This is a genomic window from Streptomyces sp. CBMA156, from assembly GCF_014596515.1.
Lineage (GTDB): Bacteria > Actinomycetota > Actinomycetes > Streptomycetales > Streptomycetaceae > Kitasatospora.
The window spans coordinates 1-45,057 of record NZ_MSJQ01000375.1 but is presented as its reverse complement, the minus strand read 5'-3'; the positions used below and the strand labels follow the sequence as shown (position 1 = coordinate 45,057).

Here is a 45,057-nt window from a genome sequence, read left to right as displayed (position 1 = left end):
AGATTGCCCACGTGTTACTCACCCGTTCGCCACTGATCCACCCCGAAGGGCTTCACCGTTCGACTTGCATGTGTTAAGCACGCCGCCAGCGTTCGTCCTGAGCCAGGATCAAACTCTCCGTGAATGTCTTCCCGACAGTGCTTAATTAAAAGCGCCGGGTCCACACTCGCGTTGAGCGGCACGGCAACCACCGGAATAGGGCGGTCCCGCGCACTGCGTCCTCGCTAGTGTTTGTTTCAAAAGGAATCTCCAACCCCAGGAAACCTGAGGCCGGGGATGTCAACATATCTGGCGTTGACTTTTGGCACGCTGTTGAGTTCTCAAGGAACGGACGCTTCCTTCGGTCTGCCTTCCAGCAGGCCCTCCGGGCTTCGTTCTTTCGTGTTTCCAGCTTACCAGATGCTTTCCGCTCCGTTTTCCGGAGTTTCATTCATCCGATTTCCCGAACTGGTCGGTGCCGCTTTTCGCGACGTCCACCACATTAGCGCATTTCGAGTGTTACCCGAAATTCACTCTCGCCTGATTGACGGAACGCCAATGAGCCCATATTCATGGGGATCAGAGTGAGAGTGGGTCTTGCTGAGTGGGGTGGCCGCTCCAGCGACTCGTTCAACACTAGGCCACCCGAAGGACATCGTCAAACGTCGAGGGCCGGATCTGTCCAGATCCGGCCCTCGGGGCTCAAAGCCGCAGCTCAGAGTGGATTCGTTTTCAGCCAGCCTCGGCCGGCCGGTCGCTCAGCCGCCGATCAGCCGGCGGCGACCAGCTCCGCCGCTGCCAGGTTCCGCTTGCCGCGCCGCAGCACGAGCCAGCGACCGTGCAGCAGATCGGCCTCAGTCGGCACCGCCTCCTCGTCCGTCACCTTGACGTTGTTGAGGTAGGCGCCGCCCTCCTTGATCGTCCGACGGGCGGCCGAACGACTCGGCGACAGGCCCACGGCGATCAACAGGTCCACCATCGACTGGAGTTCGGGCACCACGGCCTTCGGGACCTCGGCCAGGGCTGCGGCCAGGGTCGGGGCCTCCAGGTCGGCGAGGTCGCCCTGGCCGAACAGCGCCTTGGACGCAGCGACCGCGCGCTCGTACTGGTCGGCACCGTGCACCAGCGTGGTGAGCTCCTCGGCGAGGGCTCGCTGGGCGAGGCGGGCGGCGGGGCGCTCGGTGGTCTCGCGCTCCAGCTCCTCGACCTCCTCCTTCGAGCGGAAGCTGAAGATCCGCAGGAAGTTGGGGATGTCCCGGTCGTCCGCGTTCAGCCAGAACTGGTAGAAGGCGTACGGGGTGGTCAGCTCGGGGTCGAGCCAGACCGTGCCCGACTCGGTCTTGCCGAACTTGGTGCCGTCGGCCTTGACGATCAGCGGCGTGGCCAGCGCGTGGACGGACTTCCCGTCGGCCTTGCGGATCAGGTCCGTGCCGGCGGTCAGGTTGCCCCACTGGTCGCTGCCGCCCGTCTGCAGGGTGCAGCCGTAGCGGCGGTTCAGCTCCAGGTAGTCCATGCCCTGGAGGATCTGGTAGCTGAACTCGGTGTAGCTGATGCCCGCGTCGGAGTTGAGCCGTCGGGCGACGGCCTCCTTGGCGATCATGTTGTTGACCCGGAAGTACTTGCCCACGTCACGCAGCAGGCTGATCGCCGACATCCCGGACGTCCAGTCCAGGTTGTTGACCATGCGCGCCGCGTACGGGCCCTCGAAGTCGAGGAAACGCGAGATCTGGCCCCGCAGGCGTTCGACCCAGCCGGCCACCGTCTCCGGGTCGTTGAGCACCCGCTCGGCGGTGGGCTTCGGGTCGCCGATCAGGCCCGTCGCGCCGCCGACCAGACCGAGCGGGAGGTTCCCCGCCTGCTGGATGCGGCGCATGGTGAGGATCTGCACCAGGTTGCCGAGGTGCAGGCTGGGGGCCGTCGGGTCGAACCCGCAATAGAACGTGACCGGGCCGTCCGCGAACGCCTTGCGCAGTGCGTCCTCGTCAGTGGACAGGGCGATCAGCCCTCGCCACCGCAGCTCGTCGACGATGTCCGTCACGGTCACGCTTCTCCTTCGATCGGGCGTCCGCCCGGTGCCGGCCCGGTTCGGTCGGGCCCCGGGTCGGTACGACTCCAGCCTGATAGAGCCTACGCGGTTCCGGCCAGCGAGTTTTCCCCGAGGCACCCCTCCCGGCCGGGCCGCCCACGCACCGGGCCCCTCCCGGATACCGGAAATTCCGTTGTTCGACGGCTGTGGGCCCATTCAGAGTGGTTCCACCGCCGTGCGGCGGCAGTGACGTGTGTAAAGACGGTCGTGCCGCCGTGGCACGCCCGCGGGAAGGGTGTGCCGAGTGCGCAACACGCTGGTTCTGAACGCGAGCTACGAGCCCCTGACGACGGTGTCGCTCCAGCGCGCCGTCGTCCTGGTGCTCCAGGACAAGGCGGTGGTGGAGCAGGCGCATCCGCTGCGCTCGATCCGGGGAACGGGCGTGGCCGTCCCGGTGCCCCGGGTGATCAGGCTGCAACGGTACGTACGGGTGCCGTTCCGACAACAGGCTCCGTGGTCTCGGCGGGGTGTCCTGGCCAGGGACCAGCACCTGTGCGCGTACTGCGGTAGGCGGGCCACCACGGTGGACCACCTCCAGCCCAGGTCACGCGGTGGTGCGGACAGCTGGATGAACACCGTTGCCGCGTGCCCGGAGGACAACCAGCGCAAGGCGGACCGCACGCCGGAGCAGGCCGGGATGAAACTGCTGCGCCGGCCGTTCGTGCCGACGCCGCAGGCCAGCCTGATGCTGGCGCTGGGCCTGCGCAGCTCGGAGGTCCGGGATCTCGCCGACTGGCTGCCGACCCTGCCGGGCCGGCCGGTCTCCGCGGCGTGAGGCGGTACTGAGGAGGACTGAAGTGGTTCCAGGACAACTCTCGGGACCAAGGACACCCTCGGCGTGAGAACGGACAGTCGCCGATGCGAACGGCGGTGGGCCTATGCCGGGCGGAAGGCTCAGTCCTTCGCCTGGTACCCCGCCGCCGTGCCGTAGTTGGTCGAGTGCTCGGGCACCACGACCACCTGCCCACCGCCGATCAGCACCCGCCCGGAGATCAGCAGCGAACCGGTGCCCGACGGGAAGTTGCCGCCGGTCGCCTCCCGGCCGCCCGCCAGCGGGAACCGGCTGAGGCGGGCCGGCTGGTCGCGGCGCTCGTCGGCGGCGAGCACCAGGGATCCCCCGTCGATGCCGACCGCCCGGGCGGCGCCCGCGGCGGAAGTCGGCACCTTCCAGTGCTGCTTGCCGGTGTCCAGGTCGTAGCCGATCGCGGCCACCGGCCCGCCGCCGTTCGCCGGGGCCAGCGTGGTGACCATCGTGCGGCCTTCGAAGTACACGCCGGGAGTGGCCGAAAACGTCCCGTGGGCGACGTCCAGCCGGCCACCGTCGACAGCCACCGGAATCTCGGCGGCCGGGTCGCCGCCGGCGCCCCAGGCGAACACCCGGTCGTCCTCGGGCTTCTCTCCCGTGGTCAGGACCACGGACGGCTCGGCCGACAGCACCGTCACCGTCTTCGGCTGGTTGTTCAGGCCCCGCCACCAGCCGATCTTGCCGTCCGCGATGTTCAGTGCGACGGCCTGGGCGGGGGGCGTCGAGTCGGCGCACGAGGAGGCGACGAGCACGGTCTTGCCGCTGACACCGCCGGAGAGGGTGCAGAACTTGCCCTGACCGGTGTACTGCCAGACGTCCTTCCCCTCGGCCGACTCCCACGCCACCGCCCGGTCGTCGCCGACGGCGACCACCTTGTCCTCGGTGACGCCGACCCGGGCCGAGTACGCGCCCTTGGTGTCCGAGACGGTCTTGGTCCAGGCGGTCTTGCCGGTCTTGGTGTCCACGGCGGCGACCAACGTGCACGGGCTCTTCGGGTCGGCCTGCGGACGGAACAGTGCCGCCCCCAGGCCCGCCTGGTTCACACTCTCCGACAGCCCGCACGGAACGGCGCCGGCGGCCGGCGGCTCCACCGACCAGGTCTGCTTGCCACCCGCCCGGTCGTACGCGTGCACCCCGGAACCGTCGGCCCGGACCACCGCGTCGGCCAGCAGCCAGCTGCCGACCAGCGTGTCGTCGCCCCCGGACGCACCGGCCGCGGCGGGCTGCGCCGCCCACGCCCTGGCGTGCGCCACCGTGAAGCCCGGCTCACCACCGCTGCTCGCCGCCGCGCTGCCACCGCCCTCGGCGCCGACCATCAATCCGGCCGCCACCAGCACTCCCAGTGCGGCCACCCCTGCGCCGGTCCGCACCAGCAGTGCCTTGCGGCTGGGCATGTGATCCCCGGTGAGCACCGCGTCGGCGGCCTTCCGGGCCCTGGCGGAGAACGAGGAACCGGAGCCCGAAGCCGTGCCGGACCTGCCACCGGTGCCTCGACGAGCGGCCCGCGACAGCGTTGCCGGATCGGCCGGGCGCTCGGGAGCGAGCTCCGGGGACGTCGCCGCGGGCTCCTCCGGGACGGGCACGGTCGTCGGCCCGGCCTCCTCGATGTGCACGTAGCCGTCCGCCGAGTACTCCGCCCCCGCCGGAACGTACAGCCCCTCCCCCACGGGCTGCTGCGTGGCGGCGTACGGCGTGTGCTGCTGCGTGTGGTCCGGGTACTGCGGATACGGCTGGTACTGCTCCTGGCCGCCGCCGTACTGGCCCTGGACGTAGCCGCCTTCGACATAGCCGGTCCGGCCGTAGCCGCCCTGGTCGTAGCCGGTATGCCCGTACGTGTCCTGGCCGTAGACCTCCTGGCCGTACTGCGGCTGCTGCCCGTACTCGGCCGAGCCGTAGCCCGGCTGCGGCTGCCACTGGATCGGCTGCTGCGGCGACTGGTGCTGCTCGGAGTACCCGCCGTACCCGTCGTTCTGCCAGTCCGGGGGGTTCTGCGGCTGCCACGGCTGCTGGGCGTGGGCGTCTCCGAAGGGCTCCTGGGCCATCCGTTGCGTCCCTCCCGAACCGTCTGCCTGCCGATGCGCCAGTCAGCATCTCACGCCCGCACGGGAACTCGGCCCGGGCCCTCGCTCGTACGGTCCCGGGCGCTCGGCCGTGCTGCGTCAGGCCGCCGACTCGGCGCGCAGGGCCTCGTCGATGCGGGTGGCGAGGGTGAAGTCCAGAGCGGTGAGGCCGCCGGCGCTGTGGGTGGACAGGACGAAACGCAGCGTGCGCCAGCGGATGTCGATGTCGGGGTGATGGTCGAGCGCCTCGGCCTGCTCGGCGACGGCGACGACGATCCGGATCGCCGCCGGGAAATCCGGGGCGTCGGCGCCGCGGGCGATGCTCTCGCCTTCCCGCGTCCACTGGGGCAGTGCCGCCAGGGCCGCCGTGATCTCGTCCTCGTTCAGCCGGACCCTGCTGCTCATCGCCGCGCTCCTGGTGGGTCGTCGTCCTGGGTGCCGGGATTCCGGGAGGTCCGGGGTCCCGGCGTCAGGCGGCCTTCCGCCGCGGCCGGGCCGCCAGTTCGCCGCCACAGTTGGGGCAGGCGGCGGCCATGGCCTCGGTGCAGTCCGGGCAGAAGGTGCACTCGTAGGAACATATCGAGGCGGGGCCCTCTGCGGTCAGCGACACCGCGCAGCGCTCGCAGGTCTCACGCATCTCCAGGGCCATGGCGTACTCCTCCGACGTGCATACGGTCTGACGGTCGTTCAACTCACCAGCAGCTTGGTGACGGCCACCAGGCCGACCACCACGATGACCCCGCGCAGCGCGGTCGGCGGAAGGCGGCGGCCGACCTTGGCGCCGAGCAGGCCACCGACCAGTGAGCCTGCCGCGATCAGACCGGCGGCGGCCCAGTTCACGGTCGAGGTGAACAGGAAGAACAGCGCGGCGACGCTGTTGACGATCATCGCCAGGGCGTTCTTCACCCCGTTGATCCGCTGAAGGTCCTCCTGGAGCAGCATGCCCATCAGCGCCATCAGCAGCACACCCTGCGCGGCGCCGAAGTAGCCGCCGTAGATGCCGGTGAGGAACACCCCGACCAGCAGCACCGGGCTGCCGTCCGGATCGCCGCCGGGGCGGCGGCGAGCGGCGACGACCTTGGCGACCCGGGGCTGGATCACCACCAGGACGAGCGCCAGCAGGATCAGCACCGGGACGATCGCGTCGAAGGCGCCGCTCGGCAGCTTGATCAGCAACAACGCGCCGACCAGCCCGCCGAGCAACGAGGCCGTACCCATGCGCAGCACACGACGGCCCTGGCCGGCCAGCTCCCTGCGGTAGCCGATCACGCCGCTGAGCGAGCCGGGGACCAGGCCAAAAGAGTTGGAGACGTTGGCGGTGATCGGCGGGATGCCGACGGCGAGCAGGACCGGGAAGGTGATCAGCGTGCCGGAGCCGACGATCACGTTGATCATCCCGGCACCGACGCCGGCCACCAGGACGGCGATCGACTCCCAGAGCGTCATGGGTCACCTCTCCTCTCGGTCCTGTCCGAGGGGATCATGCCGGACCTCCCTGCCGCCCGACCAGACCCGCCCGCGATTCGGGACGTACGCCACAGTGCCGGGGCCGCAGGCTTCACCGCCATGAACGGCCGAGGGCCCGCCACCTCTCGGCAGCGGGCCCTCGGCGAAGCACGAATCGACCGATCACTCCGGGTCGATCTTCGGGTACTCCCGCGCAGGGTCGACCCGGGGACGAGCGGCACCCTTCTCGGTGTCCACCGGCCGCGGGCCGGACGCCGGGTCCAGCGGCACCTGAGTGGCCGCCGGGGCGGTCTGCGGGATGCTGGGCGCCGCAAGCGCGCCTCCGTTCACCCCGCCGTTGCCGGTCAGGCCGGTGAAGGCACCGCCGAGGCCCTTGAGCGCGTCGCCGACCTCGCTGGGGATGATCCAGAGCTTGTTGGAGTCGCCCTTGGCCAGCTCGGGCAGGGTCTGGAGGTACTGGTAGGCGAGCAGCTTCTGGTCGGCGTCGCCGTCGTGGATGGCCTCGAAGACCGTCCGGATCGCGGCCGCCTCACCGTCGGCGCGCAGGACCGCCGCCTGCGCCTCACCCTCGGCCTTGAGCACCTCGGCCTGCTTCTCACCCTCGGCCTTGAGGATCTGAGCCTGGCGCTGGCCTTCGGCGGTGAGGATCGCGGCGCGCTTGTCCCGGTCGGCGCGCATCTGCTTCTCCATCGAGTCCTGGATGGAGGTCGGCGGCTCGATCGCCTTCAGCTCGACACGGTTGACCCGGATGCCCCACTTGCCGGTGGCCTCGTCCAGGACGCCGCGCAGGCCGGCGTTGATGACCTCGCGCGAGGTCAGGGTGGACTCCAGGTCCATCGAGCCGATGATGTTGCGCAGCGTGGTGACGGTGAGCTGCTCGATCGCCTGGATGTAGCTGGCGACCTCGTATGTCGCGGCGCGGGGGTCGGTCACCTGGTAGTAGATGACGGTGTCGATGTTGACGACCAGGTTGTCCTGGGTGATCACCGGCTGCGGCGGGAACGGCACGACCTGCTCGCGCAGGTCGATCCGGTTGCGGACGCGGTCGATGAACGGGACAACGATGTTCAGCCCTGCGTTGAGCGTCCGGGTGTAGCGGCCGAAGCGCTCCACGATCGCGGCGCTGGCCTGCGGGATGACCTGGATCGTCTTGATCAGCGCGATGAAGGCCACCACGACCAGGACGACCAAAACGATAAGGACGGGTTCCACGGACTCTCCCCTAGACGACCAGGGCGGTCGCGCCCTGGATTTCGACGACGTCGACCTGCTGCCCCGGTTGGTACACCTGGCCCGGGTGGAGTGCACGAGCCGACCAGATCTCGCCGTTCAACTTGATCCGCCCGCCCTCCCCGTCGACGGTTTCCGCGACGACCGCGGTGGCACCCTGGAGCGCCTCGATGCCCATCTTGACGTGCGGGCCCTTCTGGAGCTGCCGGTAGGCGATCGGGCGGACGAACACCACCAGCGCGACCGAGACGACGACGAAGGTCAGGGTCTCCAGGACCACTCCCCCGCCCAGTGCGCCCACGCCCGCGGCGGCCAGCGCCCCGACCGCGAACATGGCAAACTCCGGCATCGCGGTGAGCACCAGCGGTATGCCGAGCCCTGCGGCGGCCGCAAGCCACCAGATCCAGCTGTCCACACGTCCATCCTAGGGAGCGAAGGCTTTCGAAGCGGACAGTTCCCGCAGGTCGAGGGGCGGAAACCGGTCGCGCGTGCGACCGGTTCCGACAGCCCTCCCGATGACGGGCGAACAGGGCCTCAGCCCAGCGGCAGACCCTGGGCCGACCAGCGGTCGCCGTGCCGCTCCAGGGTGAGCGGCAGACCGAAGCACTTGGAGAGGTTGCGGGCGGTCAGCTCGGTGTCGATCGGACCGGCCGTGAGCACCTTGCCCTGGCGGATCATCAGGACGTGGGTGAAGCCCGGCGCGATCTCCTCGACGTGGTGGGTGACCATCGCCATGGCCGGAGCGAACTCGTCCTGAGCCAGCGCACCGAGCCGGCGGACCAGGTCCTCGCGGCCGCCGAGGTCCAGGCCGGCGGCGGGCTCGTCGAGCAGCAGCAGCTCGGGGTCGGTCATCAGGGCGCGGGCGATGAGGGTGCGCTTGCGCTCACCCTCGGAGAGGGTGCCGAACTTGCGGTCCGTGAGGTTGGCCATACCGAGGCGGTCGAGCAGGGCGAGGGCACGGGCCTCGTCCGACTGCTCGTAGGTCTCCTGCCAGCTGACCGTCATGCCGTATGCGGCGGTCAGCACGGTCTGGAGCACGGTCTGCTCGGCCGGCAGCTTGTCGAACATGGCGGCACCGGCCAGGCCGATCCGGGAACGCAGCTCGAAGACGTCGATCTCGCCGAGCTTCTCACCCAGCACCGTGACCTTGCCCGAGGTCGGGAACAGGTACGAGGAGGCGATCTGCAACAGCGTGGTCTTGCCGGCGCCGTTCGGGCCCAGGATGACCCAGCGCTCGCCCTCGGAGATGGACCACGAGACCTGGTCGACCAGCGCGCGCCCCTCTCGGACCACGGATACGTCCACCAGCTCCAGCACGTCGCTCATGCCTATGCCTTCCCCAAAAACAAGATTCTCGGCCGTCGATGCGGGCGGCGAGCCTACTCCGGCAGCCGGTGGGCACGGAGTGGGTGCGCCGCACACGCATGGGCAAACCTACGCCACGCGGATGACCGCCGATTCCGTAGGCTGGCCGGATGCTCGCGACTCCTCCCGACAATCCGTACGAAGAGCCCCGTTCGGGGCGGCTCACCGCATGGGGCAACGCCCTGCTGGCGGGCCTGGTGCCGCCCGACGACGCCGCTGCGGCTGTCCTGGGCACGGACGAGATCCACCGAGTGTCCGGGCTCCCCGGGGACGAGCCCGGCGAACGGCACGGGCTGACCTGGGCGCTGGGACGACTGCGGGTACTCGGTGTGAAGGGTCTGCGCCTCGCGTTGCCCTCAGCCGGGCATCCGCTGGGTCTGACCGGCCCAAGGGCTTTCAACGAGCGCGCCATGAGTGCGGGCGAGGCCGTCCTGGCCGTGGGCGCACCGCTTGGGCTCGTGCCGGAGGTGGAAGTGCACGGCCCGGCCGACGACCGCTCGGTCACCGTGCTGTGGCGGTGTTTCGACGTCAACGATGCCCCGCCGGCGGACGTACCGTCGCTGCACGAGGCCGAGCGTGAGCTGGCAGACGGGCTCCGGGAGGCGACCGTCATGCTCACCCGCCTCGATGTGGCCGGCGCCGGACCGGAAGCCCTTCGTGCCCTCGACGCCTACCGGCGGCGCGGCCATGGCGAGCTTCTCGCTCCCGGCTACCCGCCGCGGGCCGTTCGTGTCCTGGAGTCGGCCCGCCAGGTGTCCGTCTTGCTGTCGATCGCCTCCGGCGGGCACGGCGCCGCCGTCAGCGCCTCCGAGATGGCTGCCCGCCAGACCGTCCTGGCTCCGCTGTGGCGCACCGCCCGGCGTGCCCAGGTGGCCGCCTACAACGCCCTCGTCGACGAACGAGACGACCGTTGAGACGTTCCGACTCCGAGGGCTCGCAGCGGCGAGCGCAAACACCTCGGCGCGCTCGTACCTGCCGTCGGTCCCGGGGGCCAAACCTTCCTGAGCTGCGATGGCCTCCAACCTACGCAGGGACCACCCCAATACCTCGGCTGCCTCAGCTGCCGAGAAGCTCTCCCCGAGGCGCCGCTCCAGGGCCTCGGCCGCAGCCCGTGCCGTGGCCGCAGCCCTGTGCAAGCGTTCGGTGACTGCCTGCTCCACTGCGGCATACGAGACGGCGGCCAAGGCCTCCCGGCTGTACGTCGGCCAGCCTCGGTATCCGCCGCAGGGGCGAAGATCCCCTGCGGCGGCAAGCCGCCTGACGTCTTCGGCGATCACCAGCAGGCCGGTGGTGTGCCCCAGGACCGTGGCCGCCTTGGTCGCCCCCACCGGTGGCACGACGCCCAGCGCAAGGACGATCTCCTCGGCACGGACCTTCAGCTGCGCCTCAACCATCGCCGACCAGGCGCCGTTGTCGAGGTCCGGCTCCGGGATCAGTTCACGTTCCCGCGCCAGGTTGAACTGCCATCTCCGCATCCGGAGCCGGCGCCTCAGCAACTCCGGTCCATAGGCCGCCCGGTCTCGGACAGTGTCCTGGACCAGCCTCGCTGCGCGTTCGACAGCCACGCCTGTACAACCGCCGGTGCTCGTCTCCGGACACTCGGACAAGGGGCAGTCTTCCTCCCGTCCTCGACTTCCGTCTCCGGCCCCGGCAACCGGCCTTGACCGAGACTCGGAACCCGACGGACCGTCGAACAGAAGGCATGTCAACTGAAGCTCGTGGGCCAGTACGACAGGCCCGCACTCACTTCGCATCGCGTTCATCCGGCCCTCCCTCGGGATCGGTGTCTGCGCTCAGCCTGGCACAGCTGAATGGCGACACATCGCCCGAATTCGGGCTACCCCTGCCGAACGACATACCCTGGGCCACTGTTTGACGCCTGCCTTGGCCGAAAACCTGCCGATCGGCACGGCGTCCGCATCGACGCCCCGCGCCCCCGGCGCACTACTCGTCGCGAGTTTCGCCGTGGCGAACGGCCCAAAGAGCGGCCTGGGTTCGGTCGGCCAGGTCCAACTTCATGAGGATGTTGGACACATGGGTCTTCACCGTCTTCTCCGACAGGTGCAGGCTGCGGGCGATCTCCCGGTTGGACCGGCCATCGGCGATGTGACCGAGCACCTCACGCTCGCGCTCGGTGAGGGTGCCACCGCGGCCCTGGGAAAGGCGTGGGCCATCATCGGAAAGCAGGGCTTCGGCCAGTTCGGGCTGAAGCAGGACGTGTCCGGCATGCACTGAACGGATCGCCCCGGCCAGCGCCTCCGGATCCACGTCCTTGTAGACGTAACCGGCCGCGCCGGCCCGCAGCGCGGGCACCATCGTGCGGTGCTCGGTGAAGCTGGTGACGATCAGGATCCGGGCCCTGCTGCCCTCCCCCTTGAGCGTGCGCAGGGCCTCGATGCCGTCTACGTTGGGCATCTTGAGATCCATCAGGACGACGTCGGGGTCGAGTTCACGGGCTCTCTCGACGCCCTCCGCCCCATCGGCCGCCTCCCCGACCACCTCGATGTCGTCCTGGACCTCCAGAAAGGTACGCAGCCCGCGCCGAACCACCTGATGGTCGTCGACCAGCAGGACACGGATCGACGGTGTGCTCTCAGGCACCGGGGACCTCCATCTCGACGAGCGTCCCCCGGCCGGGGGCCGACTCAAGGGTGAGCGTGCCGCCGACGGCGGCCGCGCGGTCGCGCATCGAGGCCAGGCCGAGGTGGCGGCCGGCTCGACGAACGGATTCCGGATCGAAGCCGCGCCCGTCGTCGTGCACCCGCAGCACCGCACCGCGCGCGGGCGTCCCGGCCAGGGTGACGGAGACCCGGCCGGCGCCGGAGTGGCGCAGCGCGTTGTGCAACGCCTCCTGGGCGACTCTCAACAACGCGGCCTCCTGAGCCGGCGGCAGCGCCCGGACGCCGACGGCGGCGAAGGCGACGTCGGCGGCGTGCGCCCGGTCGAGGACCTGCACCTGGGAGGCCAGGGTCGCGCTCAGCCCGTCCTCCTCCAGAGCGGCAGGGCGCAGCTCCACGACTACGGCACGCAGTTCGTCAGCGGCCTCGGCGGCCAGCCGGGCGACCTCGGCGAGTTCGGCACGGGCCCGGGCCGGGTCCCGGTCGACGAGCTTGGCGGCGGCCTTGGCGGTGAGCCGGAGCGAGAAGAGCTTCTGCGAGACGGCATCGTGCAGGTCATGCGCGATCCGGGCACGCTCACCGGCCAGCGTGAGCTCACGGCTGCGCTCGTACAGCCGTGCGTTGGACAGGGCAAGGGCCGCGTGCGCGGCGAGGATCCGCAGCAGTTCCTCGTCGTGATCGGTGAAGAGGCCGCCGCCACTCTTGTTGGCGAGGAAGATGACGCCCATCACCTCCGGCTCGTCCTCGGCCGCGTCGGTGTCCAGGATCGGCATGCCCAGGAAGGCGTCCATGTCGGGGTGGGCGGCGGGCCACCCTTCGAAGGCGGGCGCTTTGCGGACGTCCACGAGCCGGGTGGGCCCGGTCTCGTGCAGCATCGCGGCGAGCACACCGTGCTGCCGGGGCAGTGGGCCGATCGCCCGCCACTGCTCGTCGGTAACGCCGTCGACCACGAACTGGGCGAAGCCCCCGTGGTCGTCGGGCACGCCCAGGGCCGCGTATTCGGCTCCGAGCAGCCCCCGGGCCGAAGCGGTGATGCGGCGCAGCACCTCGCGGACCTCCAGGTGCCGGCTCATGGCGAGCAGCGCCTGGCTGACGGCCTCGATCCCGGACAGACAGGATTCGCAGGCGGGAAGCGGACCCGGGTGGTCCTGGTGGTCTCCGGTGGTGCTGGACATACCGCCAAACTACCGCCGCCCCGACGACCGCCGCGTCCGTCCGCGGCCGTCCCGGGCCCGGGTCCGGGGACCTAGGCCGCAGGGCCCGCCCGGGATCGCCGCACGACTGGAGGGAACGTTGAGGGGCGGCTCTCCCCCATGGGAGAACCGCCCCTCAGCCTGCCGGAGAAGGGCTCAGCCCTTCTGCATCACCTCGGGCTCGTGCCGGCGCTGGAGCCGGGTCACGATGACGCCGATGATGACCGAGATGACGATCAGCACACCCGCGTCGATCGCCCACTGGGCGACGCTGTGCTCCCAGAGCGGGTCGTAGTTGGGGTTCTGGAAGTCCTTGTTCCAGGGGCCCATGAGCTTGGACAGGTCGAGCGTGGTGGCCACGATGCCGGTGCCCCAGCGGGCCGGCATCAGCCAGGCGCCCTGCTCCAGTCCGGGCTTGCTGAAGATCTGGAAGAGGCAGCCGGTGAAGACGACCTGGATGATGGCGAACATGACCAGCAGCGGCATGGTCTTCTCGGCGGTCTTCACCAGGGCCGAGATCATCAGGCCGAACATCATCGCGGTGAAGCTGAGCAGGATCATGCCGATGGTCATCTCGATGATCGGGAGGTTCTTCACGATCAGGCCGGTCTCGGGCAGCTTGCGCGGCAGGAAGCCGACGGCGGAGATGATGGCGCCCTGGATCACGCTGAAGAATCCCAGCACGATGACCTTGGACATCATGTACGCCGAGCGGGAGAGCCCGGTGGCTCGTTCTCGCTCGTAGATCGCCCGTTCCTTGATCAGTTCTCGGACCGAGTTGGCCGCTCCGGAGAAGCAGGCGCCGATCGCGAGGATCATGATGATCGTGGCGGCCCCGCTGTTGAGGTGGAGCTGTGTCTTCGGGTTGGCCGCGAGACCCGCCTCGTTCGGTACCAGCACACTGACCGCGCCGATGACGGCCGGCAGCAGTACGGACAGCGCGAGGAAACCGCGGTCCGAGGCGAGCACCGACATGTAGCGGCGCATCAGCGTCCACAGCTGCGAGCCCCAGCTCTGCGGCTTCGGCGGTTTGACGGCCTCCTGGGCGACCTGGACGTGCTGCACCTCGCCCGCCTCCGCGACGGGCGCGGAGTACTGCTGGTAGTGCACGGAGCCGCGGTAGCGGCCGGCCCAGTCGTGGTCCGGGTAGTTCTCGAAGGCCTGGAAGATGTCCGCCCAGGTCTCGTACCCGAAGAAGTGCAGCGCCTCGTCCGGCGGGCCGAAATAGGCCACCGAACCGCCCGGCGCCATCACCAGCAGCCGGTCGCAGAGCGCGAGCTCGGCCACCGAGTGGGTGACGACCAGGATGGTGCGGCCGTCGTCGGCGAGGCCGCGCAGCATCTGCATGACCTCGCGGTCCATGCCCGGGTCGAGGCCCGAGGTGGGCTCGTCCAGGAAGATCAGCGAAGGCTTGGTGAGCAGCTCCAGGGCAACCGAGACGCGCTTCTGCTGGCCGCCGGAGAGCGCGGTGATCTTGTTGTCGGCCCGCTTGTCCAGGCGCAGCTCGTACAGCACCTCGTCGATCCGGGCCTCGCGCTCGCGCGGCTCGGTGTCGCCGGGGAAGCGCAGCCGGGCCGCGTACTTGAGGCCGTTGCGCACGGTGAGTTCGCGGTGCAGGATCTCGGACTGCGGCACCAGGCCGATGCGCGAGCGGAGCTCGGCGAACTGCTTGTAGAGGTTGCGGCCGTCGTACAGCACCTCGCCGCGGTCGGCCGGGCGGTAGCCGGTGAGGGCGCGCAGCAGCGTGGACTTGCCGGAGCCGGACGGGCCGATGACCGCGACCAGGGACTTCTCCGGGACGCCGAAGCTGACGTCGTTGAGCAGGACCTTCTTGCCGCCCTTGTGCTCGACCTCGACGGTCAGGTGGCGGGCGGAGAAGGAGACCGCGCCGGTGTCGACGAACTCCTGGAGCTGGTCGCCGACCAGGACGAAGCCGGAGTGGCCGACGGTCAGCCGGTCCTGCGGGCCCATCAGCTGACGCTGCACCCGCTGGCCGTTGAGGAAGATGCCGTTGTGGCTGCCGAGGTCGATGATCTCGTAGCGGCCGTCCGGGAGCTGACGCAGCTCGGCGTGGTGACGGGAGACCTGGAGGTCGGACACCACGATGTCGTTGTCCAGCGCACGACCGATCCGGACGGTGCGCATGGCCGACGTCAGGTTGCGGATGATGGTCGGCTGCGGGCCACCGCCGCCGTCCTGCTGCGGCGGGGCCGGGAAGCCCTGCTGCGGGAAACCGCCGTGCTGGGGCTGCTGCGGCGGGGCCGGCTGGGCCTGCGGCGGCGCGTACTGCTGCTGCGGGAACGGCTGCTGGGCCTGAGGCTGCCCCGGCCAGGCCTGCTGCTGCGGCTGCTGGTACGGGTCGTGCTGCGGCCAGCCCTGCTGCTGGGCGGGCGGCTGGGGCGTCGGCACCGGACCGCGGCTGGTGGCGGCCTCGTGCATCGGGGTGGCCGGCGCCGCGGCGGCGTGCGCGGGTGCGGAGAAGCCGAGCCGGGGGCCGTTCTCCGGGTTGCCGAGGTTGACCACGGCACCGGGGAACAGCTGGGCCTGCATGGTGCGGGCGCCGGCCACGTACGTTCCGTTGGTGCTGCCGTGGTCGTCCAGCTGCCAACCGCTGCCGTTGAAGCTCATGGTCCCGTGGTGCCAGGAGACCCTGGCGTCGTCGAACGGGAAGTCCGACTGCGGGTTGCGCCCGATGGTGTAGGACCGCCCGGGCTCCAGAGTCCGCTGCTGTCCGTTGATCTCAATGACGAGTTGCGGCACTGCTCGCCTGCCCCGCTCTCTCGGTTCCCCCGAATTGTGGCCCCCGGCCGGGGCTGCGATGTTCCTCTGACTGACGGGGGGAATCATTCCAGCCCGCCGACCGGCGATGAAAGTCACCCCGGGTGACTGTGACCAGGCTGCTACCCGCCGCGGTCCCGCGGCGTCCCGCGAGGTGGGACGGGTGCTCCCGGCCCATCGGGCGCCCGGTAGCGTGGGAGGCACCATGAACGCATCGCCCCTGGCCGCTGAGCCCCTTCCCACCGCCCAGCACCGGACCGCGGACGAGCGCACCCTGCTCGTCAAGGTGTTCGGCAAGGACCGCCCCGGCATCACCGCCGGCCTCTTCGCGACGCTGGCCGGCTTCGGCGTCGACGTCATCGACATCGAGCAGGTCGTCACCCGTGGCCGCATCACGCTGTGTGCCCTGGTCACCCCGCCCCCCGCACCCGGCGCCGAGGGTGGGCTGCGGGCCACCGTCCACCGCTGGGCCGACGAGCAGAAGCTCCAGGCCGAGATCCTCTCCGGCATCGGTGACAACCGGCCGCGCCGCGAGGGCCGTTCGCACGTCACGGTGCTCGGCAACCCGCTGACCGCCGCCGCCGTCTCCGCGCTCACCTCCCGGATCACCGCCTCGGGCGGCAACATCGACCGTGTCTTCCGGCTCGCCAAGTACCCAGTGACGGCGGTCGAGCTGGCCGTCTCCGGTGTGGCCACCGACGAGCTCCGGGCCGCGCTGGCCCAGGAGGCGGCCACCCAGCGGGTGGACGTCGCGGTGGTCGCCGCCGGGCTGGAGCGCCGGGCCAAGCGCCTGGTGGTCATGGACGTCGACTCCACGCTCATCCAGGACGAGGTGATCGAGCTGTTCGCCGCCCACGCGGGCTGCGAGGAGGAGGTCGCCGAGGTGACCGCGGCGGCGATGCGCGGCGAGCTGGACTTCGCCGAGTCGCTGCGGGCCCGGGTGGCGCTGCTGGCCGGGCTGGACGCCTCGGTGACCGAGAAGGTCCGCGCCGAGGTCCGGTTCACTCCGGGCGCGCGCACCCTGATCCGTACGCTCCAGCGCCTCGGCTACCAGGTCGCGGTGGTGTCCGGCGGTTTCACCCAGGTCACCGACCACCTGGTGGAGCAGTTGGGACTAGACTTCGCCGCCGCGAACACGCTGGAGGTGGTGGACGGCAGGTTCACCGGCCGGGTGGTCGGCGAGATCGTGGACCGGGCGGGCAAGGCCCGCTGGCTGGCCCGCTTCGCCGAGCAGGCGAAGGTGCCGCTGGAGCAGACGGTGGCGATCGGCGACGGCGCCAACGACCTGGACATGCTGAACGCGGCCGGGCTCGGTGTGGCGTTCAACGCCAAGCCGGTGGTGCGTGAGGCCGCCGACACCGCGGTGAACGTGCCGTTCCTGGACACCGTGCTGTACCTGCTGGGCATCACCCGCGAGGAGGTCGAGGCGGCCGACGCGCTGCACGGCACCCCGACCGAGTAGAGCCCCACCCGCTCTCCGGCCGAGCGGGGCCGTCCCCCGCCCCGGCCGACGGAGTGAGGCCCGCCGGAAGAGGGCCTGTGGACGCACACGAGGGGCGCGCGGATCCAACCGCGCGCCCCTCGCGTTCGTGCACGTTCCGGGGTCAGTCCTGCGGCGTGTGGTACGAGACCAGCTCGGCCACCCCCGGCTCGACGCCCTTCCAGGAGCCGTCGAAACTGAGCACCGCGATCCCCGCCGTCGGGAAGCCCCCGAGCCGCAGCCGCTCCAGCGCGTCCGGGTCCCCCGCGTCGCCGGCCAGCACTTGGGTGAGGCCCAGCACTCCCGGGTTGTGCCCGACCAGCACCACGTCCGCGTGCTCCTCCGGGGTCTCCTGGAGCACGGCGATGATCTCGCCGGGGCTGGCCTCGTAGACCCGCTCCTCGTACACCGTCTTGCGGGCCCGCTTGGTCAGCTCGTGCGCCGCCGTCTTCCAGGTCTCGCGGGTGCGCAGCGCGGTGGAGCAGAGCACGTAGTCGGGGTTGATGCCGGAGTCCGCCAGCCAACGGCCGGCGTCCTGGGCCTGGTGGCGGCCCCGGTCGGCCAGCGGCCGCTCGTGGTCGTCGACGCCGTCCGGCCAGTCGGCCTTGGCATGGCGGAGAACGATGATCCTGCGGGGCGTTTCGGCGCTCATACCCAGCAAGCTTGGCAGAAAAGCGGCCCGGCGGCGCGACGCTCCCGGGTGCCGCCACTCCGAGGGACGACGAGTGCCGTCACACCCCGCCCACCGGGGCGTCGTGCCGCGTACGGACCGCGGTCAGCCCATTGCCGTGGCGACGGAGGCGATGACCGCCACCAGCACCGCGATGGCGGCGAAGGCGAGGGCGATGCGGCCGAGCTGCTTGCGGCCGTCGGTGGGATCGGGATCGAGAACGGGCATGTCCGGGATTCTTCCATCCCGAACACGCCCGTCGTCCGCCGACCCCACCGCCTTGGCCGGGGCTTGACCTTCCGCGTCAGGCCTCGGCCCGCACCACCGGGCCCGGCCAGTCGCTCTCCCCCGCCCCGTCGGGTGTCACACCTTGGCCTGCTCCGCCTGGTGGACCGCCTCGTCCTCGATGTGCCGGGCGAGCGCCGCGCGCAGACCGAACAGCATCTGCGGCACCAGCAGCAGCGCCAGGAAGCCCAGCGGCCAGTGCCACTGGCCGGTGACCTCGTAGATCCGGCCGATCAGGATCGGGCCGGGGATGGAGATCAGGTAGCCGACGCCCTGGGCGAAGGCGGACAGCTGGGCGACGCCGCCGGCCGTCCGGGCACGCAGTCCGATCATCGTCAGAACCAGCGGGAAGGCGCAGTTGGACAGGCCCACCAGGACCGCCCAGACCCACGGAGCACCGGCCGGGGCGAGCGCCAGCCCGGCGTATCCGGCGATGCCGCAGAAGGCCAGCACGACCACGAACAGCCGCTGGTCGCCGCGACGGGCGGCGAGGTTGGGCAGGACGTAGGAGACCGGAACGCCGATCGCCATGGTGACCGCGAGCAGCACCCCGGAGGTGCCCTTGTCGATGCCGGAGTCCTGGAAGATCTTCGGCAGCCAGCCCATCACCACGTACGCACCGGTGGCCTGGAGGCCGAAGAAGCAGGCCATCGCCCAGGCCGTACGGCTGCGGGTGATCGGCAGCTTGGCCGGGACGGCGCCGTCGGCCTCCCGCCCGCCGCGCTCGCGCTTGGCGATCAGCACCGGCAGCCAGAGCACCAGCGCGAGCGCGCCGATCCCCGCCCAGATGCCCAGGCCGTAGCGCCAGTCGCCGCCGAACGCGTTGGTCAGCGGCACGGTGACGGCGGCGGCCAACGCGGTGCCGGCGGACAGGGCCATGGAGTACAGGCCGATCATCGGACCGACCTTCTCCGGGAAGTACCGCTTGATCACGACCGGGAGCAGCACGTTGGAGACCGCGACACCGGCCAGTGCGAGCGCGGTCAGCAGCAGGAAGACGGCGGTGCCGCCGGCGAAGGAGCGGGCCAGCACGCCCGCGGTGATCGCGCCCATCCCGGCCGTGACCACGGCGATCGGGCCGAGCCGGCGTGCCGCGGCCGGGGCGGCGAAGCCGAACAGCGCGAAGCACAGCGACGGGACGGCGGTGAGCAGTCCGGCGAGCGTCGGGTTCATCCCGAGGTCGTCGCGGACCTGGTCGAGCAGCGGCCCGAGGCTGGTGACCACGGGGCGCAGGTTGAAGGCGGCGGCGGCGATCGCGACGGCGAACAGCCAGCCCAGGTACTTGACGGAGCCGGAGGCGGCGGGCCGCTCGGTGGTCGGCGGCCGGCTCTCGGTCCGGTTGGAAGCGGTGGTGTCTGCTGCGGGCATGAGGAGCATCATAGAATGATGGGATGAATTGATGCACCTTGGAATTGGCATGATGTGCCGACCGTTCATCCACCGGCCACCTCCCACCCAGGCCCCACCCGAGCCGTAGTCGCAAGGAGTACCCGTGGCGCTGTCCTCGCCGAGGCGCACCCCGCTGTCCGACCAGGTGATCGCACAACTGCGTGCCCAGATCACTTCCGGTGAGTGGCCGGTCGGCTCGCGCATCCCCACCGAGGCCGCCCTGGTCGAGCAGCTCGGCGTCGCCCGCAACACCGTTCGCGAGGCCGTCCGCGCCCTCGCCCACAACGGCCTGCTCGACATCAGACAGGGCTCCGGCACGTACGTGCTGGCCACCAGTGAGCTGGCCGGAGTGATGCACCGCCGCTTCGCGGACGCCGACCAGGCACAGGTGGCCGAGCTGCGGGCGGCCCTGGAGACCTCCGCTGCCGGCCTGGCCGCCCACCGCCGCACCGCACGTGACCTGGAGCTGCTGGACGGCGCGATGGCCCGCCGGGAGGCCGCCTGGCACTCCGGTGGCGCCGAGGACTTCGTCCAGGCCGACGCCGCCTTCCACCACGCCGTGGTGTCCGCCGCCCACAACGACGTCCTGCTCGCCGTCTACGCCGACCTCGGCGAGGTCACCCGCGAGCACCTGCGGCACGACGTCGGCCCCGAGCTGATCGCCGAGCGCTACATCGGCCATCAGAGCATCCTGGAGGCCATTCGGGCCGGCGACGCCCAGCGCGCCTCGGTCGAGGCCGGCCGCGCCATCGGGGCCTGCGGCACTACCGAGAGCGGCACCGCCAAGGTCTGACCCGCGCACCGGCACCCGGCCCGGCGACGAGACCCACGCGCCAACCCACACCCTCGCCCGGGCCCTCACCCACGCGCACGCCGACGCCCCAGACCTCACCGGCCCTCGTCCCGAGAGCGCACCGACGTAAACGCCGCTGCCCGGCACCCCGTGAAGGGGCGCCGGGCAGCGGCGTACGGCCGGCAGTACGGGCGGGGTGTCAGGCGCCGATGGCGTGCAGACCGCCGTCGACGTGGACGATCTCACCGGTGGTCTTCGGGAACCAGTCCGACAGCAGCGCGACGATGCCGCGGCCGGCCGGCTCCGGGTCGCTCAGGTCCCACTTCAGCGGGGAGCGCTGGTTCCAGGTGTCCGCCAGGTCGCCGAAGCCCGGGATGGACTTGGCGGCCATCGAGCCGATCGGACCGGCCGAGACCAGGTTGCAGCGGATGTTCCGCTCGCCCAGGTAGCGCGCCAGGTAGCGGTTGGTCGACTCCAGGGCGGCCTTGGCCGGGCCCATCCAGTCGTACTGCGGCCAGGCGAACTGCGCGTCGAAGGTCAGGCCGACCACCGAACCGCCGTCCTGCATCAGCGGCAGCAGCGCCGTGGTCAGCGACTTCAGCGAGTACGCCGAGACGTGCATCGCGGTGGCCACGGACTCCCACGGGGTGTCCAGGAAGTTGCCGCCCAGCGCGTCCTGCGGCGCGAAGCCGATCGAGTGGACGATGCCGTCCAGGGTCGGCAGGTGCTCGCGGACCTGGTCGGCGATGCCGGCCAGCTGCTCGGGGTTGGAGACGTCCAGCTCCAGCACCTTGACCGGGTGCGGCAGCTTCCTGGCGATCCGCTCGGTCAGGCTCGGGCGCGGGAAGGCGGTGAGGATGATCTCCGCGCCCTGCTCCTGCGCGAGCTTGGCGGTGTGGAACGCGATGGAGGACTCCATCAGCACGCCGGTGATCAGGATCCGCTTGCCTTCGAGGATTCCACTCATGATCAGTGACCCATGCCCAATCCGCCGTCGACGGGAATGACGGCTCCGGTGATGTACGCGGCCTCGTCCGACCCGAGGAACCGCACGGTGGACGCGACCTCGGCGGGCGCCGCGTAGCGGCCCAGCGGCACGCCCGAGACGATCTCCGCGCGGCGCTCGTCGCTGAGCACGGCGGTCATGTCGGTGTCGACGAAGCCGGGCGCGACCACGTTGACGGTGATGTTGCGCGGGCCGAGTTCGCGCGCCAGCGACCGGGCGAAGCCCACCAGGCCGGCCTTGGAGGCGGCGTAGTTGGCCTGGCCCGGGGAGCCGGACAGGCCCACCACGGACGAGATCAGCACGACACGGCCCTTCTTGGCACGCATCATCAGCTTGGACGCGCGCTTGACCACCCGGAAGGTACCGGTCAGGTTGGTGTCCAGGACGGAGGTGAAGTCCTCCTCGGACATGCGCAGCAGCAGGGTGTCGTGGGTGATGCCCGCGTTGGCGACCAGCACCTCGACCGCGCCGTGCTTCTGCTCGATCTCGGTGAAGGCGGCGTCGACCTGCCCGGCGTCCGTGATGTCGCAGCGCACCGCGAGGACGTCGTACTTGGCCAGCGCCTCGGGCACCTCACCCGAGCGGCTGGTGATGGCCACCTTGTCGCCCGCTTCGGCGAAGGCCTGGGCGATCGCGAGGCCGATGCCCCGGTTTCCTCCGGTGACGAGAACCGAGCGGCTCAACGATCCACCTCTCTCCGTGTGTGAACACGTACGTCAGAATGCGTACGCAGTGTGACGCTATCGGGCGGTCGGCGGCGGCGGCGCATCGGGCTCCCACAGCGCCACCCCGAAGGATCTGTCGCAATCCGACAATCCGTGCCCGCCCCAGCCGTCCCGGCCGCGGACATCGCCCAGGCCCGGGCGCCGCCCGGATCCGAGCGACTGTACGGGAACAACACGGGCGGGCGCACCCGTTGCCCCCGTGGTGCGGGCCGCCCCGGGACGGGCCGTGCCGATCCCCGACCATCCCGGCGAGTGACGAAGGCAGAGCGGATGACCATGGCACGGCCCGGGAGCACCCACCGACGCGGACGACTGCTGGCCCTCACCGCCCTGGCGGCCGGCCTGGGCGCGACCGCCTGGGCCCTGCGCGACCTGCCGGCGGCGTTCGGCCGGCGGCCGGACGGCGAGCGCGAGGAGCGGGTCCGCAACTCCCCGCAGTACCGCGACGGCGTCTTCCACAACGCGCCCTCCACGCTCGCCCGCACCGCCGGCGCCCCGGGCTTCGACGGCGCCACCGCCCGCCGGATGCTCTTCGAGCGCGAGGGCCGCGTCCCCGCCCACCCGGTGCCGACGGTCCGCCCCGCCACCCCGCCCGGGCCGGCCGCCGAGGGTGTGGAGGTCACCTGGTACGGGCACGCCTCGGCGCTGGTGGAGATCGAGGGCTTCCGGGTGCTGCTCGACCCGATCTGGAGCGACCGCTGCTCCCCCGCCGCGCTCGTCGGCCCCAAGCGGCTGCACCCGGTGCCGGTGGAACTGGAGGAGCTGCCGCAGGTCGACGCGGTGCTGATCTCGCACGACCACTACGACCACCTGGACATGGCGACGGTCAAGCGCCTGGTGCGCAGCCAGTCCGCGCCCTTCGCGGTGCCGCTCGGCATCGGCGCCCACCTGCGCCGCTGGGGCGTCCCCGAGCACCGGATCATCGAGCTGGACTGGGACGAGACCTGCACCCTGGGCGACCTGGTGCTCACCCTGACCGCGGCGCACCACTTCTCCGGCCGCGGCCTGACCCGCAACACCACCCTGTGGGGCTCCTGGGTGGTCGCCGGTCCGAGCCGCAGGGTCTTCTACACCGGCGACTCCGGGTACTTCGAGGGCTACGCCCGGATCGGCGAGCAGCACGGGCCGTTCGACGCCGCGCTGGTCCAGATCGGCGCCTACGACGCGGCCTGGGCGGACATCCACATGACCCCCGAGGACGCCGTCCTCGCCCACCGGGACCTGTCGGCCGGCCTGCTGGTGCCCGTCCACTGGTGCACCTTCAACCTGGGCCTGCACCCGTGGGCCGAGCCGATCGAGCGGCTCGTCAAGGCGGCCAAGGAGCAGGCCGTCCCGCTGACCGTGCCGCGCCCCGGCGAGCGGGTGGACGTCGACAACCCGCCGGAGCCGGACGGCTGGTGGGAGACCGTCGGCTGACGGCCCGCACCGGCTCGCCCACTCACCTGCGCCCCGAGGCAGCGGGGCGGCAGCGGGGTCCGTCGGCACAGCCGCGACCGACGGCGCACCGGGGACCGCCGGGACAACGAGCTCCGTAAACGGACCGTACTGGCCGAAACCGCAGCGCACCGGTCGAAATGCGCTGGCCGGAAACCCGCTGGACGGGAAATGATGCGATGCGGGCGCCCCTGTGGCGCCGCACCGCCACCCTCCGCGACCTGGGAGCCCGATTGCCTCCGATCCCTCCGGCCGATCGCTCCGGCGCCCCGCACGGGCGCGCCGTCGACCCGCTGTTCCTCGCCCTGCCGCTGCGCTCCCTCGCCGACGCCGCTCTGACCCGGGCCCGCGAACTGGGCGCGAGCCACGCCGACTTCCGCCTGGAGCGGATCCGCAGCGCCTCTTGGCGGCTGCGCGACGCGCGTCCGGCCGGCACCTCCGACAGCGTGCAGCTCGGTTTCGCCGTCCGGGTGGTGCTGGACGGCGCCTGGGGCTTCGCCGCCGGCGTGGACCTCACCCCCGCCGCGGCGGCCCGGGTCGCCGAGCAGGCCGTCGCGGTGGCCCGGCTCTCCGGCGGGATCAGCCGGGCGGCCGGTTCCACCGAGCGGGTCGAACTGGCCGACGAGCCCGTGTACCGGGACGTCACCTGGGTCTCCGCGTACGAGGTCAACCCCTTCGAGGTGCCGGACGCCGAGAAGACCACGCTGCTCGCCGAGCGCAGTTCGCGGCTGCTGGCAGCCGACGGCGTCTCGCACGTCCAGGCGGCGCTGCGGACCGTCCAGGAGAACAAGTTCTACGCGGACACCGCGGGCACCGTGACCACCCAGCAGCGGATCCGGGTCCACTCCGACCTGGAGGCCACCTCGGTCGACGAGCGCACCGGCGCCTTCGACTCGATGCAGACCCTGGCCCCGCCGGCCGGCCGCGGATACGAGTACCTCACCGGCACCGGCTGGGACTGGGACGCCGAGCTCGCCGAACTGCCCGTCCTGCTGGCCGAGAAGATGAAGGCCCCGAGCGTCGAGGCGGGCCGCTACGACCTGGTCATCGACCCGACGAACCTCTGGCTGACCATCCACGAGTCGATCGGCCACGCCACCGAGCTGGACCGCGCGCTCGGCTACGAGGCCGCCTACGCCGGCACCTCCTTCGCCACCTTCGACCGGCTCGGCTCGCTCCGGTACGGCTCCGAGCTGATGCACGTCACCGGCGACCGCACCGCCGAGCACGGCCTGTCCACCATCGGCTACGACGACGAGGGCGTGGCCACCCAGTCCTGGGACCTGGTCAAGGACGGCGTCCTGGTCGGCTACCAGCTCGACCGCGGCATGGCCGGGCTGAAGGGCTTCGAGCGCTCCAACGGCTGCGCCTTCGCGGACTCCCCCGCGCACGTCCCGGTGCAGCGGATGGCCAACGTCTCGCTCCGGCCCGCCGCCGACGGCCCGGACACCGAGGGCCTGTTCACCCAAGTCGAGAACGGCCTCTACATCGTCGGCGACCGCTCCTGGTCGATCGACATGCAGCGCTACAACTTCCAGTTCACCGGCCAGCGCGCCTACGCCATCAAGGACGGCGAACTCGCCGGGCAGGTCAAGGACTTCGCCTACCAGGCCACCACCACCGACTTCTGGGGCTCGATGGCGGCCGTCGGCGGCCCGCAGACCTACCTGCTCGGCGGCGCCTTCAACTGCGGCAAGGCGCAGCCCGGCCAGATCGCGGCGGTCAGCCACGGCTGCCCGTCGGCGCTGTTCCGCAACGTCAACGTGCTCAACACCCAGCAGGAGGCGGGTCACTGATGACCGCGATGCAGCCCCACGAACTCGTCGAGCTGGCGCTCGGCCTCTCCCGCGCCGACGGCTGCGTGGTGATCGCCGACGAGGAGTCCACCGCCAACCTGCGCTGGGCGGGCAACGCGCTGACCACCAACGGCGTCACCCGCGGCCGCCGCCTCACCGTGATCGCCACCGTGGCCGGCGCCGAGGGCACCGCCGCCGGCGTGGTCTCCCGCGAGGCCGTCACCGCGGAGGAGGTGGAGGACCTGGTGCGGGCCGCCGAGGAGGCCGCCCGCGCGGCCGGCCCGGCCGAGGACGCCCAGCCGCTGATCGCCGACCGCCCCGCCTCCCCGGGCTTCACCGAGCCGCCCGCGCTGACCTCCGTCGAGGTGTTCGACGCCTTCGGCCCGGCCCTCGGCGAGGCCTTCGCCCGTGCCGCCGCGCAGGGCGAGCTGCTGTACGGCTTCGCCAGGCACGAGGTGACCTCCAGCTACCTGGGCAGCTCCACCGGCCTGCGGCTGCGCCACGACCAGCCCACCGGCACGGTCGAGATCAACGCCAAGACCGCCGACCTGTCCGGCTCGGCCTGGGTGGGCGCCGCGACCAGGGACTTCGCCGACATCGACGTCGCCGCCCTGCACACCGAGCTGACCAAGCGGCTCGGCTGGGGCGCCCGCAAGGTGGACCTGCCGGCCGGACGGTACGAGGCGCTGCTGCCGCCATCGGCCGTCGCCGACCTGATGATCGTCCTCAACTGGTCCTCCGGCGGCCGGGACGCCCAGGAGGGACGGACGGTCTTCGCCAAGCCCGGCGGCGGCACCCGGCTCGGCGACAAGCTCGGCGGCCTGCCGCTGACGCTGCGTTCCGACCCGCACGAGCCCGGCCTGGAGGCCGCGCCGTTCGTGCTCACCCACTCCACCGGCGGGGACTGCTCGGTCTTCGACAACGGCCGGCCGGTCGCCGCCACCGAGTGGATCCGCGAGGGCGTGCTGAACGACCTGATCACCAGCCGCCACACGGCCGGCCTCACCGGCCTGCCGCTGCGCCCGGCGATCGACAACCTCGTGCTGGAGACGGCCGACCAGGAGTCGGCGCCGACCCTGGACGAGATGGTCGCCCGCACCGAGCGCGGTCTGCTGCTCACCTGCCTCTGGTACATCCGCGAGGTGGACCCGGCGACGCTGCTGCTCACCGGCCTCACCCGGGACGGCGTCTACCTGGTGGAGAACGGCGAGGTCGTCGGCGAGGTCAACAACTTCCGGTTCAACGAGTCCCCGGTGGACCTGCTGAACCGGATCACCGAGGTGGGCCGCACCGAGCGCTGCCTGCCCCGCGAGTGGAACGACTGGTTCACCCGCACCGCGATGCCACCCGTGCGTGTCACGGACTTCAACATGAGTTCGGTCAGCCAGGCCTCTTAGCCACTGACCATCGGGGGGATACGAGAGACATGATGGACGAGAAGCGCCTGGTCAGATCGAGCAAGATGCTGTCGCGCATCCTGCGGCACGAGCCCGGGCTGGTGGGGGTCACGCTGGACGAGGCCGGCTGGGTCAGGGTCGACGAACTGCTCGCCGCAATCGCCGCACGAGGCAGGCCGCTCACCCGGGCCGAGCTGGACCACGTCGTGGCGACCAACAACAAGCGCCGCTTCGGCTACTCGCCGGACGGTCTCTCGATCCGCGCCAACCAGGGCCACACGGTGACGGTCGACCTCGGTCTGGCCGCCGCCGTACCGCCGCCGGTGCTCTACCACGGCACCGCGGACCGTCACCTGGCGGCGATCTTCCGCGAGGGCCTGCGCCCGATGGCCCGCCAGGACGTCCACCTCTCGGCGGACACCGAGACGGCGACCGGGGTCGGCGCCAGGCACGGCCGTCCGGTGGTGCTGACCGTGAACGCGGCGGCGATGACGGCGACCGGCCACGAGTTCCGGCTCAGCGAGAACGGCGTCTGGCTCACCGACGCCGTGCCCCCGCAGTACCTCTCGCGCCGCTCGTAGTCCGCCGCAGCATCGCACCACCGTTCGCCATTCGCCGCCGAAGGGCCTGTCCGCTCCGCCGGGCAGGCCCTTCTCGTACCCGACCGGGTGCGCCCGGCCCACCCGGTCTCGTCGCCGCCCGTGTCCGGGCGTACCGTGAGGAGGCCGCGCGGCCAGGCGCGCGGGTGCGCGACGAGGGCGGTAGGACAATGGGCAAGAGCGCCGACGACGGGCAGGTCTTCCGGATCACGGGAGCGCGCAGCAGCCTCACCGAGGACGTCCGGGGACGTCAGCGCCGCTACGTCATCTCGATGCTGGCCCGTACGGTCTGCGTGCTGCTCGCGGTGGTGCTCTGGGACGTCCAGCGGGTGCTGGCGTTCGCCGCGCTGGCGGGTGCCGTGCTGCTGCCGTACTTCGCGGTGCTGATCGCCAACGCCGGCCGGGAGCGGGCACCGGGGCTGCCGAGCACCTTCGACATTCCGCTCGACACTCCGCTGATGCTCGGCCCCGGTGGCACGGGTGGGAGAGGTGGGGCCGCTGCGACGGCTGGTACAGCAGAGGCAAAGGCCGCTGCCACCGATCCTTCACAGGACGTGAACTGACCGTCCTTTTCAGGTCGGTTCGCCCCTGCCCGGCTCGACGAAAGCTCAAAAGAAGCTCAGATTAATCATGCAAGACCTCCCCATCCGAGGGTCTTCGCGTGACATACTGCGTACGCGCTCCGCATCCCCCGTCGGAGCGACGGACCGACGCCGGGCGGCTCCCCCCGTGGCTGCCCGGCGTCGCCATGCCCGGATCATTTCGGCCCGAGCGAGCGTGGCAGACTGGCGGTGCAGAGACCCGCCAATCGTGGAGGACGGCCCGATGGACACCCCGCAGACGCCGATCTGCTCCGCCAAGGGCTGCCGGGCGGAGGCCGGCTGGGTGCTGGTGTGGAACAACCCCAAGCTGCACACCCCCGACCGCCGCAAGACCTGGCTCGCCTGCGACGAACACCGCGAGCACCTGTCCCAGTTCCTCGGAGTGCGCGGCTTCCTCAAGGAGGTCGTCGCCTTCGCCGACTGGACCCCCGAAGCCGCCGGGGCGACCGGGGAGCCGGCCTGACCACCGAGGAGCCCGTCTAACCGCCGATCGCGGACATCGGACGCTCGGGCTGCAGGAACTCCGGGTCGTCGATCCCGGCCCCGGCCTTCTTGCCCCACATCGCCGCCCGCCACAGCGCGGCCAGCTCGGCGTCGTCCGCACCCGAGCGCAGCGCGGTGCGCAGGTCGGTCTCGCCGGTCGCGAACAGGCAGTTGCGCACCTGGCCGTCGGCGGTCAGCCGGGTGCGGTCGCAGGCCCGGCAGAACGGGCGGGTGACCGAGGCGATCACGCCCACCCGGCCCGGGCCGCCGTCCACCACCCAGCGCTCGGCGGGTGCCGCGCCCCGGCGCGCGGACGGCTCCGGGGTGAGCGCGAAGCGGGCCCGCAGCAGTTCCAGGATCTCCGCCGCGGTGACCATCGACGAGCGGTCCCAGCCGTGCTGGGCGTCCAGCGGCATCTGCTCGATGAAGCGCAGCTCGTAGCCGTGCTCCAGGCACCACGCCAGCAGGTCGGCCGCCTCGTGGTCGTTGACCCCGCGCATCAGCACCGCGTTCAGCTTCACCGGCGCCAGCCCGGCGGCCTCGGCGGCGGCCAGCCCGTCCAGCACGTCCTGGTGGCGACGGCGACGGGTGAGCGTGTGGAACACCTCGGCGTCGAGGGTGTCCAGCGAGACGTTGACCCGGTCCAGCCCGGCCTCGCGCAGCGCGGTCGCGGTACGGGCCAGCCCGATGCCGTTGGTGGTCAGCGAGAGCTCGGGGCGCGGCTCCAGCTCGGAACAGGCGGCGACGATCGCGACCAGTCCCGGGCGCAGCATCGGCTCACCGCCGGTGAAGCGGACCTCGCGCACGCCCAGGTCGCGCACGGCGACGGTGACCAGCCGGACGATCTCCTCGTCGGTCAGCAGGTCGGGCTTGGCCAGCCACTGCAGGCCCTCCTCCGGCATGCAGTAGGTGCAGCGCAGATTGCACCGGTCCGTGAGGGAGACCCGGAGGTCGACGGCCTGTCGTCCGAAGGTGTCGAGCAGCACGTGGGTCCTTCCCCGAGATGCGGCCGGCCCGACCACCGTCATGGCGGGCCGGGCCAGCATAGTCATCGTGGGTCGATCAGTGGGCGCCCAGCCCGGTCAGCGAGCGGACCTCCAGTTCAGCGTACTTCGCCGGATCGGGGCGTTCCCTGGACAGCAGCGTGCCGAGCCAGCCGGCCAGGAAGCCGACCGGGATGGAGACCAGGCCGGGGTTCTCCAAAGGGAACCAGTGGAAGTCGGAGTGCGGGAAGAGCGAGGTCTTCGCGCCGGAGACCACCGGGGAGAAGACCACCAGCGTCACCGAGGTGACCAGTCCGGCGTAGACCGAGCTGACCGCGCCGACGGTGGTGAAGCGCTTCCAGAAGAGTGAGTAGAGCAGGGTGGGCAGGTTCGCCGAGGCGGCGACCGCGAAGGCCAGGGCGACCAGGGCCGCGGTGTTGAGTTTGTCCGCGAAGAGGCTGAGCACGATCGCCACCGCCCCGATCGCGAACGCGGCCCACTTCGCCGACCGCACCTCCTCCTTCTCGGAGGCCTTGCCGCGCCGGATCACGTTGGCATAGAGGTCGTGCGCGAAGGAAGCCGAGGAGGCCAGGGTGAGGCCGGCGACCACGGCCAGGATGGTGGCGAAGGCGACCGCCGAGATCACCGCGAGCAGGATGGCGCCGCCGGTGGTCCCGGCACCTCCGCCGAGCGCCTCGGCCAGCTGCGGGGCCGCCGTGTTGCCCGCCGCGTTCGCGCCCTTGATCGCCTTGGGGCCGACCAGCGCGGTCGCGCCGAAGCCGAGCGCCAGGGTCATCAGGTAGAAGACGCCGATGATGCCGATCGCCCAGAGCACCGACTTCCGGGCCGCCTTGGCGGTGGGCACGGTGTAGAAGCGGACCAGGATGTGCGGCAGTCCCGCGGTGCCCAGCACCAGTGCGATGCCGAGGCTGATGAAGTCGAGCTTGGCGGTGCTGCTTCCGTACTTCTGGCCCGGTTGGAGGAAGGCCTCACCCTTGCCGCTCGCGCTGGCCGCCGCGCCGAGCAGTTCGGAGGGGTTGAAGTGGTACTTGGCCAGCACCAGGACGGTCATCAGGGCGGCGCCGGCGATCAGCAGGACGGCCTTGACGATCTGCACCCAGGTGGTGCCCTTCATTCCACCTATCACCACATAGACGATCATCAGCAGGCCGACCCCGACGATGGTCCAGCGCTTGGCGGCGTTCCCCTCGGCCCCCAGCAGCAGCGCCACCAGGGTGCCGGCGCCGACCATCTGGGCGAGCAGGTAGAAGATCGACACCACGATGGTGGAGACGCCCGCCGCGGTGCGCACCGGGCGCTGGCGCATCCGGAAGGCGAGCACGTCCGCCATCGTGAAGCGGCCGGAGTTGCGCAGTGGTTCGGCGATCAGCAGCAGCGCGACCAGCCAGGCGACCAGGAAGCCGATCGAGTAGAGGAAGCCGTCGTAGCCGCTGAGCGCGATGGTCCCGGCGATGCCGAGGAAGGAGGCGGCGGACATGTAGTCACCGGAGATGGCCAGGCCGTTCTGGAAGCCGGTGAAGCCGCGCCCGCCGGCGTAGAAGTCGGAGGCACTCTTGGTCTGCCGCCCGGCCCAGACGGTGATGCCGAGGGTGGCCAGGACGAAGACGCCGAACAGGGCCATCGTCAGGCCGCGGTGCTCGGTGGCGGAGCTGGCGAGCAGGCTCATTCGGCGGACTCCCGGGGGGCGTGGACGACGGCGCCGTGCGCCTCGCGGATCGCCGTGGCGGACGGGTCGATCCGCCGGTCCGCGTAGCGGGCGTACCAGGCGGCGATGGCGAAGGTGGTCGCGAACTGCAGCAGCCCGAGCACCAGGGCCACGTTGACGTGCCCGATGACCTTGGTCCGCATCAGTCCGGGGGCGTAGCAGGAGAGCAGGACGTAGAGCAGGTACCAGAGCACGAAACCGATGGTGACCGGGAAGGCGAAGCTCCGGAACGAGCGCCGCAGGGTACGGAACTCCTCGCTGTCATCGATGAGTTGGACGTCCGTGGCGGCGGTGGTGCTCGGCGGCGAATCCACGCGGGTCTCCTCACTCCTTCGGCGTATGTGTCACACGGGGGGGGACGATCGAACGTGAGGGGCGTCACATGTCTGGTGTGCGCCGCGCAATGCTAGGAGCGTCCTGCCCGCCCCGGAAGGGGTTGACCGCGATCAGTCGACCGTTCACCCCCTCGCACCATCCGATTGGCCGAAAAGCAGTCCATCCCAGTGCCCGCACCGCCCATCGACCGGATCCGGGCCGCCGTCCGCACACCCCCGGAAGAACGGCACCGGCCCGTGCCGCACCCCGAACGGGGCGGCACGGGCCGGTGCGGGAGACCGACGTCTCAGAACGCGATGCGCACCTTCAGCGCCGAGCGGTCGTCCATCGCGCGGTAACCGTCCGGAACTCCGTCCAGATCGACGGTGCGGTCGAAGACCAGACCCGGCTCGATGGCACCCGAGAGCACGTCCGGGAGCAGCTCGGGGATGTACGCGCGGGCCGGGGCGACGCCGCCGTTCAGCGAAACGTTCCGGCCGAACATCTGACCGATGTCGACGCCCGCGCTGCCGCCGTGCGGCACCCCGACGTAGCCCACCGCACCGCCGTCCCTGGCGATCGAGATGGCCGTCCGCATGGACTCCTCGGTGCCGACCGCCTCCAGCACCGCGTGCGCGCCCTGGCCGCCGGTCAGCTCCTTCACCGCCTCGACGGCGGCCTCGCCGCGCTCCGCCACCACGTCCGTCGCACCGAAACGGCGGGCCAGCTCGGTGCGGGCCGTGTGCCGGCCCAGCGCGATGATCCGGCCCGCGCCCAGCCGGTGCGCGGCCAGCACGCCGCACAGGCCCACCGCGCCGTCGCCGACCACCGCGACCGTCGCACCCGGGCGCACCCGCGCCGAGACCGCCGCGTGGTGCCCGGTCGCCATCACGTCGGACAGCGCCAGCAGCCCGGTCAGCAGCTTCTCGTCACACGCCGCCTCCTTCGGCAGCTTCACCAGCGTGCCGTCCGCGAACGGCACCCGCACCGCCTCGCCCTGGCCGCCGTCCGAACCGACTTGCCCCCAGAACCCGCCGTGCGGGCAGGAGGTCTGGAGGCCTTCGAGACAGAAGTCACACGACCCGTCCGACCAGACGAACGGCGCCACCACCAGGTCGCCCTTGGCGAAGCCGCGCACCTCGGCGCCGGCCTCCTCGACCACGCCCAGGAACTCGTGCCCGATCCGCTGCCCGGCCACCCGCTGCGCCACCCCGCGGTAGGCCCACAGGTCGCTGCCGCAGATACAGGCGTTCACCACCCGGAGCACCACGTCCGTCGGCTGCTGGACCACCGGGTCCGGCACCTCTTCGATCCGGATGTCGTTGGGGCCGTGGATCACGGTGGCACGCATGCGCTGTTCCTTAGCTGAAAACGATCTCGACCAGGTGTACGACACCCCCGTCGACCACTCTATTCCGGCCGGTCGGTCGGAACACTCCGACCGGAGCGTCCCCTCCCGCCCCTTATCCTGTTGGACCATGCAACCGATCCAGCCCGAGACGTACGGAGTGCCGCGGACCGCCCCGGTCCCCGCCCAGCGCTCCGCCGCCCCCACCGGGGGCTTCGCGGTCGTCGACGTCGAGACCACCGGTCTCGGCCGCTCCGACCGCGTCATCTCGGCGGGCGTCTACCGGCTGGACCCGGACGGCGACGTCATCGACCACTGGTACACCCTGGTCAACCCCGGGCGGGACCCGGGCCCGGTCTGGATCCACGGCCTCACCGCCGAGCTGCTCTCGGCCGCCCCGACCTTCGCGCAGGTCGCCGACGAGTTCGCCGACCGGCTGCGCGGCCGGGTCCTGGTCGCACACAACGCGCTCTTCGACTGGAACATGATCTCCCGCGAGTTCTCCCGGGCCGGCCTGCACGCCCCGGTCGAGCAGCGGCTGTGCACCATGGTCCTCTCCCGCGACCTGCGGCTGCCGCTGCCCAACGGCAAGCTGGCCTCGCTCGCCGCCCACTTCGGCGTCCAGCAGCGCCACGCCCACAACGCCCTGGACGACGCCCGGGTGCTCGCCGAGGCCTTCCGCCCCAGCCTGCACCTCGCCCGCGACGGCGGCGTGCCGCTGCCGCTCCAGAACTGCGTCGCGGTCACCGACCTCGGCGAGGAGGAGCCCGCCACCCCCGGTCGCAGCACCTGGACCGGTGCCACGTACCGCCAGAGCAAGAAGCGCCTGCCCTGCCCGTACCCCAACCCGGGGCGCTGGGAGGACGGCAAGCCACTGGTCCAGGGCATGCGGGTGGCCATCACCGGCGACACCGCCACCGACCGCGAGGTCCTGGAGGACCGCGCGGTCGAGGCCGGCCTGCACGTCGCCACCTCGGTGAGCCGCCTCACCAGCCTGCTCGTCACCAACGAGCCGGACAGCTGGAGCGGCAAGGCCCGCAAGGCCCGCGACGTCGGCACCCCGGTGGTCGGCGAGGACGCCTTCCTCCAGTTGTTGCGCGAGGTCGCCCCGCACCCCGGTGCGTGAGCCCGTTGTGAGGTCGGCGTACCGTTCCCATGTGTACCGTTTTCTGCTGACCCGACAGTGGCTGATCACCATGCTGATCGCGCTGCTGCTGATCCCCGCGACGATCAAGCTGGGCTTCTGGCAGCTGCACCGCCACGAGGCGCGGGTGGCCAGGAACGAGCTGATCGGCCAGGCCCTCACGGCCGCGCCGGTCCCCTTCGACACCCTGTCGGCGACCCCCGGCTTCGCGGTCCCCAAGGACCTCACCTGGCGCGCGGTGACCGCCAACGGACAGTACGACCCGGCACACGAGTTCGTGGTCCGCAAGCGGACCGACTCCAACGGGAGCATCGGCTACTTCGTCGTGACCCCGTTCCTGCTCGCCGACGGCAAGGGCACCGTCCTGGTCAACCGCGGCTGGGTCGCCTCCGGCAACGGGGCCGTCGAGTACCCGCCCGTCCCGGCCGCCCCCACCGGCGAGGTCTCCCTCGCCGGCCGCCTGCGCGCCGAGGAGACCTACGGCGACAGCGGCATCAAGGACCGCACCGGGCTGCCCGACCGCCAGTTCAACCTGATCAACACCGACGAGCAGGCCAAGCGGACCGGCGCCGCCCTCCTCGGCGGCTACCTCGAACTCGACGGCACCACCCCGGCCCCGGCCGACCAGCCCCAGCTGATCCCCGAGCCCAACCACTCCGACATCGGCCCGCACATGGCCTACGCCATCCAGTGGTGGCTGTTCACCGCGATGATCCCGGTCGGCGTCTGGGTCCTCGCCCGCCGCGAGGCCAAGGACCGCGCCAAGCAGGCCGCCGAAGCCGAGGTCCCGCTCGACGCCGTCCCCGCCTAGCTAGAGCACGTCCTCGAGCTCCCGCAGCAACCGCGCCTTCGCCCGCGCGCCCACCACCGACCGCACCGGCTGCCCGTCCCGGAACACCATCAGCGTCGGCATCGACAGCACCGCGTACGCCGCCTGCGTCCGCGGGTTGTGGTCCACGTCCACACTCACCACCCGCAGCCGGTGCGCCTCCTCCCGTGCGATGTCCGCCAGCACCGGCGCCATCATCCGGCACGGCGGGCACCAGTCCGCCGTGAAGTCGACCAGCACCGGTCCTTCGGCCGCCAGCACCTCGGTGGCGAACGTCTCGTCCGTCACCGCCGGCACACCCGTGATCTGCACCATCGTCTACTCCTTCACCAGTTCACACAGAGGCGGTTCCTCGACGGCGGCCAACTCGTCCCGGGCCTTCACCGCCCGCTCGAACTGCCCCGCCACCTGAGTCCGCACGTCCTGGAGCCGGGCGATGCACTCGTCCAGCTCCCCCAACTTCCGCCGGTACACCTCCAGAGAGGCCGGGCACGAGTCCCCCTCCGGGTGCCCCGCCCGCAGGCACTCCACGAACGGCCTGGTCTCCTCCAGCCCGAACCCGAAGTCCTGCAGCATCCGGATCTCCCGCAGCAACCGCAGATCCCCCTCGTCGTACGCCCGGTACCCGTTGCCCGCCCGCCGGGCCGGCAACAGTCCCAACTGCTCGTAGTACCGCAACGCCCGCGTGGTCGTCCCCGCCCGCTCCGCCAACTCCCCGATCCGCATGCCGAACCACTCCTCCCGCACTTCCGACAACGACCGTAAACCTTCCCCTCAACGTCAACGCCAGCCTCAACCCCGCAGGCGCACAGACGCGCAGCCACGCAGGCACGCAGGCACGCAGGCACGCAGGGCAAAGCCCACCCCACCAGCAACTCCCAGCAGGCACTATGTCCCCATGGATCTCGGACTGAAGGACAAGGCCTACATCGTCACCGGCGCCACCCGAGGCCTCGGCCTCGCCGGCGCCCGCGAACTCGCCGCCGACGGCGCCCGTGTGCTCATCAGCGGCCGAACCCGGCAAGCCGTCGACACCGCCGTCGCCGAACTCGAAACTCTCGGCACCGCCCGGGGCCTCGTCGCCGACAACGCCGCTCCCGACACCCCGGAGCGCCTCATCGCCGAGGCGCGCCGGCAGTTCGGCCGCCTCGACGGCATCCTGATCAGCGTCGGCGGCCCCAAGGCCGGCTCCGTAGAGACCACCCCCGAGGACGCCTGGCGCGACGCGTTCGAGTCCGTCTTCCTCGGCGCCCTACGCCTCGCCCGCGCCACCGCAGCCGCACTCCCCGACGGCGGTGTGATCGCCTTCGTGCTCTCCAGCTCGGTCCGCCAACCGATCCCCGGCCTGGCCATCTCCAACGGTCTGCGCCCTGGCCTCGCCATGGCCGCCAAGTCCCTCGCCGACGAGCTCGGCCCCCGCGGCATCCGGGTGCTCGGCCTGCTCCCGGCCCGGATCGACACCGATCGGGTCCGCGAACTCGACGGTCTCGCCGCCGACCCGGATGCCGCCCGCGCCGCGGCCAGCGCCGCCATCCCGCTCCGCCGATACGGCTCCCCCGAGGAGTTCGGCAAGGTCGCCGCCTTCCTGCTCTCCCCTGCGGCGTCCTACCTGACCGGCATCATGGTCCCGGTCGACGGCGGCGCTCTCCGCTCCCTCTGATCTCCGCCCCTTACATCACCCTCGACTATTCCAATCCTGACTAATCACCATCGACCAATCACCTCCGACCAATCCGTGCCGCTCACTCCACCCGCGGCTGCCTGCGCCCCCGCCGACCCCGCCGCGGCTCGGCGGAGGCCGCCTGCAAGACCCGGATCCGCAGCTCGGCCGGCAGCTCCGCCAGCCGCAGGCTCCCGAGGGCGTCCGCCCGAGGCCCATCCTCGAAGTGCTCCACCAGCGCTGCCGGGTCCCCGCCCGGCTTCAGCCGCACGGCACCGCGCAAGCGTGGATGGCCGGGCGCCCGCACCAACCGCACTCCGGCCCGCTCGACCTCCGGCAGCACCGCCGTCCCACTCTCCAGCGCCTCCTCCAGCGCCCGCGCACCGACCCGCAGCCGAAGCCCGCTCACCCCCGGCGTCGGCACCGCGATGCTCGACAGCCCACTGCGCCTCAGCTGCGCCACCAGCCACCACGCCATCCCCGCCACGAGCACGGCCAGCCCGCCGATCACCGTCGGCCACCACCACGCCGACGCCACCCAGCGCCCCCTCGACCGCGCGCTCACCACCGGCTGGTCCGGCGCGGTGAGCGGCCACCACCCCGGCGGCTGGACACCCAGCCTCCGGTACAGGTCGAGCCCACCCGCCAGCACCAGCACCCCGACACCGAGCAGCACCACCCCCACCGCCCCCAGCAGCACCCGATTGACGACCGTCCGCCTCACCCGGCCGCCCCCGACCCCTCGCCACCGGCCGCCCCGGCGCCGCCGTCCCCGGGCCCGGGGACGACCCCCTCGTCCTCCCCCACCACACCCGCCGTCCCCCGCGCCGCCCGCACGTCCAACCGCATCGGCCGCCCCAGCCCCACCCTCCCCAGCTCGTCCCGCAGCTGCCGCTGCACCAACGCCGGCTCCGCCGCCCCGGCCAACGAGATCCGGATCCGCCGCCGCCCGACCCGGATCCGCAGCCGGTCGATCCCGTCCAGACCTGCTGCCCGGTCCGTCAGCAGGTGCCCGACACCGGCCCGGTCGATGGCCGCCGTCGTCCCCCCGTACGGCCGCAGTACGAGCCACCGCCGCAGTCCGGGAGCGACGGCCAGCCACAGCAGCCACCCACCGAGCAGGGTCGCCGCCCCGGCCCCCACCAGCACCCACAGGTCGTCGAGGTGCCGCGTCGCCAGCTCATCCGCGATCTGCGCCCGCCACCTCCGCGCCGGCTGCCCCACCCGCACCGCGACCACGTCGTACAGCAGAGCGCCCGACACCACCAGCACCGCCGTCGCCACCAGCGCGGCCGCGGCCGTACGAGGCGCCCGCAGCCGCCGCACCTTCCCCGGCCGAACCCCCGGACCAGCCCCAGGATCAGCCCCCTGGTCCGCCCCCTCCGCCCCGGAAGCCTCCGTACTCACGACGCGCCCCCTGTCACCAACTTCTCGACCACGACCACCACTTCCGACACCCTGGTCCCGGTCAGCCCCACCACCCGCTCGGCGATCCGCCCCCGCACCGCCCCGGCCAGTGCCGCGATGTCCGACGGAAACGGCAGCTCCACCGTGACCCTGACCGTCACCGTGCTCCCCGGCACGGTCACCGAGACATGCGGCGGCGCCCCCTTCGCCCGCCCGGCGGGCCAGGCCTCGGCCAGCACCTCCCGGACGGCCCGAGCCGCGATCCGGGCATACACCCGATCAGCCACCCGAAGCCGCCCCCGGCGCCCGGGCACGGAACCCGAAGCCGGACCGGCGACCGGACCGGAAGCCGAAGCCGGAACCGACACGGGCCCCGCCATCAGCGGCGCCGGTCGCGGCCGCGGAGCAGCTCCCCGAGGTCGCCCAGCTCGATGTCGCCCTCCAGCAGGCGCCCGACCACGAAGCCGACCAGTCCGAGCACGGCCACCAACAGGAAGGCCGCGAACCCGCCGAAGTACCCGGCGAAGCCGAGGGCCATGCCCACCACCAGGCCGACGATGGCCAGGTTCATCCGCTACTCCCTCGTCTCCCGCTACCTCGTCCAGCCGGACCCCGGCCCGCCGCCACCGCCACGGGCCTCACCATCGCGCCGCTACTTGAGCTTCGGCCGCTGACCTGACGTCGCGACCGGTTCCTCTTCCTCCTCGTACTCCGGTTCGTCCGGCAGGTGGACGTCGTTGACCGCGATGTTGACCTCGACGACTTCCAGGCCGGTCATCCGTTCGACCGCATTGATGATGTTCTCCCTGACCTGCCGGGCCAGTTCGGGAATGACCACGCCGTACTCGACCACCAGGGCGATGTCGATCGCGGTCTGCTTCTCGCCGACCTCGGCCTTGATACCCCGTCCGACGCTGGGCTTGCCGCCGGGCACCCGGTCCCGCATCGCGCCGAAGGTACGGGCGAGCCCGGAGCCGAGCGCATGGATGCCGGTGACCTCGCGGGCCGCCATCCCGGCGATCTTCTCCACCACGCCGACGGCCAGCGCCGTACGGCCGCGTTCCTCCACCGGCTTGGCGCCGCCCCCGGCGCCGGGCGGCGAACCGGGGGGCGGACCGCTGCCGGCGTGCTTGTGCATGGTCGCGGGCGTCGGAGTGTCAGGCATGGGCACATCTCCCGTCGTACGGCTCCAGCTATATCGCAAACCTCCCCAACTCTGGCATTCCGCCGCGTCCCCCGCCCGCCGAGCGGCGCCAACCCGACGCCCGTCCGGCCGTACGCGGACCCCGCGGCCGTACGACCCCGCAACCCCGGCCGGAACGCCGCCGGCGCCCCCGGAAACACCGAAAGGGCCCGCCCCCGGGAGATCCCCCGGGGGCGGGCCCTGCGTCGGTGCCGTACGGCGGTCAGTCACCGATGCCGGCGAGCTCCCGCAGCCGACGGGCCTGCGCCGCCCGTTCGGCCGAACGCTGCTCGTCGAAGGAGCGCCCGGCGGCCCCCTGCAGCAGGGCCTTGGTCTCGATCACCGCTCCGCGCGGAGCGGCCAGCAGGGCCGCCGCGAGATCGCGGGCAGCCGCCTCCAGCTCCTCCCCCGGCACCGCCAGGTTGGCCAGCCCGATCGCGGCGGCCTCCTCGGCACCCACCCAGCGTCCGGTCGCGCAGATCTCCAGTGCTCGCGCGTAGCCGACGAGTTCGGTGAGCGGCTTGGTGCCCGCCAGGTCCGGCACGAGGCCCAGCGAGGTCTCCTTCATCGCGAACCGGGCGTCCTCGGCGACCACCCGCAGGTCGCAGCCGAGGGCGAGCTGGAAGCCCGCGCCGACGGCGTGGCCCTGGACCGCCGCGATGGAGATCAGGTCCGGACGGCGCCACCAGGTGAAGGCCTCCTGGTACGAGGCGATGGCGTCGTCCAGCTCCGCGTCGGTGGAGGCGGCCAGCCGGAGGAAGGTGGGCTCACCCGGGATGCCCTCGGGGGTGAACATGGCCCGGTCCAGCCCGGCCGAGAAGGAGACCCCCTCCGCGCGCAGCAGCACCACCCGGACGCTGCCGGGCAGCTCGCGGCCGGCGTCGGCGAGGGCGCGCCAGAGCGCGGGCGACTGGGCGTTGCGCCGCTTGGGCTGACACAGGGTGACAACGGCGAGTTCGCCTTCGATCTCCAGGCGGACGCCGTCCCGCTCCCAGCTCGGGGCCTGCGGGTCGGTGGCGGGGGCGGTCATGCGGGGACCTCCGGTGGCGAGGGACTTGGCTACCGGAGAGTAACAAACCTGGGCGCGCCAGGGCAGGGCCCCGACCCCGGAAAGATCGACGGGGCCGCGAAGACCGACGATGAGCGAAAGGAAAACGAACGGAGAAAAGAAACGGGGGACGGGCGACACCCCGGACATGACGATCGGCGGCCGGTCCACACGACCCGAGGGCGGACGCCCAGCCGACGCTCAGCTGACGTCTCCTCGGTCGGCGCCCTGCCGCCGCGTCATCCAGCCTATGGCTGACGAACCGTCAGGAACCTGCCCCGGCAGTCGCCTTGCTCTTGCCCCGCGTGGCACCGCCACGACCCCGGAGAATGACTCCGGATTCGCTCAACATCCGGTGCACGAAGCCGTACGAACGACCGGTCTCCTCCGCGAGAGCGCGAATGCTCGCCCCGGAGTCGTACTTCTTCTTGAGATCGGCCGCGAGCTTCTCACGCGCGGCACCGGTCACCCGGCTGCCCTTTTTCAGAGTCTCGGCCACCCGTGCCTCCTCGTAGCGTTGCTCGGTCAGATTCCCATGATCACCCATCCACCGCGTCCTGGCCACCCATTCGACAAGGTCGATGTCGGAAATGCGTGGTCCGCCGGTGGTGATCCGAGCGCATCGGGGCGCTCACACAGAGTGCGCGCCCCCAGGTGGAAGTCGCCATTCGCCGAGAAAGAGCTGATCAGCAGCGTCGGCCCGACCACGATCGAGTGGCGGGCCGACGGGAAGTCCTTAAACGGAATCCAGGTCTACTTCATTCCCGGACACGCCGAAAGGACTAGATATTCTCATCCGAAAAGCGGATGTCGCGTCTACTTCGGGTCAGGCGAGGGAGACCAGATCGGCGTAGGCCGGGCTCCAGAGGTCCTCCACCCCGTCCGGCAGCAGGATGATCCGCTCCGGCTGGAGCGCGTCGACCGCGCCCTCGTCGTGGGTGACCAGGACGACCGCCCCGGCGAACTCGCGCAGCGCGCCCAGGATCTCCTCACGGCTGGCCGGGTCGAGGTTGTTGGTGGGCTCGTCGAGCAGCAGCACGTTGGCGGAGGAGACCACCAGGGTGGCCAGCGCCAGACGGGTCTTCTCGCCGCCGGAGAGCACCCCGGCCGGCTTGTCGACGTCGTCGCCGGAGAACAGGAAGGAGCCGAGGATCTTGCGGATCTGCACCAGGTCGGTGTCCGGGGCGGCCGAGCGCATGTTCTCCAGCACGCTGCGGTCCGGGTCCAGGGTCTCGTGCTCCTGGGCGTAGTAGCCGATCTTCAGGCCGTGGCCCGGAATCACCTCGCCGGTGTCCGACTGCTCCACCCCGGCGAGCATCCGCAGCAGGGTGGTCTTGCCGGCGCCGTTCAGGCCGAGGACGACGACCCGCGAACCGCGGTCGATCGCCAGGTCCACGCCCGTGAAGATCTCCAGCGAGCCGTAGGACTTGGAGAGGTCGGCCGCGGTCAGCGGGGTCTTGCCGCAGGGAGCCGGGTCCGGGAAGCGCAGCTTGGCGACCCGGTCGTTCTGGCGCACCTGCTCCAGCCCGGACAGCAGCTTCTCGGCACGGCGGGCCATGTTCTGCGCGGCCACCGTCTTGGTCGCCTTGGCGCGCATCTTGTCGGCCTGGGCGTTGAGGGTCGCGGCCTTCTTCTCGGCGTTGGCCCGCTCGCGCTTGCGGCGCTTCTCGTCGTCCTCGCGCTGCTGCTGGTACTGCTTCCAGCCCATGTTGTAGACGTCGATGGCCGACCGGTTGGCGTCCAGGTAGAAGACCTTGTTGACGACCGTCTCGACCAGGTCGACGTCGTGCGAGATGACGATGAAGCCGCCCTTGTAGGTCTTCAGGAAGTCCCGCAGCCAGGCGATCGAGTCCGCGTCCAGGTGGTTGGTGGGCTCGTCGAGCAGCAGCACGTCGGAGTCCGAGAAGAGGATCCGGGCCAGCTCGACGCGGCGGCGCTGACCACCGGACAGGGTGTGCAGCGGCTGGGCGAGGATGCGGTCCGGCAGGCCCAGCGCGGCGGCGATGGTGGCGGCCTCGGCCTCGGCGGCGTACCCGCCCTTGGTGAGGAACTCGGTCTCCAGCCGGGCGTACTTCTTCATCGCGTTGTCCTGGGTGGCGCCCTTGCCGTTGGCCATCCGGTCCTCGTTCTCGCGCATCTTCTTCAGCACGGTGTCGAGGCCGCGGGCGGACAGGATGCGGTCCTTGGCGAGGACGTCCAGGTCACCGGTGCGCGGGTCCTGCGGGAGGTAGCCGACCTCGCCCGAACGGGTGACGGTACCGGCGGCCGGCAGGCCCTCGCCGGCCAGCACCTTGGTGAGCGTGGTCTTGCCCGCGCCGTTGCGGCCGACCAGGCCGATCCGGTCGCCGGCGGCGACCTTGAAGCTCGCGGACTCGATCAGGATTCGGGCACCGGCACGCAGTTCGAGGGCGTTGGCGGAAATCATGGCTGGGTACTACTCCTGGGACGTGGGCGGGCGGCCGGGTGCGACGGCCCCGGGGCCGGTTGACGTGAGGGGGACTTCATCGACGGTCGGCGCGGCCTTCGTGGCGCCGCCGCCCGCTATTGCCCGGAGAAAATAGCCATGGCGGCAAGTCTACCGGGCCCCACACGGCCCCCGAGGAGTCGCCGGCCAGGGAGTGCCCGCCGCTCCCCGGGCCGTCCCTGCTACTGCGGCTGCGCGGCCGGCCGGTCCCCCACGGGGGCGTCGGTGGCGTCCGGGGCGGGGGCTCCCGCCGGGGCCTGGGCCGCCGACGGGTCCGCGCAGCCGCCCTGCGGACGGACAGCCGCGAACGGGGCGTCCACGCTGCCGCAGGCCGTCTCGGGCGCGGCCGCCTTGGTGTCGAAGACCCTGGGCGGGACGATCGGGCCGTCGGTGATCTCCACCCTGCTGCGGTCCAGGACCTTGACGGTGGCGGTCGGGCCGGTGTTCGTCGTCCAGCCGTTGCTGTCCAGCCGGTAACCGGTGATGCCGCCGGAGACGGCCTGCCCACCGCTGTTGGTGCAGGTGCGCGGGACGAGCACGGCGTAGTCGGTGTGGACGGCGCGCAGCGGGTCGTAGACGCAGCTGCCGGACGGCTTGTCGTTGTAGCGCAGGTCGCCGTCGGCGTCGCGCAGGCCCATGGTCAGGTTCGGCGTGACCAGGGCGAGCCAGGGCGAGCCGTCCCGCTGGACGGTGTGCAGCGCGGCCGCGGCCCGCTGCTTGGCGAGCGCCGTGCGCTGGGCGTCGGTCCGCTTGTCGGCGCCGGGCTCGCCGTCGCCGCGCAGCCAGTCGGCCAGGCCGGGCACCGCCCGGTGCCAGCGCACCTCGTGGTCGCCGGGGCGCACCGAGGTGACCAGGCCGTCGTCCCAGACCACGATCGCGTTGTCGCCGGCCATCGCCAGGTGGAGCGCCTCGGCGCCCTCGCGGCGGTAGGACCAGGCCTGCTCGCCGGTCCGCTTGTGGAAGGCCTCCAGGCCGGGGCCCACCCGCAGGTCGAGGTCGGCCGAGCTGAGCGACTCGGAGTTCACCGGCGCCGCCCCCGCGTCGCCGGGTCCCGCCACCCGGTCGCCGAACGGCACCGGCTTGTTCGCGTGCGCCGCCGCTCCGACCGCAAGGACCAGCATCACCGCCGAGGCAGGCAGGATCGAGCGGGGGGTCAGTACACGCAGTGGCTTCCAGGACACCGCCGGAGCGTACCTTTCGCCGGGCCCGCGAGTCAGCCCGGTTCCGCCGCCCGCCCGTCCCGCCCAGCGCGCGCCCGGCGCCGTGCGCCCTCCCCGCATGCCCGCCCGCCCACCTGCACCATCGGGGCTCCGACCGCTGCGCGGGGCGTGCCGGAGCGGGCCGGACGGGCCCGGCCGGACCGTTACAGAGCTGATACATGGCCGCCGGTCGCCGGGCGTTGCGACAGACGGCGTTCGAATGGCGCCCACTTTAGGGTGACATTCGGCTTTTTCGCCCTCCGTCGGCCCTACTGTCGGCGAGCGGGGCGCCACGGTCCGTCCACGCCGAGACGGGGCGCCCCGCTCACGCGACGTCCGGAGGAGAGAGCATGCGAATCGGCCGCCTGACGCTGGCCGCCGCCACCCTGTTGCTGATGGCCACGGCCAGCGTTCCTGCCGGGACGCCGTTCAGCCAGACCGAACGGCACACCCTCTCCTCGGACGCCGTCGAGCCGCGCGGCGCGGCCCCCCGCCCCCTGGTCCAGCGACCAGCGCACGAGCCCCCGTTCGGGGCCTTCGTCGGTTCCTGGGACGACTACATCCCGCAGATCGGCCGGTACGCACAGTGGCTGGGCGACGCGAACATGCAGGTCGGCCACACCTATCTGGCGGGCAACGGCTGGAGCGACGTCGAGGGCGAGCCGTTGGTGCTCGGCCTGTGGTCGCAGTGGCGGCAGGCCGACCCGTCCCGGCTGCTGGTGCTCGGTGTGCCGATGCTGGTGCCCAACGAGGCGGACGTCCCGGACGGCGAGGTCGCCAAGCTGCTCGCCCAGGGGGCGCGCGGGGACTTCGACGGGCACTTCCTCAAGCTCGCGCGCCGGTTGGTCGCGCTGGGCGGCGCGGACACCGTGCTCACTCTCGGCTGGGAGATGAACGGCACCACGTACACCCACCGCTGCAAGCCCGACCCGTCCGCGTGGAAGGGGTACTGGCGGCGGATCGTCGGGGTGATGCGCTCGGTGCCTGGGCAGCGGTTCCGGTTCGACTTCGCCCCCAGCCGGGGTCTGGACGCCGTCCCGTGGACCAAGTGCTACCCCGGCGACGACGTGGTCGACATCATCGGCATGGACAACTACGACCAGCCCGCCGGGGGCACCTTCGACGACTACGTGCGCGAGCCGTACGGCCTCCAGGACCAGGTGGAGTTCGCCGCCAAGCGCGGCAAGCCGGTCTCGTACCCGGAGTGGGGGCTGTTCCGCAACGGCGACAACCCCGAGTTCGTGCAGCGGATGGTCGACTGGATCCGCACCCACGACACCGCTTACCAGACCGTCACCGACTACTGCCCGCACGGCTTCTTCCAGTGCGACCGCAATCCGCGCTCGGCGGCGAGGTTCAAGCAGCTGATGTCCGGTTCGAAGGGGGCGCCGGAGCCGTCCGGCGTACCGACGGCCCCCGCAGCCCCCGTGGCGCCGGGCGTACCCGCGGTGCCGGGCCCGCCCGAGACGCCCGAGACGCCGGCCGTGCCGACCGCCCCCGCCGTGCCCGGC

General features: G+C 71.7%; 45 protein-coding genes and 1 rRNA gene. 14 read left to right on the top strand and 32 right to left on the bottom strand.

The window, feature by feature from the left end:
- A 16S ribosomal RNA gene (locus BU198_RS32830) occupies nt 1–124 on the bottom strand; the annotation flags it as partial.
- 624 nt (nt 125–748) lie between these two features.
- Nucleotides 749–2,017: a tyrosine--tRNA ligase gene (gene tyrS, locus BU198_RS32825; protein WP_188300494.1), complete on the bottom strand. Its 1,269-nt coding sequence runs from the start codon at nt 2,015–2,017 to the stop codon at nt 749–751.
- 292 nt (nt 2,018–2,309) lie between these two features.
- On the opposite strand from tyrS, the gene BU198_RS32820 reads away from it, so the two are divergent.
- Complete coding sequence (locus tag BU198_RS32820; RefSeq protein WP_188300486.1) at nt 2,310–2,840, top strand: HNH endonuclease; 531 nt, start codon at nt 2,310–2,312, stop codon at nt 2,838–2,840.
- A 119-nt stretch (nt 2,841–2,959) separates the two neighbouring features.
- Here the strand turns inward: BU198_RS32820 and BU198_RS32815 are convergent, their stop codons facing one another.
- From BU198_RS32815 to BU198_RS32785, 7 genes are all read right to left on the bottom strand, one after another.
- Nucleotides 2,960–4,912 (bottom strand): PQQ-binding-like beta-propeller repeat protein, encoded by a 1,953-nt coding sequence (locus BU198_RS32815; RefSeq protein ID WP_188300485.1) that lies wholly within the window; start codon nt 4,910–4,912, stop codon nt 2,960–2,962.
- 117 nt (nt 4,913–5,029) lie between these two features.
- Complete coding sequence (locus tag BU198_RS32810; RefSeq protein WP_188300484.1) at nt 5,030–5,335, bottom strand: 4a-hydroxytetrahydrobiopterin dehydratase; 306 nt, start codon at nt 5,333–5,335, stop codon at nt 5,030–5,032.
- 64 nt (nt 5,336–5,399) lie between these two features.
- Nucleotides 5,400–5,579, bottom strand: a complete 180-nt coding sequence (locus BU198_RS32805) for a DUF1272 domain-containing protein (RefSeq protein ID WP_188300483.1) — start codon at nt 5,577–5,579, stop codon at nt 5,400–5,402.
- 38 nt (nt 5,580–5,617) lie between these two features.
- Complete coding sequence (locus BU198_RS32800) at nt 5,618–6,376, bottom strand: sulfite exporter TauE/SafE family protein (RefSeq protein ID WP_188300482.1); 759 nt, start codon at nt 6,374–6,376, stop codon at nt 5,618–5,620.
- Between the two features lie 183 nt (nt 6,377–6,559).
- A complete protein-coding gene (locus BU198_RS32795) occupies nt 6,560–7,609 on the bottom strand; it encodes an SPFH domain-containing protein (protein WP_188300481.1) in 1,050 nt (349 codons plus the stop codon).
- 10 nt (nt 7,610–7,619) lie between these two features.
- Nucleotides 7,620–8,042 (bottom strand): NfeD family protein, encoded by a 423-nt coding sequence (locus BU198_RS32790; RefSeq protein ID WP_317620422.1) that lies wholly within the window; start codon nt 8,040–8,042, stop codon nt 7,620–7,622.
- A gap of 119 nt (nt 8,043–8,161) precedes the next feature.
- Entirely contained in the window at nt 8,162–8,953 is a 792-nt protein-coding gene (locus tag BU198_RS32785; protein WP_188300480.1) for an ABC transporter ATP-binding protein, read from the bottom strand.
- Between the two features lie 149 nt (nt 8,954–9,102).
- Between BU198_RS32785 and BU198_RS32780 the strand changes: the two genes are divergently transcribed.
- Nucleotides 9,103–9,906, top strand: coding sequence for a hypothetical protein (locus BU198_RS32780; RefSeq protein WP_188300479.1), 804 nt, complete (start codon nt 9,103–9,105; stop codon nt 9,904–9,906).
- A 1,030-nt stretch (nt 9,907–10,936) separates the two neighbouring features.
- Here the strand turns inward: BU198_RS32780 and BU198_RS32775 are convergent.
- The 3 genes from BU198_RS32775 to BU198_RS32765 all read right to left on the bottom strand — a co-directional run bounded on the left by BU198_RS32775 (nt 10,937) and on the right by BU198_RS32765 (nt 15,563).
- On the bottom strand, nt 10,937–11,593 hold the full coding sequence (locus BU198_RS32775) for a response regulator (RefSeq protein WP_188300478.1): 657 nt from the start codon (nt 11,591–11,593) through the stop codon (nt 10,937–10,939).
- Nucleotides 11,586–12,683, bottom strand: coding sequence for a GAF domain-containing sensor histidine kinase (locus tag BU198_RS32770; protein WP_223245282.1), 1,098 nt, complete (start codon nt 12,681–12,683; stop codon nt 11,586–11,588). Before BU198_RS32770 ends, BU198_RS32775 begins: the two co-directional genes overlap by 8 nt.
- Before the next feature lie 276 nt (nt 12,684–12,959).
- Nucleotides 12,960–15,563: an FHA domain-containing protein gene (locus tag BU198_RS32765; protein WP_317620421.1), complete on the bottom strand. Its 2,604-nt coding sequence runs from the start codon at nt 15,561–15,563 to the stop codon at nt 12,960–12,962.
- Nucleotides 15,564–15,786: 223 nt separating this feature from the next.
- Here BU198_RS32765 and serB point away from each other — a divergent pair, with 223 nt between their 5' ends.
- Nucleotides 15,787–17,043 (top strand): phosphoserine phosphatase SerB, encoded by a 1,257-nt coding sequence (serB, locus tag BU198_RS32760; RefSeq protein ID WP_188300475.1) that lies wholly within the window; start codon nt 15,787–15,789, stop codon nt 17,041–17,043.
- A gap of 142 nt (nt 17,044–17,185) precedes the next feature.
- Here serB and BU198_RS32755 read toward each other — a convergent pair whose 3' ends face one another.
- From BU198_RS32755 to BU198_RS32750, 3 genes are all read right to left on the bottom strand, one after another.
- Complete coding sequence (locus tag BU198_RS32755) at nt 17,186–17,713, bottom strand: SixA phosphatase family protein (protein WP_188300474.1); 528 nt, start codon at nt 17,711–17,713, stop codon at nt 17,186–17,188.
- A gap of 123 nt (nt 17,714–17,836) precedes the next feature.
- Nucleotides 17,837–17,959 (bottom strand): SGM_5486 family transporter-associated protein, encoded by a 123-nt coding sequence (locus tag BU198_RS43550; protein WP_262987086.1) that lies wholly within the window; start codon nt 17,957–17,959, stop codon nt 17,837–17,839.
- A 135-nt stretch (nt 17,960–18,094) separates the two neighbouring features.
- The gene (locus BU198_RS32750) at nt 18,095–19,384 is read right to left on the bottom strand and encodes a CynX/NimT family MFS transporter (RefSeq protein WP_188300473.1); all 1,290 of its coding nucleotides are present in this window, start codon (nt 19,382–19,384) and stop codon (nt 18,095–18,097) included.
- A 124-nt stretch (nt 19,385–19,508) separates the two neighbouring features.
- Between BU198_RS32750 and BU198_RS32745 the strand changes: the two genes are divergently transcribed.
- Complete coding sequence (locus BU198_RS32745; RefSeq protein ID WP_188300472.1) at nt 19,509–20,198, top strand: FadR/GntR family transcriptional regulator; 690 nt, start codon at nt 19,509–19,511, stop codon at nt 20,196–20,198.
- A gap of 199 nt (nt 20,199–20,397) precedes the next feature.
- Here BU198_RS32745 and fabI read toward each other — a convergent pair whose 3' ends face one another.
- Together fabI and fabG are read right to left on the bottom strand one after the other, a co-directional pair.
- On the bottom strand, nt 20,398–21,165 hold the full coding sequence (gene fabI, locus BU198_RS32740) for an enoyl-ACP reductase FabI (protein ID WP_188300471.1): 768 nt from the start codon (nt 21,163–21,165) through the stop codon (nt 20,398–20,400).
- Between the two features lie 2 nt (nt 21,166–21,167).
- Nucleotides 21,168–21,887, bottom strand: a complete 720-nt coding sequence (gene fabG, locus BU198_RS32735) for a 3-oxoacyl-[acyl-carrier-protein] reductase (protein WP_188300470.1) — start codon at nt 21,885–21,887, stop codon at nt 21,168–21,170.
- Between the two features lie 294 nt (nt 21,888–22,181).
- Between fabG and BU198_RS32730 the strand changes: the two genes are divergently transcribed.
- From BU198_RS32730 to BU198_RS32705, 6 genes are all read left to right on the top strand, one after another.
- Complete coding sequence (locus BU198_RS32730; protein ID WP_317620420.1) at nt 22,182–23,345, top strand: MBL fold metallo-hydrolase; 1,164 nt, start codon at nt 22,182–22,184, stop codon at nt 23,343–23,345.
- Between the two features lie 251 nt (nt 23,346–23,596).
- Nucleotides 23,597–25,159 (top strand): TldD/PmbA family protein, encoded by a 1,563-nt coding sequence (locus BU198_RS32725; protein WP_411293261.1) that lies wholly within the window; start codon nt 23,597–23,599, stop codon nt 25,157–25,159.
- Nucleotides 25,159–26,556, top strand: a complete 1,398-nt coding sequence (locus tag BU198_RS32720) for a metallopeptidase TldD-related protein (RefSeq protein ID WP_188300468.1) — start codon at nt 25,159–25,161, stop codon at nt 26,554–26,556. The genes BU198_RS32725 and BU198_RS32720 overlap by 1 nt, the downstream gene beginning before the upstream one ends.
- 32 nt (nt 26,557–26,588) lie before the next feature.
- Nucleotides 26,589–27,137 carry an RNA 2'-phosphotransferase gene (locus BU198_RS32715; protein ID WP_188300491.1) on the top strand — a complete coding sequence of 183 codons (549 nt, stop codon included), beginning with the start codon at nt 26,589–26,591 and terminating at the stop codon, nt 27,135–27,137.
- Nucleotides 27,138–27,325: 188 nt separating this feature from the next.
- The gene (locus BU198_RS32710) at nt 27,326–27,718 is read left to right on the top strand and encodes a DUF3099 domain-containing protein (protein WP_188300467.1); all 393 of its coding nucleotides are present in this window, start codon (nt 27,326–27,328) and stop codon (nt 27,716–27,718) included.
- 262 nt (nt 27,719–27,980) lie between these two features.
- Nucleotides 27,981–28,220 carry a hypothetical protein gene (locus BU198_RS32705; RefSeq protein ID WP_188300466.1) on the top strand — a complete coding sequence of 80 codons (240 nt, stop codon included), beginning with the start codon at nt 27,981–27,983 and terminating at the stop codon, nt 28,218–28,220.
- Between the two features lie 16 nt (nt 28,221–28,236).
- Here BU198_RS32705 and moaA read toward each other — a convergent pair whose 3' ends face one another.
- The 4 genes from moaA to BU198_RS32685 all read right to left on the bottom strand — a co-directional run bounded on the left by moaA (nt 28,237) and on the right by BU198_RS32685 (nt 32,615).
- Nucleotides 28,237–29,226: a GTP 3',8-cyclase MoaA gene (gene moaA, locus BU198_RS32700; RefSeq protein WP_317620419.1), complete on the bottom strand. Its 990-nt coding sequence runs from the start codon at nt 29,224–29,226 to the stop codon at nt 28,237–28,239.
- A gap of 76 nt (nt 29,227–29,302) precedes the next feature.
- Entirely contained in the window at nt 29,303–30,910 is a 1,608-nt protein-coding gene (locus BU198_RS32695; RefSeq protein ID WP_188300465.1) for a cation acetate symporter, read from the bottom strand.
- Complete coding sequence (locus tag BU198_RS32690; protein ID WP_188300464.1) at nt 30,907–31,263, bottom strand: DUF485 domain-containing protein; 357 nt, start codon at nt 31,261–31,263, stop codon at nt 30,907–30,909. The genes BU198_RS32695 and BU198_RS32690 overlap by 4 nt, the downstream gene beginning before the upstream one ends.
- Nucleotides 31,264–31,571: 308 nt before the next feature.
- Nucleotides 31,572–32,615 (bottom strand): zinc-dependent alcohol dehydrogenase family protein, encoded by a 1,044-nt coding sequence (locus BU198_RS32685; protein WP_188300463.1) that lies wholly within the window; start codon nt 32,613–32,615, stop codon nt 31,572–31,574.
- Between the two features lie 127 nt (nt 32,616–32,742).
- On the opposite strand from BU198_RS32685, the gene BU198_RS32680 reads away from it, so the two are divergent.
- A complete protein-coding gene (locus tag BU198_RS32680) occupies nt 32,743–33,738 on the top strand; it encodes a DEDDh family exonuclease (RefSeq protein ID WP_188300462.1) in 996 nt (331 codons plus the stop codon).
- A 31-nt stretch (nt 33,739–33,769) separates the two neighbouring features.
- Complete coding sequence (locus BU198_RS32675; protein ID WP_188300461.1) at nt 33,770–34,567, top strand: SURF1 family protein; 798 nt, start codon at nt 33,770–33,772, stop codon at nt 34,565–34,567.
- On the opposite strand, the gene trxA is transcribed toward BU198_RS32675, so the two are convergent.
- Together trxA and BU198_RS32665 are read right to left on the bottom strand one after the other, a co-directional pair.
- Nucleotides 34,568–34,900 carry a thioredoxin gene (gene trxA / locus BU198_RS32670; protein ID WP_223245275.1) on the bottom strand — a complete coding sequence of 111 codons (333 nt, stop codon included), beginning with the start codon at nt 34,898–34,900 and terminating at the stop codon, nt 34,568–34,570.
- A 3-nt stretch (nt 34,901–34,903) separates the two neighbouring features.
- On the bottom strand, nt 34,904–35,311 hold the full coding sequence (locus tag BU198_RS32665) for a MerR family transcriptional regulator (RefSeq protein WP_188300488.1): 408 nt from the start codon (nt 35,309–35,311) through the stop codon (nt 34,904–34,906).
- Nucleotides 35,312–35,483: 172 nt separating this feature from the next.
- Here BU198_RS32665 and BU198_RS32660 point away from each other — a divergent pair, with 172 nt between their 5' ends.
- Entirely contained in the window at nt 35,484–36,245 is a 762-nt protein-coding gene (locus BU198_RS32660) for an SDR family oxidoreductase (protein WP_188300460.1), read from the top strand.
- A gap of 82 nt (nt 36,246–36,327) precedes the next feature.
- Here BU198_RS32660 and BU198_RS32655 read toward each other — a convergent pair whose 3' ends face one another.
- The 9 genes from BU198_RS32655 to BU198_RS32615 all read right to left on the bottom strand — a co-directional run bounded on the left by BU198_RS32655 (nt 36,328) and on the right by BU198_RS32615 (nt 43,528).
- The gene (locus BU198_RS32655) at nt 36,328–36,969 is read right to left on the bottom strand and encodes an alkaline shock response membrane anchor protein AmaP (RefSeq protein ID WP_188300459.1); all 642 of its coding nucleotides are present in this window, start codon (nt 36,967–36,969) and stop codon (nt 36,328–36,330) included.
- Nucleotides 36,966–37,529 (bottom strand): DUF6286 domain-containing protein, encoded by a 564-nt coding sequence (locus tag BU198_RS32650; protein ID WP_188300458.1) that lies wholly within the window; start codon nt 37,527–37,529, stop codon nt 36,966–36,968. Before BU198_RS32650 ends, BU198_RS32655 begins: the two co-directional genes overlap by 4 nt.
- A gap of 119 nt (nt 37,530–37,648) precedes the next feature.
- Nucleotides 37,649–37,939: a hypothetical protein gene (locus BU198_RS32645; RefSeq protein WP_317620418.1), complete on the bottom strand. Its 291-nt coding sequence runs from the start codon at nt 37,937–37,939 to the stop codon at nt 37,649–37,651.
- A gap of 92 nt (nt 37,940–38,031) precedes the next feature.
- A complete protein-coding gene (locus BU198_RS32640; protein ID WP_188300456.1) occupies nt 38,032–38,223 on the bottom strand; it encodes a hypothetical protein in 192 nt (63 codons plus the stop codon).
- Nucleotides 38,224–38,304: 81 nt separating this feature from the next.
- Nucleotides 38,305–38,817, bottom strand: coding sequence for an Asp23/Gls24 family envelope stress response protein (locus BU198_RS32635; protein ID WP_411293260.1), 513 nt, complete (start codon nt 38,815–38,817; stop codon nt 38,305–38,307).
- A gap of 241 nt (nt 38,818–39,058) precedes the next feature.
- On the bottom strand, nt 39,059–39,865 hold the full coding sequence (locus BU198_RS32630; RefSeq protein ID WP_188300455.1) for an enoyl-CoA hydratase/isomerase family protein: 807 nt from the start codon (nt 39,863–39,865) through the stop codon (nt 39,059–39,061).
- Between the two features lie 283 nt (nt 39,866–40,148).
- Nucleotides 40,149–40,382 (bottom strand): helix-turn-helix domain-containing protein, encoded by a 234-nt coding sequence (locus BU198_RS32625; protein WP_188300454.1) that lies wholly within the window; start codon nt 40,380–40,382, stop codon nt 40,149–40,151.
- Between the two features lie 327 nt (nt 40,383–40,709).
- Entirely contained in the window at nt 40,710–42,308 is a 1,599-nt protein-coding gene (abc-f, locus tag BU198_RS32620; RefSeq protein ID WP_188300453.1) for a ribosomal protection-like ABC-F family protein, read from the bottom strand.
- A 221-nt stretch (nt 42,309–42,529) separates the two neighbouring features.
- Nucleotides 42,530–43,528, bottom strand: a complete 999-nt coding sequence (locus tag BU198_RS32615; RefSeq protein WP_188300452.1) for a hypothetical protein — start codon at nt 43,526–43,528, stop codon at nt 42,530–42,532.
- Between the two features lie 368 nt (nt 43,529–43,896).
- On the opposite strand from BU198_RS32615, the gene BU198_RS32610 reads away from it, so the two are divergent.
- On the top strand, nt 43,897–45,057 hold a 1,161-nt coding region (locus BU198_RS32610; RefSeq protein WP_188300451.1), incomplete at its 3' end, for a glycoside hydrolase family 26 protein.

What these genes read in the sequence shown, in the direction of transcription:
- BU198_RS32755 (WP_188300474.1), bottom strand. Translation starts at nt 17,713, where the DNA reads ATGAGCGCCGAAACGCCCCGCAGGATCATCGTTCTCCGCCATGCCAAG.
- BU198_RS43550 (WP_262987086.1), bottom strand. Translation starts at nt 17,959, where the DNA reads ATGCCCGTTCTCGATCCCGATCCCACCGACGGCCGCAAGCAGCTCGGC.
- BU198_RS32640 (WP_188300456.1), bottom strand. Translation starts at nt 38,223, where the DNA reads ATGAACCTGGCCATCGTCGGCCTGGTGGTGGGCATGGCCCTCGGCTTC.
- BU198_RS32710 (WP_188300467.1), top strand. Translation starts at nt 27,326, where the DNA reads ATGGGCAAGAGCGCCGACGACGGGCAGGTCTTCCGGATCACGGGAGCG.
- BU198_RS32810 (WP_188300484.1), bottom strand. Translation starts at nt 5,335, where the DNA reads ATGAGCAGCAGGGTCCGGCTGAACGAGGACGAGATCACGGCGGCCCTG.
- BU198_RS32785 (WP_188300480.1), bottom strand. Translation starts at nt 8,953, where the DNA reads ATGAGCGACGTGCTGGAGCTGGTGGACGTATCCGTGGTCCGAGAGGGG.
- BU198_RS32630 (WP_188300455.1), bottom strand. Translation starts at nt 39,865, where the DNA reads ATGACCGCCCCCGCCACCGACCCGCAGGCCCCGAGCTGGGAGCGGGAC.
- BU198_RS32705 (WP_188300466.1), top strand. Translation starts at nt 27,981, where the DNA reads ATGGACACCCCGCAGACGCCGATCTGCTCCGCCAAGGGCTGCCGGGCG.
- serB (WP_188300475.1), top strand. Translation starts at nt 15,787, where the DNA reads ATGAACGCATCGCCCCTGGCCGCTGAGCCCCTTCCCACCGCCCAGCAC.
- BU198_RS32770 (WP_223245282.1), bottom strand. Translation starts at nt 12,683, where the DNA reads ATGAGCCGGCACCTGGAGGTCCGCGAGGTGCTGCGCCGCATCACCGCT.
- BU198_RS32780 (WP_188300479.1), top strand. Translation starts at nt 9,103, where the DNA reads ATGCTCGCGACTCCTCCCGACAATCCGTACGAAGAGCCCCGTTCGGGG.
- BU198_RS32805 (WP_188300483.1), bottom strand. Translation starts at nt 5,579, where the DNA reads ATGGCCCTGGAGATGCGTGAGACCTGCGAGCGCTGCGCGGTGTCGCTG.
- BU198_RS32815 (WP_188300485.1), bottom strand. Translation starts at nt 4,912, where the DNA reads ATGGCCCAGGAGCCCTTCGGAGACGCCCACGCCCAGCAGCCGTGGCAG.
- BU198_RS32800 (WP_188300482.1), bottom strand. Translation starts at nt 6,376, where the DNA reads ATGACGCTCTGGGAGTCGATCGCCGTCCTGGTGGCCGGCGTCGGTGCC.
- BU198_RS32635 (WP_411293260.1), bottom strand. Translation starts at nt 38,817, where the DNA reads ATGCCTGACACTCCGACGCCCGCGACCATGCACAAGCACGCCGGCAGC.
- BU198_RS32680 (WP_188300462.1), top strand. Translation starts at nt 32,743, where the DNA reads ATGCAACCGATCCAGCCCGAGACGTACGGAGTGCCGCGGACCGCCCCG.
- BU198_RS32695 (WP_188300465.1), bottom strand. Translation starts at nt 30,910, where the DNA reads ATGAGCCTGCTCGCCAGCTCCGCCACCGAGCACCGCGGCCTGACGATG.
- trxA (WP_223245275.1), bottom strand. Translation starts at nt 34,900, where the DNA reads ATGGTGCAGATCACGGGTGTGCCGGCGGTGACGGACGAGACGTTCGCC.
- BU198_RS32750 (WP_188300473.1), bottom strand. Translation starts at nt 19,384, where the DNA reads ATGCCCGCAGCAGACACCACCGCTTCCAACCGGACCGAGAGCCGGCCG.
- BU198_RS32715 (WP_188300491.1), top strand. Translation starts at nt 26,589, where the DNA reads ATGGACGAGAAGCGCCTGGTCAGATCGAGCAAGATGCTGTCGCGCATC.
- BU198_RS32660 (WP_188300460.1), top strand. Translation starts at nt 35,484, where the DNA reads ATGGATCTCGGACTGAAGGACAAGGCCTACATCGTCACCGGCGCCACC.
- BU198_RS32685 (WP_188300463.1), bottom strand. Translation starts at nt 32,615, where the DNA reads ATGCGTGCCACCGTGATCCACGGCCCCAACGACATCCGGATCGAAGAG.
- BU198_RS32665 (WP_188300488.1), bottom strand. Translation starts at nt 35,311, where the DNA reads ATGCGGATCGGGGAGTTGGCGGAGCGGGCGGGGACGACCACGCGGGCG.
- fabI (WP_188300471.1), bottom strand. Translation starts at nt 21,165, where the DNA reads ATGAGTGGAATCCTCGAAGGCAAGCGGATCCTGATCACCGGCGTGCTG.
- BU198_RS32720 (WP_188300468.1), top strand. Translation starts at nt 25,159, where the DNA reads ATGACCGCGATGCAGCCCCACGAACTCGTCGAGCTGGCGCTCGGCCTC.
- abc-f (WP_188300453.1), bottom strand. Translation starts at nt 42,308, where the DNA reads ATGATTTCCGCCAACGCCCTCGAACTGCGTGCCGGTGCCCGAATCCTG.